This is a genomic window from Shimia sp. Alg240-R146, from assembly GCF_947331465.1.
Classification (GTDB): domain Bacteria; phylum Pseudomonadota; class Alphaproteobacteria; order Rhodobacterales; family Rhodobacteraceae; genus Shimia.
Window position 1 is genome coordinate 626502 of sequence record NZ_CAMZOK010000001.1, and the last position, 57671, is coordinate 684172.

General features: G+C 58.4%; 47 protein-coding genes and 1 tRNA gene (2 of these 48 cut by a window edge). 33 read left to right on the forward strand and 15 right to left on the reverse strand.

Going from position 1 to position 57671, the window contains the following annotated elements; translation table 11 throughout:
* The 3 genes in view from PG871_RS02970 to PG871_RS02980 are tightly spaced (at most 3 nt apart) and all read left to right on the forward strand, a layout consistent with a single transcriptional unit that may run on beyond the window.
* Positions 1 to 326: the 3' portion of a metal ABC transporter ATP-binding protein gene (locus PG871_RS02970; RefSeq protein WP_270725786.1), read on the forward strand. Its footprint begins 481 nt before the window's first position; only the last 326 of its 807 coding nucleotides appear in the window; its start codon lies off the left edge, out of view; it ends in the stop codon at positions 324 to 326.
* 3 nt (positions 327 to 329) lie between these two features.
* A complete protein-coding gene (locus PG871_RS02975) occupies positions 330 to 1535 on the forward strand; it encodes a metal ABC transporter permease (RefSeq protein WP_270725788.1) in 1206 nt (401 codons plus the stop codon).
* A complete protein-coding gene (locus tag PG871_RS02980; protein ID WP_270725790.1) occupies positions 1532 to 2458 on the forward strand; it encodes a metal ABC transporter permease in 927 nt (308 codons plus the stop codon). Before PG871_RS02975 ends, PG871_RS02980 begins: the two co-directional genes overlap by 4 nt.
* A gap of 5 nt (positions 2459 to 2463) precedes the next feature.
* On the opposite strand, the gene PG871_RS02985 is transcribed toward PG871_RS02980, so the two are convergent.
* Positions 2464 to 4206, reverse strand: a complete 1743-nt coding sequence (locus PG871_RS02985) for a SulP family inorganic anion transporter (RefSeq protein ID WP_270725791.1) — start codon at positions 4204 to 4206, stop codon at positions 2464 to 2466.
* Positions 4207 to 4501: 295 nt separating this feature from the next.
* Between PG871_RS02985 and PG871_RS02990 the strand changes: the two genes are divergently transcribed.
* Entirely contained in the window at positions 4502 to 8080 is a 3579-nt protein-coding gene (locus PG871_RS02990) for a hydantoinase B/oxoprolinase family protein (protein WP_270725793.1), read from the forward strand.
* Between the two features lie 45 nt (positions 8081 to 8125).
* On the opposite strand, the gene PG871_RS02995 is transcribed toward PG871_RS02990, so the two are convergent.
* Positions 8126 to 9478 carry an aminotransferase class III-fold pyridoxal phosphate-dependent enzyme gene (locus PG871_RS02995; protein WP_270725795.1) on the reverse strand — a complete coding sequence of 451 codons (1353 nt, stop codon included), beginning with the start codon at positions 9476 to 9478 and terminating at the stop codon, positions 8126 to 8128.
* Positions 9479 to 9629: 151 nt separating this feature from the next.
* Between PG871_RS02995 and mutL the strand changes: the two genes are divergently transcribed.
* The 4 genes from mutL (at position 9630) to PG871_RS03015 (ending at position 14690) form a co-directional block, all read left to right on the forward strand.
* Positions 9630 to 11519 carry a DNA mismatch repair endonuclease MutL gene (gene mutL / locus PG871_RS03000; protein ID WP_270725796.1) on the forward strand — a complete coding sequence of 630 codons (1890 nt, stop codon included), beginning with the start codon at positions 9630 to 9632 and terminating at the stop codon, positions 11517 to 11519.
* Between the two features lie 63 nt (positions 11520 to 11582).
* Complete coding sequence (locus PG871_RS03005) at positions 11583 to 12737, forward strand: DNA recombination protein RmuC (protein ID WP_270725798.1); 1155 nt, start codon at positions 11583 to 11585, stop codon at positions 12735 to 12737.
* Positions 12738 to 13020: 283 nt separating this feature from the next.
* Positions 13021 to 13347, forward strand: a complete 327-nt coding sequence (locus PG871_RS03010) for a DUF3775 domain-containing protein (RefSeq protein ID WP_270725800.1) — start codon at positions 13021 to 13023, stop codon at positions 13345 to 13347.
* Between the two features lie 296 nt (positions 13348 to 13643).
* Entirely contained in the window at positions 13644 to 14690 is a 1047-nt protein-coding gene (locus PG871_RS03015; RefSeq protein WP_270725802.1) for a Hint domain-containing protein, read from the forward strand.
* Here the strand turns inward: PG871_RS03015 and PG871_RS03020 are convergent.
* Positions 14687 to 15265 carry a TetR/AcrR family transcriptional regulator gene (locus PG871_RS03020; protein WP_270725804.1) on the reverse strand — a complete coding sequence of 193 codons (579 nt, stop codon included), beginning with the start codon at positions 15263 to 15265 and terminating at the stop codon, positions 14687 to 14689. The genes PG871_RS03015 and PG871_RS03020 overlap by 4 nt on opposite strands.
* A 104-nt stretch (positions 15266 to 15369) precedes the next feature.
* On the opposite strand from PG871_RS03020, the gene PG871_RS03025 reads away from it, so the two are divergent.
* The gene (locus PG871_RS03025; RefSeq protein WP_270725806.1) at positions 15370 to 15963 is read left to right on the forward strand and encodes an NAD(P)H-dependent oxidoreductase; all 594 of its coding nucleotides are present in this window, start codon (positions 15370 to 15372) and stop codon (positions 15961 to 15963) included.
* 56 nt (positions 15964 to 16019) lie between these two features.
* Here PG871_RS03025 and PG871_RS03030 read toward each other — a convergent pair whose 3' ends face one another.
* On the reverse strand, positions 16020 to 17162 hold the full coding sequence (locus PG871_RS03030; protein ID WP_270725807.1) for a saccharopine dehydrogenase C-terminal domain-containing protein: 1143 nt from the start codon (positions 17160 to 17162) through the stop codon (positions 16020 to 16022).
* Between the two features lie 13 nt (positions 17163 to 17175).
* Entirely contained in the window at positions 17176 to 18231 is a 1056-nt protein-coding gene (locus tag PG871_RS03035) for a saccharopine dehydrogenase (protein ID WP_270725810.1), read from the reverse strand.
* Positions 18232 to 18547: 316 nt separating this feature from the next.
* Here PG871_RS03035 and polA point away from each other — a divergent pair, with 316 nt between their 5' ends.
* Complete coding sequence (gene polA, locus PG871_RS03040) at positions 18548 to 21343, forward strand: DNA polymerase I (protein ID WP_270725811.1); 2796 nt, start codon at positions 18548 to 18550, stop codon at positions 21341 to 21343.
* Positions 21344 to 21347: 4 nt separating this feature from the next.
* On the opposite strand, the gene PG871_RS03045 is transcribed toward polA, so the two are convergent.
* A complete protein-coding gene (locus PG871_RS03045; RefSeq protein WP_270725813.1) occupies positions 21348 to 22115 on the reverse strand; it encodes a hydroxypyruvate isomerase family protein in 768 nt (255 codons plus the stop codon).
* A gap of 185 nt (positions 22116 to 22300) precedes the next feature.
* Here PG871_RS03045 and PG871_RS03050 point away from each other — a divergent pair, with 185 nt between their 5' ends.
* Entirely contained in the window at positions 22301 to 22828 is a 528-nt protein-coding gene (locus PG871_RS03050; protein WP_270725816.1) for a cysteine dioxygenase, read from the forward strand.
* Here the strand turns inward: PG871_RS03050 and PG871_RS03055 are convergent.
* Positions 22825 to 23409 (reverse strand): DUF1285 domain-containing protein, encoded by a 585-nt coding sequence (locus PG871_RS03055; protein ID WP_270725817.1) that lies wholly within the window; start codon positions 23407 to 23409, stop codon positions 22825 to 22827. The two genes, PG871_RS03050 and PG871_RS03055, sit on opposite strands and share 4 nt — an antisense overlap.
* A gap of 68 nt (positions 23410 to 23477) precedes the next feature.
* Here PG871_RS03055 and PG871_RS03060 point away from each other — a divergent pair, with 68 nt between their 5' ends.
* From PG871_RS03060 to PG871_RS03090, 7 genes are all read left to right on the forward strand, one after another.
* On the forward strand, positions 23478 to 24485 hold the full coding sequence (locus tag PG871_RS03060) for an AAA family ATPase (RefSeq protein ID WP_054003914.1): 1008 nt from the start codon (positions 23478 to 23480) through the stop codon (positions 24483 to 24485).
* Positions 24482 to 25354, forward strand: coding sequence for a DUF58 domain-containing protein (locus tag PG871_RS03065; protein ID WP_270725820.1), 873 nt, complete (start codon positions 24482 to 24484; stop codon positions 25352 to 25354). The genes PG871_RS03060 and PG871_RS03065 overlap by 4 nt, the downstream gene beginning before the upstream one ends.
* Complete coding sequence (locus PG871_RS03070; protein WP_270725822.1) at positions 25351 to 28107, forward strand: DUF4159 domain-containing protein; 2757 nt, start codon at positions 25351 to 25353, stop codon at positions 28105 to 28107. Before PG871_RS03065 ends, PG871_RS03070 begins: the two co-directional genes overlap by 4 nt.
* Positions 28104 to 30146, forward strand: a complete 2043-nt coding sequence (locus PG871_RS03075; RefSeq protein WP_270725823.1) for a hypothetical protein — start codon at positions 28104 to 28106, stop codon at positions 30144 to 30146. Before PG871_RS03070 ends, PG871_RS03075 begins: the two co-directional genes overlap by 4 nt.
* 86 nt (positions 30147 to 30232) lie before the next feature.
* Positions 30233 to 31750: a 2,3-bisphosphoglycerate-independent phosphoglycerate mutase gene (gene gpmI / locus PG871_RS03080; RefSeq protein WP_270725825.1), complete on the forward strand. Its 1518-nt coding sequence runs from the start codon at positions 30233 to 30235 to the stop codon at positions 31748 to 31750.
* Entirely contained in the window at positions 31750 to 32898 is a 1149-nt protein-coding gene (locus PG871_RS03085; protein ID WP_270728694.1) for a murein hydrolase activator EnvC family protein, read from the forward strand. The genes gpmI and PG871_RS03085 overlap by 1 nt, the downstream gene beginning before the upstream one ends.
* Positions 32899 to 32901: 3 nt before the next feature.
* Positions 32902 to 34236 (forward strand): S41 family peptidase, encoded by a 1335-nt coding sequence (locus tag PG871_RS03090; RefSeq protein WP_270725827.1) that lies wholly within the window; start codon positions 32902 to 32904, stop codon positions 34234 to 34236.
* A gap of 248 nt (positions 34237 to 34484) precedes the next feature.
* Here the strand turns inward: PG871_RS03090 and PG871_RS03095 are convergent, their stop codons facing one another.
* A complete protein-coding gene (locus PG871_RS03095; RefSeq protein WP_108890987.1) occupies positions 34485 to 35369 on the reverse strand; it encodes a LysR substrate-binding domain-containing protein in 885 nt (294 codons plus the stop codon).
* Positions 35370 to 35521: 152 nt separating this feature from the next.
* Here PG871_RS03095 and PG871_RS03100 point away from each other — a divergent pair, with 152 nt between their 5' ends.
* The 10 genes from PG871_RS03100 (at position 35522) to PG871_RS03145 (ending at position 45742) form a co-directional block, all read left to right on the forward strand.
* A complete protein-coding gene (locus tag PG871_RS03100) occupies positions 35522 to 36733 on the forward strand; it encodes an aminomethyltransferase family protein (protein ID WP_108890986.1) in 1212 nt (403 codons plus the stop codon).
* Between the two features lie 5 nt (positions 36734 to 36738).
* Positions 36739 to 37797, forward strand: a complete 1059-nt coding sequence (locus PG871_RS03105) for a GlxA family transcriptional regulator (RefSeq protein ID WP_159088563.1) — start codon at positions 36739 to 36741, stop codon at positions 37795 to 37797.
* The gene (locus tag PG871_RS03110) at positions 37785 to 39389 is read left to right on the forward strand and encodes a class I adenylate-forming enzyme family protein (protein WP_108890984.1); all 1605 of its coding nucleotides are present in this window, start codon (positions 37785 to 37787) and stop codon (positions 39387 to 39389) included. Before PG871_RS03105 ends, PG871_RS03110 begins: the two co-directional genes overlap by 13 nt.
* A gap of 15 nt (positions 39390 to 39404) precedes the next feature.
* The gene (locus PG871_RS03115) at positions 39405 to 40853 is read left to right on the forward strand and encodes an aldehyde dehydrogenase family protein (protein WP_270725836.1); all 1449 of its coding nucleotides are present in this window, start codon (positions 39405 to 39407) and stop codon (positions 40851 to 40853) included.
* A 2-nt stretch (positions 40854 to 40855) separates the two neighbouring features.
* A complete protein-coding gene (locus PG871_RS03120) occupies positions 40856 to 41701 on the forward strand; it encodes a crotonase/enoyl-CoA hydratase family protein (protein ID WP_108890982.1) in 846 nt (281 codons plus the stop codon).
* Positions 41702 to 42062: 361 nt separating this feature from the next.
* Positions 42063 to 42545 (forward strand): RNA pyrophosphohydrolase, encoded by a 483-nt coding sequence (locus tag PG871_RS03125; RefSeq protein WP_270725843.1) that lies wholly within the window; start codon positions 42063 to 42065, stop codon positions 42543 to 42545.
* Between the two features lie 87 nt (positions 42546 to 42632).
* Positions 42633 to 42709, forward strand: a tRNA-Arg gene (locus tag PG871_RS03130).
* A gap of 155 nt (positions 42710 to 42864) precedes the next feature.
* A complete protein-coding gene (locus PG871_RS03135) occupies positions 42865 to 43722 on the forward strand; it encodes a hypothetical protein (RefSeq protein WP_270725845.1) in 858 nt (285 codons plus the stop codon).
* Positions 43719 to 44189 (forward strand): plasmid mobilization protein, encoded by a 471-nt coding sequence (locus tag PG871_RS03140; protein WP_270725848.1) that lies wholly within the window; start codon positions 43719 to 43721, stop codon positions 44187 to 44189. Before PG871_RS03135 ends, PG871_RS03140 begins: the two co-directional genes overlap by 4 nt.
* Positions 44186 to 45742 (forward strand): relaxase/mobilization nuclease domain-containing protein, encoded by a 1557-nt coding sequence (locus tag PG871_RS03145; protein WP_270725850.1) that lies wholly within the window; start codon positions 44186 to 44188, stop codon positions 45740 to 45742. Before PG871_RS03140 ends, PG871_RS03145 begins: the two co-directional genes overlap by 4 nt.
* Before the next feature lie 216 nt (positions 45743 to 45958).
* Here the strand turns inward: PG871_RS03145 and PG871_RS03150 are convergent, their stop codons facing one another.
* The 4 genes from PG871_RS03150 to PG871_RS03165 all read right to left on the reverse strand — a co-directional run bounded on the left by PG871_RS03150 (position 45959) and on the right by PG871_RS03165 (position 48302).
* A complete protein-coding gene (locus tag PG871_RS03150) occupies positions 45959 to 46429 on the reverse strand; it encodes a hypothetical protein (RefSeq protein WP_270725852.1) in 471 nt (156 codons plus the stop codon).
* 131 nt (positions 46430 to 46560) lie between these two features.
* A complete protein-coding gene (locus PG871_RS03155; RefSeq protein ID WP_270725854.1) occupies positions 46561 to 47460 on the reverse strand; it encodes an HNH endonuclease in 900 nt (299 codons plus the stop codon).
* 4 nt (positions 47461 to 47464) lie between these two features.
* Positions 47465 to 47761, reverse strand: a complete 297-nt coding sequence (locus PG871_RS03160) for a hypothetical protein (RefSeq protein WP_270725857.1) — start codon at positions 47759 to 47761, stop codon at positions 47465 to 47467.
* 4 nt (positions 47762 to 47765) lie between these two features.
* Entirely contained in the window at positions 47766 to 48302 is a 537-nt protein-coding gene (locus tag PG871_RS03165) for a helix-turn-helix domain-containing protein (RefSeq protein WP_270725859.1), read from the reverse strand.
* A 253-nt stretch (positions 48303 to 48555) separates the two neighbouring features.
* Here PG871_RS03165 and PG871_RS03170 point away from each other — a divergent pair, with 253 nt between their 5' ends.
* The 4 genes from PG871_RS03170 (at position 48556) to PG871_RS03185 (ending at position 53304) form a co-directional block, all read left to right on the forward strand.
* Positions 48556 to 49650: a tyrosine-type recombinase/integrase gene (locus PG871_RS03170; RefSeq protein ID WP_270725860.1), complete on the forward strand. Its 1095-nt coding sequence runs from the start codon at positions 48556 to 48558 to the stop codon at positions 49648 to 49650.
* A 409-nt stretch (positions 49651 to 50059) separates the two neighbouring features.
* The gene (locus tag PG871_RS03175; protein ID WP_270725863.1) at positions 50060 to 51166 is read left to right on the forward strand and encodes a tyrosine-type recombinase/integrase; all 1107 of its coding nucleotides are present in this window, start codon (positions 50060 to 50062) and stop codon (positions 51164 to 51166) included.
* Positions 51167 to 51553: 387 nt separating this feature from the next.
* Positions 51554 to 52813, forward strand: a complete 1260-nt coding sequence (locus PG871_RS03180; protein WP_270725865.1) for an ImmA/IrrE family metallo-endopeptidase — start codon at positions 51554 to 51556, stop codon at positions 52811 to 52813.
* Entirely contained in the window at positions 52813 to 53304 is a 492-nt protein-coding gene (locus PG871_RS03185; RefSeq protein ID WP_270725874.1) for a DUF4411 family protein, read from the forward strand. Before PG871_RS03180 ends, PG871_RS03185 begins: the two co-directional genes overlap by 1 nt.
* Before the next feature lie 230 nt (positions 53305 to 53534).
* Here the strand turns inward: PG871_RS03185 and PG871_RS03190 are convergent, their stop codons facing one another.
* The 3 genes from PG871_RS03190 to PG871_RS03200 all read right to left on the reverse strand — a co-directional run bounded on the left by PG871_RS03190 (position 53535) and on the right by PG871_RS03200 (position 56047).
* Positions 53535 to 53897: a hypothetical protein gene (locus PG871_RS03190; protein ID WP_270725876.1), complete on the reverse strand. Its 363-nt coding sequence runs from the start codon at positions 53895 to 53897 to the stop codon at positions 53535 to 53537.
* Positions 53898 to 54017: 120 nt separating this feature from the next.
* Complete coding sequence (locus PG871_RS03195) at positions 54018 to 54695, reverse strand: hypothetical protein (protein ID WP_270725878.1); 678 nt, start codon at positions 54693 to 54695, stop codon at positions 54018 to 54020.
* A 794-nt stretch (positions 54696 to 55489) separates the two neighbouring features.
* Positions 55490 to 56047, reverse strand: a complete 558-nt coding sequence (locus PG871_RS03200; protein ID WP_270725879.1) for a recombinase family protein — start codon at positions 56045 to 56047, stop codon at positions 55490 to 55492.
* A gap of 772 nt (positions 56048 to 56819) precedes the next feature.
* Here PG871_RS03200 and PG871_RS03205 point away from each other — a divergent pair.
* Positions 56820 to 57671, forward strand: partial view of a P-loop NTPase fold protein gene (locus tag PG871_RS03205; protein WP_270725881.1) — the 5' end (the start) only. It continues 2655 nt past the right edge of the window; the window shows 852 of its 3507 coding nt (coding positions 1-852); it begins with the start codon at positions 56820 to 56822; its stop codon lies off the right edge, out of view.

A 57671-nucleotide genomic window follows, 5' to 3' on the forward strand; every position in this document is an offset into this window, starting at 1 on the left:
AACAGCGGGTTTTCCTCGCACGCGCGTTGGCACAAGAGGCGGATCTTTATTTGCTTGATGAGCCTTTTGCCGGTGTCGATGCAGCCACGGAAAAGGCCATAATCGATGTGCTTAAGTCGTTGAAGAAAGACGGCAAGACGGTTGTCGCAGTGCACCACGATCTGGCCACTGTGGCCGACTATTTTGACCGTGTTTTCCTAATCAATACCCGCAAAATTGCCGAAGGCACCGTGGCTGAGGCCTTTACGCCTGAGAACCTTGACCGGACCTACGGTGGGCGTCTGGCGACGGGGCAGATCGATCAGCTGGATCTGGTCGCGGTCTAAGCCATGCTTTGGGACGCGCTGACGCTCCAGCTGGGATATAACGCCACTTTGGTCACCATCGGCGCGGCGCTTTTGGGTGTGTCAGCAGGGGTGACGGGCACGTTTCTTTACCTACGAAAACGCGCATTGGTGAGCGACGCCATCAGCCACGCGACCCTGCCGGGTGTGGCGTTGGCGTTCATCGTCATGGTGGTCTTGGGCGCGGACGGCCGCAGCTTGCCTGGCTTGCTTTTGGGCGCTGCGGTGTCGAGCTGGATTGGGCTGCTGTGCGTGAACTGGTTGACGGCCCGCACGCGGCTGGCCGAAGACGCAGCAATTGGTGCGGTTTTGTCGGTTTTCTTCGGCTTTGGCATCGTTCTTTTGACCGTCATTCAGACCATGACCGCGGGGCGCGCTGCGGGGCTCGAAGGATTCTTGCTCGGATCCACTGCAGGGATGTTGTTCAACGATGCAGTGGTGATTGCCGTCGGCGGTGCGGTGACACTGGCGCTTGTTGTTGCGCTGCGCAGACCCATGGGGCTGGTGGCGTTTGATCCGGAATTTGCCGCGTCCAGCGGCGTCAATGTGCGTCGTATCGATCTGGCAATTATGGGGCTGGCGCTTGCTGTCACTGTTGTGGGTCTCAAAGTGGTGGGGCTGGTGCTGATTGTGGCGATGTTGATCATTCCGCCGGTGACAGCCCGCTTTTGGACCGATCGAACTGACAAGATGGCAATGATTTCAGGGATTTGCGGTGGGGCCGCAGCGTGGGTCGGGGCGGCGGTCTCGGCGACGGCGCCTTCGCTGCCGACGGGCCCGATTATTGTTTTGACCAGCTTTGCGCTGTTTGCCTTGTCGCTGTTGTTGGCGCCCAATCGGGGCCTTCTGGCGGTCGGCGTTCGCCATCGGCGGTTTCAACGGCGGGTTCATATGCGGCAGGGGTTGCTGGCTTTGGCCCAAGGTCAGCCCATTTTTGAGCGGTTCACACTGACATTGTTGCGCCGCGCCGGATTGGCGCATGCGGATGGTGTGGCAACCGACGATGGCAAAGCGCGGGCTGCAAAGGCGTTGCGGGACGAGACGCGTTGGCAGGTTGTGCGCGCGGATCAGGCGTTCGAAAGCGCAGCGGCGCTCTATGACGGATTGCGCGACATCGAGACCGTATTGACCAATGACCAGATCGCTGAAATCGACCGACGCATCGGCAGCCCAAAGGGGGTGGCAACATGAGTGGTGCCGAGTTCGTTCCGCTGTCGTTGACGCCGTTGCTAATTGGCATGTTCGCGGCTGTCGCCTGTGCACTGCCGGGTAATTTTCTGGTGCTGCGGCGGCAAGCGCTGATTGGCGACGCCATCAGCCATGTGGTTCTTCCCGGTATTGTTGTGGCCTTTTTGGTCACCGGCGTTGTAGCTGCGGCTCCGATGCTTTTGGGCGCGGCTGTGGCCGCGATTTTGTCTGTCGTGATGATTGAGGCAATCCGGCGTTTGGGCGGGATTGAACCGGGCGCAGCGATGGGGCTGACGTTCACTACGTTGTTTGCCGCGGGTGTGCTTTTGCTAGAACAATCAGACACATCTGGTGTGCATCTGGACGTCGAACACGCGCTTTATGGCAATCTGGAAAGCCTGATTTGGCTTGATGCCATCGGCTGGCAGAGTTTGGTGGACGCAAGCGCCTTGGCGGAACTGCCGGTGGAGCTGTTCCGCGTTGCGGCGGCGTTGGTTGGTGTCTGCGCTTTTCTTTGGGTCTTCTGGCGGCCCTTGGTGTTGTCGACTTTTGACGAAGGCTTCGCCCGCACATTGGGAGTGCGCACCGGCTCTGTCGGACTTGCGTTGGTGATCGTGGCCGCTGTGGCGGCGGTGGCGGCGTTTGATGCGGTGGGATCGATCATTGTGATCGCCATGTTCATTTGCCCGCCTGCTGCGGCGCGATTGATGACAAACCGGTTGAATATGCAACTCGGTTGGAGCGTCGTGTTTGCGGTTTTGTCGGCGGTTTTGGGTTATGTATTTGCAGGCTTTGGACCGCTGTGGTTCGGCTTTGACAATGCGGTGAGTGCGGCGGGCATGATCGCCACGGTGTCGGGTGTGATCCTTGGTCTGTCGGCGCTGTTTGGCCCATGTCGCAAGCGCCTTGGGGCGCCTGTTGTCTGAAGAGATCAGGCCGCTTTCGGGCCTCTTTTGGTGGCGTGCAGCGCGGTCCACGCATCGTATTGCGACAGAAAGACCTGCCCGCTGAGGTGATCAAGGAAGAGGCTGCGTGTGAGGCGGTCCATGACCGGCCCTTTTACCTCGGACAGGTGCAGGCGGATGCCCATATCCAGAAGGCGGGCGTGCATCGCTTCGAGGCTTTCCAAGGCAGAAAGATCAACTTCGTTCACGGCCGAGCACATCAGCACCACATCCGAGATCGGATCGTCACACACAACGCGGTCATAAACGTAGTCTTCCAAGAAGCGCGCGTTGGCGAAATACAGGCTTTCGTCGATGCGCAGAGTCACGAGGTGAGGCGCTGTTTTTACCTTATGGCGCAGGATGTTACGGAAGTGCTGCGTGTTTGGAACAAGGCCGACTTCTGCGACATGCGGGCGGGAGGTTTTATATAGATGCAGGGCAATAGAGAGGATCACGCCGGCACTCACGCCAGCTTCGACCCCCAAGCCCAAGGTGAGGGCGATGGTGGTGGCGACAGCGGCGAAGTCGACCTTGGAATACCCCCAGGCGGTGCGCAGGATCGACAGGTCAACGAGGCTGAGCACGGCGACGATGATCGTGGCGGCAAGCGTGGCCTTGGGGAGGAAGAACAGGAGCGGTGTGAGGAAGAGCGCGGCACCGGCAATCCCGATGGCGGTAAAGGCGCCTGCGGCGGGGGTTTGTGCGCCGGCGTCGAAGTTCACAACCGAGCGGGCAAAGCCACCGGTGACGGGGTAACCGCCTGAAATTGCTGAGGCAATGTTGGAAGTGCCGAGGCCGATCAGTTCCTGATCCGGGTCGATGCGCTGGCGGCGTTTGGCGGCCAGAGTTTGCGCCACGGACACGCTTTCGACAAAGCCGATGATTGAGATCAGGACCGCTGCGAGGAAGAGCTGCGACCAGAGATCGGGTGACAGGCTGGGCATTGAAAGCGGCGGCAGGCCGGTGGGCACCTCGCCAACGATTGAGACACCTTTGCCACCGAGATCAAAGAGATAGACCGCAAGCGTGGTGGCGGCGACGGCGGCAACAGGGCCGGCTTTGGTCAGCACATCGGCCAGACGTGGCGCGGTTCCAACACGCAGCAGGAGGGGTTTCAGGCCTTTGCGGGTCCAGAACAGAAAGCCAAGTGCAAAGACGCCGATGACAACCGTGTAGGCGTTGGTCTCGGCGATATGCGCCAAAAGGGAAGACAGCAATTCCGGCAGAGAATGGCCGTGGGCGGAGATACCAAAGATGTGCTTGAGCTGGCTGAAAGCGATCAGGATGCCGGAGGCCGTGATGAAACCGGCGATCACTGGATGAGACAGAAAATTAGCAAGAAAACCAAGGCGTAACAGGCCCATGAGGGTCAGCATGATGCCGGACATAAAGGCCAGTGTGATGGCGGCGATCAGGTATTCGGCTGTGCCTTGTAAGGCGAGATTGCCAATAGCAGCAGCCGTCATCAGCGAGACCACTGCTACGGGACCAACGGCCAGAACGCGCGACGTGCCAAAGATTGCATAGGCCACCAGCGGTAGGATCGAGGCGTAAAGGCCAACCTCTGGCGGCAGGCCAGCCAGCAGCGCATAGGCCAGCGATTGCGGGATCAGCATGATCGTGACGATCACCGCCGCAAGCATATCAGCACCAAAGGTGGCCTGGTCATACTGACGGGCCCAACTGAGAATGGGCAGGTAGCGGGTTATCTGATTTGAAAGCGGCATGGGGCCTCGGATGTGAGTCGTGTTGAGGGTTTATATATTCAGTTTTTGGAATAAGTGAAGGGTGTGATTGCTGGAAGTCGAGAAGAAAGTGGCGGGCATTTGAAGAATCAGGAGTTAACCGGCTGAAAACAGACAAAACCGGTGTCTGCATCGCGTCGGTATCACGGCGGTATCGCGTAGGCGTCGGTTTGGCAGTGCACTGCGTGACCTCAACGGGCGTTGCGCCTACTTCGGCTGCGTTGACATCCGGCGCAAAGGTGCCAAAACCTGTGGTGTCCAAATGGGGAGAGCTGAGATGAGCGGCGCGTGGGAATTCTGGATCGACCGGGGTGGCACTTTTACCGATATCGTTGCGCGCAAGCCAGAAGGCGACGTGGTCACGCACAAGCTGTTGTCGGAAAATCCGGAACGCTATCGCGATGCTGCCGTGCAAGGCATTCGCGACCTTATGGGGGTGACCGGTGAATTTGCGGAGGGCTCCATCGGCGCGGTGAAGATGGGCACGACGGTGGCGACCAACGCCTTGTTGGAACGCAAGGGGGAGCGGGTGGCTTTGGTGATTACCCAAGGGTTCCGTGATCTGTTGTTGATTGGTTATCAGACACGGCCACGCTTGTTTGATTTGGAAATCAAACGGCCTGATCTGCTGTATGAAACCGTGATCGAAATGGATGAGCGTCTGGATGCCGAGGGCGGGGTTGTCCGCGCGCTTAATGAGGACGCCTTGCGTGGCCAAATGCAGGCGGTTTTTGACGACGGAATTCGCGCCATCGCGATTGCCGGACTGCATGGTTATTTGAACCCAGTGCACGAAAAACGCGCCGCCGAGATGGCACGCGAGATCGGATTTTCACAGGTGTCCGTGAGCCACGAGGTCTCGCGTCTCGCAAAACTTGTGGGGCGCGGCGATACCACGGTGGTAGATGCCTATCTGTCACCCATTCTGCGGCGCTATGTGGATCAGGTGGCCGGTGCGATTGACGTGGGGTCTGCCAGTGAGCGGTTGCTGTTTATGCAATCAAACGGTGGCTTGACGGACGCGAGCCTGTTTCACGGGCGTGATGCCATTCTGTCGGGACCTGCGGGTGGTATTGTTGGCATGGTCAAGACCGGCGAGGCGGCAGGATATGACCGGCTGATCGGCTTTGACATGGGCGGTACATCAACGGATGTGAGCCATTATGCGGGCGACTATGAACGCAGCTTTGAGACCGAAGTGGCGGGCGTGCGGATGCGCGCGCCGATGATGGATATTCACACCGTTGCGGCCGGTGGCGGCTCGATCTGTACGTTCCGTGACGGGCGGTTTCAGGTGGGGCCGGAAAGTGCTGGGGCCGATCCCGGACCGGCGTGTTATCGACGCGGTGGGCCGCTGACAGTCACCGATTGTAACGTGATGCTGGGTAAGCTGAACCCCGATCATTTCCCGCATGTGTTTGGGCGCGGTGGCGACTTGCCGTTGGACGTGGATGTGGTGCGCACCAAGTTTGCCGAAATGGCGGCGCAGGTGGCGACCGAGACCGGAGAGACGGCGCGCAGCCCCGAGGAGATGGCCGAAGGCTTCTTGCGGATTGCCGTTGATAACATGGCAAACGCGATCAAGAAGATTTCTGTTCAGCGCGGGCATGATGTGACGGGCTATGCGTTGCAATGTTTTGGCGGCGCTGGTGGGCAGCACGCTTGTTTGGTGGCGGATGCGCTGGGCATGACCAAAGTGTTCATTCACCCGCACGCCGGGGTTTTGTCAGCCTACGGCATGGGGCTGGCCGAGATCCGCGCGATGCGCGAGGTGCAGTTGGACGCGCCGCTTTCGGATGTTGCGGCGGCAGAGGTGGCGCTGGCAGCAATCGCTAAAGAGGCGCGTGCCGAGGTTGTGGCGCAGGGCGTGGCGGACGTGACGATCGAGGCGCGGGCGCATTTGCGCTATGACGGCAGCCATCAACCGCTTGAGGTCGCATTTGGCACCGTGGCCGAGATGCAGGCGGCGTTTGAAGAGGTTCACAAGCAGCGGTTTGGCTTTATCAGCCCGGAACGGGGCCTGCTGTTTGATATGCTGAGTGCGGAGGCGATTGGCGAGACCGGTGAGGCGCCGGGCGTGGTGCCGCTTGGCACAAGCGACGCGCCAAAGGCGCAGATCGCCGTGCATGTTGGTGAGGGGCGGCGTGATGTGCCGCTTTATGACCGCGATACGCTGAGTGCTGCGGCGGTGATTGCCGGACCGGCGGTGATTTCGGAAAAGACCGGCACCAACGTGGTGGAACCGGGGTGGGCAGCGCGGCTTGATGGTATGGGCAACTTGATCCTTGAGCGTGTTGAGGAAATGGCGCGGGAGCGGGCTGCGGGCACGACCGTTGATCCAGTGTTGCTGGAAGTGTTCAACAACCTGTTTATGTCCGTCGCCGATCAGATGGGGGCGACGCTGGCGAACACGTCGTGGTCTGTGAACATCAAGGAACGGCTGGATTTCAGCTGTGCGATCTTTGACACCGAAGGCGATCTGGTGGCCAACGCGCCGCATGTGCCGGTGCACCTTGGCAGTATGGCCGAAAGCATCCGCACCGTGATGCGTGAGAATGCGGGCGACATTCACGAGGGCGATGCCTTTATGCTGAACTCGCCCTACAATGGCGGCACCCATTTGCCGGATGTCACCGTGGTGACGCCGGTGTTTCATGGCGGCGAGGTGGTGTTCTGGCTTGGCTCTCGCGGGCACCATGCCGACATTGGCGGTCGCACACCGGGATCGGGGCCGCCTGACAGCACGCACATCGACCACGAAGGCGTGTTGATCGACAATGTGCGGCTGGTGAGCGGTGGGGATTTGCAGGATCAAGTGGCACGCGATGTGTTGGCCTCCGGCATGTATCCGGCGCGCAATCCCGATCAGAACATGGCGGACCTTAAGGCGCAGGTGGCGGCCAATGAGACCGGGCGGCGGGAGTTGCTGAAGGTTGTGGATCACTATGGATTGGGCGTGGTGCAGGCCTATATGGGCCACGTGCAGGACAACGCCGAGGAAAGCGTGCGGCGGGTGATTGACCGGCTGACAGACGGATCGTTCAGCTACCCGATGGATCATGGAGCCAGCATCGAGGTGCAGGTCTCGGTGGATCGGGACGCGCGCGAGGCGGTGATTGATTTCACCGGAACAAGCGGGCAGCACCCGGGCAATTACAATGCGCCGATGTCGGTGTGCCGCGCGGTGGTTTTGTATGTGTTCCGCACCATGGTGGGCGCGGAAATTCCGCTGAACGAGGGCTGTCTGAAACCGCTTCGGATTGTGGTGCCGGACGGGTCGATGCTCAATCCAGTCTATCCGGCGGCGGTGATTGCGGGCAACACAGAGGTCAGTCAGGCGACCTGCAATGCATTGTATGGCGCGCTGGGCGTAATGGCCTGTTCGCAAGCCACAATGAACAACTTCATCTGGGGCAATGACGCGTTTCAGAACTATGAAACCATTGCAGGTGGTACGGGCGCTGGGCCGGGATTTAACGGCTGTGATGCGGTGCAGACGCATATGACCAATACGCGCTCGACCGATCCCGAAATTCTGGAAAAACGCTTTCCGGTACGGTTGGAGGAATTTGGCGTGCGCGCAAACTCTGGCGGTGTCGGGCGCTGGTCTGGCGGCAACGGGTCGATGCGCAAGCTGCGCTTTCTTGCGCCGGTGACGGTTACGACGCTGTGCTCGCATCGCGAAGTGCCGCCGTTTGGCGTTGACGGCGGGGCGCCTGGGTCTGTTGGCGTGAACTGGGCAGAAATGCCGGATGGAACACGCGTCGACCTGAAGGGGTTTGACGAGATCGATCTGCCAGCGGGCGCCGTGTTTGGCATGGGCTCGCCTGGGGGCGGGGGCTGGGGCAAAGCGTAGAAAAGAGAATCAGCGCCCGAATTTGGCGGGCGCTGATTGTTTGCGTTAGGCCGCCGAAAAACCAGCATCCAAAGCGGACAGGATCGTGTTGACCTCGGCCTCGGAAATGGTCAGCGGTGGCGACATCATAACGTTGTGCGCGCCAAGACGAACCATGGCACCGGCCTGATAGGTGGCTTCGTGCACTTTCTTCATGGTGGCCATGTCCATTGGTGTCTTGGCGTCTTTGTCTGACACCAACTCAATCCCTGTCATCAGGCCATGGCCGCCGCGCACATCGCCGATGATGTCGTGTTTCTCGGCAAGTTTCCGTACGCCATCGTATAGTTGCGTGCCGCGTGCGGCGGCGTTGGTTTTGGTGTCGAGCCGTTGGGTCTCGGCCAGACAGGCGACAACGGCGGCAGACCCAACAGGATGCGCCGAATAGGTGTAGCCGTGGAAGATGCCGGCCTCGCCGGTTTGGTCGTTCTCAAAAACATCCGCGACCTTGTCGCCAACCATGCAGGCACCGACAGGGAAATAGCCGGAGGTGATGCCTTTGGCGACGGTCATCATGTCGGGCTGAACGCCCCAGTGCCGCGCGCCGGACCAGTCGCCAGTGCGGCCAAAACCGGTGATAACTTCGTCAGAAATCATCAGGATGCCGTGGCGATCACAGATTTCGCGCATCAGGCGCATAAAAGAAGAGTCTGGTACAATCACGCCGCCCGCGCCCTGAATGGGTTCCATGATAAATGCAGCGATGGTGTTGGCGCCCTGAAAGGCGATCTCGTCTTCCATCGCGGCGGCGATGTTTTGCGCCAGCTGCGCGGGATCGGTTTCGTTGAACGGATTGCGATAGGTATAAGGCGCGGGTAGATGGAAACAGCCCGGCAGCAGGGGTTCGTAGTTGATGCGGAAACGGTTGTTGCCATTTACTGACGCGCCACCAAAGTGGGTGCCGTGGTAGCCCTTCTTAAGGCTGAGAAACTTGGTGCGGGTCGGTTCGCCCCGAAGCCGGTGATATTGACGGGAAAGGCGCAGGGCGGTTTCCACCGAGTCCGAGCCGCCGGAGGTAAAGAACACTCGCGTCATGCCGTCCGCGTCAAAGAATTCGCGCACGGCGTAGGACGCCTCGATGGCCGGTGGGTTGGAGGTGCCGGCAAAGGCAGAGTAGTAAGGCAGATCGTAAAGCTGTTTGGCGATCGCCTCTTTCACGACGTCGTTGGAGTAGCCGAGGTTCACGCACCACAGACCCCCCACAGCATCAACCGTGGAATGGCCGTCGATGTCGGTGATTTTCACACCTTTTGCGCCTTTGATGATCTTGGGCGGCGTGCCGTGACTGTCCCCGGGGGCACCCATCGGATGCCAAAGATGGCGGGCGTTGTTTTCCTTGAGGAAGTTGTCGTCTTTCATGGTGGCGCTCCCTTGGCTGCGGGGGTGAGTCCGGCAGGTCAAAAAATTTGATCAAATATTGCCGCAAGCGGTTTGGGCTGTCCAGCAAAAGCGGCAAAGGCAATGCAAACGCGGTGGTAGAATCAAACGGGAACATGCTAGATTTGGTCCCATGCCTGTGGATAACCCCAACATAAGCCAAGATTTGCCTGTCATCCGTCAGCTGGATGATGCTGCGATCAACCGGATTGCGGCAGGTGAAGTGGTCGAACGACCCGCGTCTGCGGTTAAAGAGTTGGTGGAAAACGCCATTGACGCGGGCAGCATGCGGATCGAGATCGCTTATGCCGACGGGGGCAAAACGCTTATTCGCATCACGGATGACGGCTGTGGCATCTCTGAGGCGCAGTTGCCGCTGGCGTTGTCACGCCATGCGACCTCCAAAATCGATGGCAGCGATTTGTTAGACATCCACACGTTTGGGTTTCGCGGCGAGGCCTTACCGTCGCTGGGCGCCGTTGGGCGGCTGACGATCACATCACGTGTCGGATCTGCACCGGCAGCGCGCATTTCGGTGGAGGGCAGCGTGATGGGGCCGGTCAAACCGGCGGCGCTGTCAGGGGGCACCATCGTTGAGCTGCGGGATCTGTTTTATGCCACGCCCGCACGTCTGAAGTTTATGCGCACGGATCGCGCCGAGGCGCAGGCGATCACGGATGTGGTCAAACGTCTGGCGATGGCGGAGCCGTTCATTGGTTTTACGCTGCGCGATGTGACTGGCGGCGGCGAAGGGCGCGTGACCTTTCGCACCGAGGCCGAAACCGGCGATTTGTTTGACGCTTTGCACGGGCGATTGGCGAAGATCATCGGCAAGGAATTTGCCGAAAACGCGCTGCGGATCGATGCAGAACGCGAGGGGCTGCGGCTGATTGGGTATGCGGCGTTGCCGACCTATTCGCGAGGCTCGTCGGTGGCGCAATATCTGTTCGTGAACGGAAGACCGGTTAAAGACAAGTTGCTGGTCGGGGCGTTACGTGGGGCGTATTTCGATTACCTGAGCCGCGACCGGCATCCGGCAGCGGCGCTGTTTATTGATTGCGATCCGCATTTGGTGGACGTGAACGTACATCCGGCGAAATCCGAGGTGCGGTTCCGCGATCCCGGTATGGCGCGGGGCTTGATCGTTTCCAGTTTACGTCACGCATTGGCAGAAGCAGGGCATCGGGCGTCGACAACTGTGGCCGGTGCCACGCTGGGCGCGTTTCGGCCCGAGCAGATCGGCGCGCTTGGCGCGACGCCACAAAGTCCACAGGGTGTGGCGCGGGTGTATCAGATGGACCGCCCGTCGATGGGCGCGCGCGCGGCGGCATATCAGGCGCAGGCGCCAATGGCGGCCTCGGAGCCGGGATTTGCAGATCTGACGGAAGCCTATTCTGCGCGAGTGGAGCCGGTTGTGCAGGCGGCCCAGCCAGAGGTTGAGGCCTTGCCGTTGGGCGCGGCGCGGGCGCAGGTGCATGAGAATTACATCGTCGCGCAGACCGAGACAGGCATGGTGATTGTCGATCAGCACGCGGCACATGAGCGGCTGGTGTACGAAAAGCTGAAACATCAGATGGCGGAAAACGGCGTTGCGGCGCAGGCGTTGTTGATCCCGGAAATTGTGGATCTGTCCGAGGGCGATTGCGCGCGCATTCTGGCGGTGGCCGAGCCGCTGAGCAAATTGGGTCTGACGCTGGAAGCCTTTGGTGGCAGCGCGGTTGCCGTGCGTGAAACGCCTGCATTGCTCGGAGAGGTCAACGCGCGAGCGATGGTGCTCGATATCCTTGATGAGCTGGACGATCAGGGCGAGAGCATGTTGGTGCAGGCCAAGCTTGAAGCGATCCTAAGCCGCGTGGCTTGTCATGGGTCGATCCGGTCGGGGCGGCGGATGCGGGCCGAAGAAATGAACGCTTTACTGCGCGAGATGGAAGCGACGCCGCATTCCGGACAGTGCAACCACGGACGGCCGACCTATGTGGAACTCAAGCTGAGCGATATTGAGCGGTTGTTTGGGCGGACGTGAAACATCGACGGGTCAGGCAAGATCCGACTTTTGGTCTGAGAGAATAAGAATGAACGGGCGAGCATGATCACTATTGGCACCTATACCCTGAGCGTTGCAGAGACCGCTGGCTTGGCCATTGCGGTGCTGCTGGTTGTTCTCTTGATAATGGCGATCCGCGCGGCGGGAAAATCGGCGCGGATGGCGGAACCCTTGGCACATCAGATGGGGTCGCTGGGGCAGCGGGTCCAGTCGTTGGGAGACGGACAGCAGCAGTTGGCCGGTGGGCTTAATCAGGTTGTCGAAAGTCAGGCGGCGGCGCAGGCGCAGTTGTTGCAGCACATGGAAAAAAGGCTGTCGCAGGTCAATTTGCAGATGACAGAGAATCTGCAGGGCTCCGCGCGGCGCACGGCGCATTCTTTGGGGGAGTTGCAAGAACGGCTCAAGACCATCGACAAGGCGCAAGAGAATATCACGCGGTTGTCCGGCGATGTTCTGAGTTTGCAAGACATTCTGAGCAACAAGCAAACCCGCGGCGCGTTTGGGGAAATTCAGTTGAACGATATTGTCAGCAAGGCGCTGCCATCTGACAGCTATAAGCTGCAACATACGCTATCGAATGGTAAGCGCGCGGATTGTCTGATCCACCTACCGAACCCTCCGGGGCCAATTGTGATCGACAGCAAGTTCCCGCTTGAGGCCTATGAGATGCTGCGCAATGCCAGTACGCAGGGTGAGCTGGACGCTGCGGCGCGGATGCTGCGTACGTCGGTCAAAAAACACATCAAGGATATCTCGGAGAAATACATTCTTGATGGGGAAACCGCTGATGGCGCGCTGATGTTTTTGCCGTCCGAGGCAGTTTATGCCGAGTTGCACGCCAACTTTCCGGAGCTGGTGCGAGACGGGTTTGAGGCGCGGGTGTGGATCGTGTCGCCGACCACTTGCATGGCGACGCTCAACACCATGCGCGCCATTTTGAAAGACGCGCGGATGCGGGAACAGGCGGGGGCCATTCGCAAGGAGTTGGGGCTGTTGCACAAGGATGTGGACCGCCTTGGGACGCGGGTGGAAAATCTGGATCGGCATTTCACGCAGGCGGCGAAGGACGTGTCCGAGATCAAGATCAGCGCAGACAAGGCAGGCCGGCGGGCGCGGCGGTTGGACAGTTTCGATTTCGAGGAACTGGCGCCGGATGAGAGCGACAAAGTGGTGCCGTTGACCAAGCCGGAGGGGTGACGTGGTCGCCTGGGGCTTTTGGCGGCGGACGCCTTCGGCGAGGGTACTTGGAGCCAGAAAGAAGGCGCGGAAATTTCTTTCTGGCCAAAAAACCCACGGGGTCCGGGGCAGAGCCCCGGCTTTGCCCAAGGCTTAGAGGCGCAGCTTGCTGCGTCTTTCAAGGCGCGGGAGCCCGTGGTGAAGGCAAGATCACGCCAATTGACCGAAAAAACCATTTGCGCCACATCAAAGACGGGTCGATGCTGGTGCAACACACTAGGAGCGACCAGAACGGAGACGCACCATGTTAGAAATATCCCCATGGCAAGTGGCGCAGGTCGTGCTGATGTCCCGTGAACTGAACCGGGCAGAAGGCGAACTGAGGGCCTTTATCGAACGACTCAACGAAGATGAACAGGCCAGTCTTGTGGCCGTGATGTGGGTGGGCCGCGAAGCCTTTGCCGCAGGCGAGCTGGCCGAAGCGATCCGCACGGCCAAGACAGAAAACACGGTTCCGACAGCCGACTATCTTCTGGGATCGCCGCACCTAAGCGATCATTTGGAGAGCGGAATGGAAGAGCTTGGCTTGTCACTAAGCGACGAAGAAGACGACCTCGTGCGGCGCGGTTAACGGACGCTTTTCGGCTCTGCGCCGCGCTGTTTGCGGTGCGGTTTTGGCGAAGACGCCAACCTTTTGTTAATTTATGCCAAGGCGGCCTGCGACCCTTTTCGTGGGCCTCTTTTGCTCCCACCTGTGGACCGTTGGGAAACAGAACCCGCTGATACGGGTCTTCGCACAATCGACACCCTTTTTGCGGAACGGATGCGTTTCTGCAGGGCTCTTGCACGCGATTTCGTGCGGGCCGTAACGGGCGTGTTCGCGTGCAAGGCTTCGTGGTTGTGGGGTTATTTTAAAGGGGCAGAGGTATGTCGATCAGTTTTTGGGCGCGAGAAGATCAAAAAAACGGGCAGAACAGATATGTGGATCTCACCGACGAGGACGCGGTCGAAATCACGTTTGTCAAAGACGGGCCTGATGGAAATCTCGTGCTTGAGGACAATGGTGGCGAGCCAGATCCCAATACCAAAGTTGTGATCGATGGTGTCGAATACGAATTTGTTTTTGAGATGACTGCAGAGTTGGACGACGGGCGCAACGTACCGGATGAGTTTGACGATGCAGAAGTGGCGATGATCACCATTCTGGATTATCCCGAACCCGGCGATGAAACCCGTTTTATGTTTTTGCCGGACGTCGATGCCAGCGAAGACGACATGAACGAGTTTGGCCACAAGAAATTCAAACTCGACGACGTGGATCGGCACCCCGATGATCTGCCGGTGTGTTTTGTCGCGGGCACTTTGATTGACACGCCGTTTGGTGCCAAACCGATCGAGATGTTGCAAGCAGGTGATCGCGTGATGCTGGCGGATGGGCGAAGCAAACGCATTCTGATGGCGGTGCATAGCCGGTTCAGCTTTGGTGAATTGGTCCGAAAACCTGCGTTGCGCCCCGTGTGTATTGAGGCACATAGCCTCGGCGGGGGGCTCCCGCATCGTGATCTTTGGGTGTCCCAACAACATCGCATTGTGTTGCGGGGCTGGCAGGTCGAAATGATGTCCGGCACATCGGAAGCTTTTGCCCATGCCGGACATATCGCACCCGCACCGGGCTTGCCTGATCTGTCCTGGCGGCATGGCGTGACTTACGTGCATTTGCTGTTGGATGGACACGAGATTCTGATTGCCAATGGGGCCGAAGCAGAGAGCCTTTTCTTGGGCACGCAAGCGATGCAGACAATGGCGCCGCACGCGCGAGCGCAAGTGTCTCGGTTGATGTCGGAACGTCCCGACCTGTTGGCCCAATTTCAGGGAACGGCATTGCCGGACCTGAAGTCACATGAAGCCCGAATTTGGGCCAGAATGGTTGCGGGAGAGCCGGTGTTTCGTGATCTCGTCGCGCAAGCCGCCTAGGCGTTGGGTGTCAGCCAGGCCCGCAGGTAGATCGCGAGGCGTTCTTGTGGGTCTACGGCATTGTGCAACGCGCAGAACACCAAAGAAATCGCTTGAACAACAAAAGCTTGCACACCTTCGGCTTGCAGGTCCGCGGAGATATCCTTGCGAAATGGCATGTCGGCAAGCCAAGCGGCTGTGACCTCGGCCTGACGGCCGAATGTCATGGCGATGGGGCCTACTTCGGCATTTGCTGCAGCGCCGGAGTGGCGCAGAATCACGTCAAACACGTAGCGTTCACAGCTCATGAACGTGACCAGCGGCATAAAGGCCGCGGCCATCTCGTTGATGGTTTTGGGCACGTCTTGCGCCTCGATTAGGTCGAGATGGCGATCAATTTCCGCGCCGATCAGCTGATCCATCAGCGCGTCTTTGTCTTTGAAATGGGCAAAGAACGTGCCTTTGGCGACACCGGCGCGCAGCACGACCTCTTCGACGCGCAGGGCCTCGTAACCGTTGTCGGCAATAACGGAATTGGCCGCGTCCAAAAGCTTGGCGCGGGTTTTTAAGGTGCGTTGTTGAATTGCGCGGGCCATGGCCTGTTTTGGCATGAATTTTGACCGTGGTCAAATTAGATATTGACCGCGGTCATTTTTGTGTGCATTTAAATTGACCGTGGTCATTTTAGGAGGGAATCGTTATGACTGGGAAACGCATTTTTGTATTGAACGGGCATCCGGCGGCGGAAAGTCTGACCGGCAGCGTGGCGCAAAGTTACGCGGATGCGGCGCGTAAATCAGGGCACGATGTACGGGTCGTGAACCTGCATGATCTGGAGTTCGATCCGGACTATGGCTTTGGCGGCTATGTGAACCAAAAACCGCTTGAGCCGGATCTTGAGGCGGTGCTGGCCGATATTGAGTGGTCCGAGCACGTCGTCGTGGCGACACCGATGTGGTGGGGCGGGTTGCCCGCCAAGCTTAAAGGTCTGTTTGATCGGGCCTTGCTGCCTGGACGCACGTTTGACACGCGCAATACGACTAAGCTGGGCTTGCCTGCGCCGCTTTTGACGGGACGTACAGGGCGGGTTCTGTTGTTGTCAGACACGCCCGGATGGTTCTTTCGGCTGTTTTACCGCAACGCGATGATTGTGCAGATCCGGCAGCAAATTCTGGAGTTTGTCGGGATCAAGCCGGTGAAAGTCACGCAGTTCAACGGCGCCAGCCATCCAAAACCAGGTCGGGTTGATCGCTGGATCAAGCAGGCGGCAAAGGCAGGTGCTCAGGCATCCTGAGCGCAAAAGAAAGGGGCCTGACGCATGTGCATCAGGCCCCTTCTCGTTGGATGTGATCAGGCGGTGTGATCGACGATCTGCATATGCTGCGCCAAGGTGGCGATGTGGTCTAGCCAGTCATTGAACAACGCAGGCTCGGACGGAGCGGCGTGAACGCCGGGGGCAATTTTGCCGTCCAGAACCGATTCAATTGCCAGCGACACAGGAATGGACACCAGTCGCGCCATCGCGGTGCCGCGCTCGTCGCCCCATGCGTCCATCGCGTAGGTTTTGTGATAGACTTCGGTGCCGTCTTTTTCGGCCTTCAGCCCAACGCAAAGGATCACACGGTCAGGCTCGCCTTCGTCGTAAGAATTCTCGTTCCAGAACTGGTCCGACATCTCTTTCAGGCGCGCGTCGCCTTCGGGGCCGGTCAGGGTTTCGATTTCGCGGAAGACGTCGCCCCAGGCTTCGGTCCAGCCGTTCAAACGCAGGGTGCCGCGCACAAATTCTTTCACGGTCCAATCAGAGTCGAACTTGTAGTCTTCCATGAAGGGAATGCTGTCGCGGTTTGGGTAAACCTCAAAAGTTTCCGGCGTTTGGAGCGGCGCCTGATAGCTGGAGATAGCGTCCCACGGACGGTTCACATCCAACGGTTTGCCGTCACGGATCGAGCGGGATGGCGAGCGCAATGCCTTGAGCACACCCAGAGGCGACCAGCTGAATTTGTATCGGAACGGGTTGGCCACTTTGGGCACGCCGCCGCAATAGCTTTTGAAGCTCAGGGTGTTGTCGTTCGCATAGGCATCGGAGGCACGATAGTCGGCGATCAATGCATGGGCCATCAGGTGATCGATGCCGGGGTCAAGGCCAACTTCGTTGACGCAAGCGATACCGGCGGCTTTGGCTTTGGCATCCAGCGCCTTCATTTCCGGCGCTATGTAGGATGAGCTGACAAAGTTGGCGCCCTTAGTGACGCAAAGTTCGGCCAGCGGCACGTGCCAGTCACCGGGCAGCATCGACACAACAACGTCGTCGGCCTCAAGCGCCGCGCCAAGGGCGTCGATGTCAAAGGCGCGAATGTCGGAGGCCAGATCGCCGACGGCCTCTTGGGCCTTCTCGATTGTCCGGTTCCAGACGGTGACAGAGCGGCCTTGTTCGAGCAGGCGGCGCAGGCCGGGAATGGCCGACAGGCCGGTGCCACACCAATGAATGGTCATGTTTTCTCTCCCCTCAGAGGTCTTTGGAATGGGTTATGAAATCCGCCTCGGCGCGCGTCCAAACGCCGCCTGACAGATCATCAAGTGTCAAAAGCGTATCAAGCAGCTGTGCGGCATAATCCTCGGAGCTCTCAACGGGCAGCATCGACGGCAGATTGTCGATGGCCATGACGTCCAGAACCGGGGCGTCTGCAACGCGCAGGGCTGGCGCGTCCCAAGTGGTGGCGCGGTCATAGACCGGCACCGGATTGTAGTCGCTGTCGGGATCGCAGGCCACATCGCCAATCGCGGTGAGCGTACGGTCCGCCGCGAGTGCGTCTTTGGGCACGAACACAGGCGTGCCGGGACGGGCGAAGATACAGTTCAGGAACAGATCATGGGTGAGGATTTGCGGGAAAGGACCGCCAGTTGCAGTTTCCGCCATATCCCATTTGGTCACGCTGCAGCCCATCGCCTCCAGCAGATCCGCAGCGCCGGTTCCAACGCGGCCCAAGGCGCCGATGACAATTGCGGAAGGTCGGTCGGTTGCCAGCGCATCAAGTTCAGCATTCAGGTCCGACAACAAAGCGTCTTTGCCAGCATACACACCGACGGGGCCGCAGATCTCGCCGCGTTGCTGGGCGGCCCAGCTTTTGAGCGTGACGGCCGCGCCGGCATAGCCGGCCCAATAGCCAAAGGCCGCAACACGGCGGCCGGTTTCGTTCACAAGGTATTCAAGATCAAAAAGCGTGCCGCCGCCCGCCTTGAAGCGTTTCAGAAGCGCGACGCCGGAGTGCTGACCTTTGAAAGCGTGGCCAAACATGATGTGGCGATGCGGCAAAGCGGAGCCGTCTTCGGGAAGCTCTTTGAGCCCGAAAATGATGGCGTCGCGTGGCGCGTCCGGCCAGCTGTTTTCGGATGCGATTTCGCAGCCTGCATCGATGTAACCCTGCAATGGGATCGCGCGCACCGAGCTTTCCTCAACTGTGACGCGGATGCCTTTGTCCAAAAGCGCCCTGGCGCCTTTTGGGGTCAGTCCCACCCGTTCCTCGTTTGGCCGCTGCTCGGCCCGCACCCAAAGATGTGTCATCCTCAGTCCCCTCAATTTCCGCAGAGTCATAGATCAGCCTCGCCCATGCTTGGCAAGGGCCTCCCGCCCGTCGTCAGCTTGTCTGCGACAAGGCGCCTTCGGTTGGGCATGGCTCAGCTGCGCTGAGCCTGATTGGATATTTGTCACCAAAAAGAAGGGGTGTGTTTGGGCGTGAAGCGGCTTCTTTCTGGTCAAAAATACCCCGGGGTGGACACATCAATGATGTGTCAGGGGCAGCGCCCCTTCCCGCACTTTCCGGGTGGCGGTGAGGGTGGGCGCATGGCACAACTGAAAAAAGTAGAACAAGGAGCGCGTCATGAGTTTTGGCAAAGGATGTCACCTGCATCTGATCGATGGATCGGCCTTTATCTTTCGGGCGTATCACGCGTTGCCGCCTTTGACGCGCAAATCCGATGGTTTGCCCATCGGTGCAGTCGCCGGGTTTTGCAATATGTTGCAGCGCTATGTCGAAGACAACGCCGGCCCCGACGCGCCGACGCATGTGGCCGTGATCTTTGACTATTCCGGCAAGTCGTTTCGCAACGAGATGTATGATCGATACAAGGCCAACCGCCCGCCAGCGCCTGAGGATCTGGTGCCGCAGTTCCCACTGACACGAGATGCAACACGCGCGTTTAACATCGCCTGTAAAGAGGTCGAAGGCTTTGAAGCGGATGACATCATCGCCACGCTTGCCGTGCAGGCGCGTGAGGCCGGTGGGCGGTGCACGATCATCAGTTCCGACAAAGACCTGATGCAGCTTGTTGGTGACGGTGTCGAGATGCTGGATGCGATGAAAAACAAGCGCATTGACCGCGATGGGGTGCATGAAAAATTTGGCGTCGGACCGGAGCGGGTTGTCGATGTGCAAGCGCTCGCCGGTGACAGTGTCGACAACGTACCTGGCGCGCCGGGCATCGGGATCAAGACCGCCGCTTTGTTGATCAACGAATACGGTGATCTGGAAAGCCTTCTGGACCGCGCCGAAGAAATCAAGCAACCCAAGCGGCGACAGTCGTTGATCGACAATCGCGCGCAGATCGAGTTGTCCAAAAAGCTGGTGCAGCTGGATGAAGGCATGGAGCTGGATTTCACGATCGATGATCTTGAGGTGCAAGACGCCGATGCCGACACGCTGTTGGGTTTCCTAGCCGAGATGGAATTCCGCACTTTGGCCAAGCGCGCGGCTGACAAGCTGGGCGTGGACGCGCCGGTGATCGCTGAGCCTGTGGCGCAAGCATCTGTGATTGCAGAAGAAGAATCCGTGCCGATTGATGCTGCAAAATACGAATGGGTACAGGACCGCGCAGCGTTGGACCGCTGGGTCGCGCAGATCATGAAGCGCGGCTATGTGGCGGTGGACACGGAAACCAATTCGCTGAACGAGATGGTAGCGGAGTTGGCGGGCATCTGTCTGAGCGTTGAGCCGGGCGAGGCGTGCTACATCCCTGTGGGCCACAAAAAAGGTGCCAGCGACGATCTGTTTGGCGGGGATGAGTTGCAGGCGGGGCAGATGCCTTTGCAAGAGGTACTGGATGCCTTGCAGCCGATGCTTGAGGACGCGTCCGTTCTGAAGATTTTCCAGAACGCGAAATACGATTGCAAGGTATTTGCCAACTATAACATCGCCGTCGCGTCGGTGGATGACACGATGCTGCTGAGCTATGCGCTGCATGCCGGTGAGCACAATCACGGGATGGACGCGCTGTCAGAGCGTTATCTTGGGCATCAGCCGATCTCGATCAAGACGCTTTTGGGTACTGGCAAAAGTGCGATCACTTTCGACAAGGTGCCAATAGAAGACGCCGTGAAATATGCCGCCGAAGATGCGGATGTTACCTTGCGTTTGTGGAAGATGTTCAAGCCAAAGCTGCACCAGAAACAAGTAACAACGGTCTATGAAACGCTGGAACGGCCTTTGGTGCCGGTGTTGGCGCAGATGGAACGGCATGGCATTAAGGTGGACCGTGACACGCTGAGCCGGATGTCCAATGCGTTTGCGCAGAAGATGGCCGAATTGGAAGCGGACATTCACGAGGCCGCCGGACGGTCGTTCAACGTTGGCAGTCCGAAACAGCTTGGCGAGATCCTGTTTGACGAGATGGCGTTGCCGGGCGGCAAGAAAGGCAAAACCGGGGCCTATGCCACGGGGGTTGATGTGCTTGAGGATCTGGCGACCGAACACAGCTTGCCCGGGCTGGTGCTGGATTGGCGTCAGATGAGCAAGCTTAAGTCGACCTATACCGACGCGTTGCAGACCCATATCAACGCGGACACGGGTCGTGTGCATACATCGTATGTGCAGACTGGCGCAAACACGGGACGTTTGGCCTCTGCTGATCCGAACTTGCAAAACATTCCGGTGCGCTCGGAAGAAGGGCGACGCATTCGCGAGGCCTTTGTGGCGGATGAGGGCAAGACGCTGATCTCGCTTGACTATTCACAGGTTGAGTTGCGGATCTTGGCGCACATAGCGGAAATTGACGCGCTGAAAGCCGCGTTTCGCGACGGGCAAGACATTCACGCCATGACCGCATCCGAGGTGTTTGGCGTGCCGATGGAAGAGATGACCAGCGAGGTCCGAAGCCGCGCCAAGGCGATCAACTTTGGTGTGATTTACGGCATCTCGGGCTTTGGTTTGGCGCGGAATTTGCGCATCCCGCGGGGGGACGCGCAGGATTTCATCAACCGCTATTTCGAGCGCTTCCCGGGCATTCGGACCTATATGGACGACACCAAAGCCTTTGCCAAAGAGCACGGTTATGTGCAGACGCTGTTTGGTCGCAAAATCCACACGCCGGAGATCAACGCCAAGGGACCGCGTGCGAGCTTTGCGTATCGAGCGGCGATCAATGCGCCGATCCAAGGCACTGCGGCCGACATCATCCGCCGCGCGATGGTGCGGATGCCTGATGCGATCAAGGACCTGCCGGCCAAGATGTTGCTACAGGTGCATGATGAATTGATCTTTGAAGTTGAGGATGCTGCGGTTGACGAAACCATCGCTGTGGCGCGCGACATAATGCAGGGCGCGGCAGAGCCGGCAGTAAAGCTGGACGTGCCGTTGATTGTGGATGCGGGGCAGGGTGCGAATTGGGCCGAGGCGCATTAAGCGCCTAGGTGACCGGTCGTAGCTTTAACCACCCGAGGCCGCTTTCGGTTGTGCGACCAGAGGGGACGTACTCTGCGCTGACGGCGCCGTCGTAGCCGGTGGCGTCCAGCATCTTGAAGAACGCCGGAAAATCAAACGGGCCACCAGCGGGTTCGTGGCGGTCGGGAATGCCGCCGATTTGAATGTGTCCAACCCGATGGCCGTGTTTGGCCCAGCACGCAGCAACGTCGCCGTGGATTTTGTGGGCGTGGTAAGTGTCAAACTGCAGCGCCAAGTTCGGGGCGGCGACCTCGTCAAGAATTTCGGCGGCGAGGTCAAAATCGTTGAGAAAATACCCGGGCATGTCGATGTCGTTGATCGGCTCGATGGTCAGTTTCTGTTTTTGTGCGATGTCGCTGGCCCAAAGCAGATTTTCAACGAATGTGCGGCGGGCATCGGGGCCGCTGGCTGGACCTGCCATGATGTGTAAGAGCCGCGCACCGAGCGTTTCTGCGTAGCGCAGCGCGCGTTTGAAGTCATGGCGAAACCGGTCCTGGCATTCGGGCACGGCGGCAAAACCGCGTGGGCCACCAGTGTAATTGGGCGGCGGGCAGTTGATCAATTCGAGCGACAGAGCATTGCGCAGCAGAGCGGACTGAATTTGCGGCGCGGGAATATCATAAGGAAAGAGCATTTCGACCGCGCCGAATCCAGCGGCGCTGGCGGCGTCAAATCGGTCTAGCTCCGGCAGCTCCTGAAAGAGCATTGTCAAATTGGCGGCAAAATTAGGCACTGGTTAATCTCCTAAGTTGTTAATAGCTCAGGGAAATCCGACCTGTCAAAGGCCGAGTGCGCTTGCATTCAGTTTTTGCCAAAATTTGCCAATACGACGTCTGACCGACGGGACGTGCGGCAGCACTTGCCGGGGGCGTAAAAGGCTGCAAGGTTCTGGAAAAGGCTGAGAATGGGTGCGCGACGGTGACGGACACGGTGAGCGAATTGGTGGCGCAGTTGCGTGGGGCGGCTAAATCCGAGACAGCGCGGGCAGAAATCAAGGCGCTGTTGGAGGAGGCCGTGGCCGATCCTGTGGCGTTTGGCGACGCGCTTCCGACGTTTGAAGACGATGACGTGATCCTGTTTGAGGACGAGACCGTGTCGATCTGGCATTGCCGGTTTCAACCGGGCAAGACCGTGCCGCCGCACGATCACAAGATGCTCGCAACGATTGCGGTGTATCGCGGTGCAGAGCGAAACGATTTTTATGAGCGCGGCGCAGACGGCGGCCTGCAGAAAAGCAGCGAAGTCAGGCTGGGCGCAGGCGATGTTTTCCAGATTGGGCCAAGCGCCATTCACGCCGTAGGCTGCGCCAGTCAGGAGCCATGTTGTGGCATTCACGTCTATCTTGGCGCATTGACCAAGGTAGATCGTTCTTTGTTTGACCTAAGCGATGGCGCTGCGCTGCGCTTTACCGATGAGAATTACTTACGGCTGGTTGCAGACGATTAAGTGAGGTCTGAAGCCGGGATCATCGGGAAGAAGACGCCAGAAGAGCGCACGCCGAACCAATCGGTGCCCTCTATCGTTTGTTCCTCGCCCAACTCAACCATCCGGTAGAAAGTCTTGCGGTCAATCTTGGCCTCAAGATTGGCGCGGATCGTGACATAAGGCGCGGGGTCTTCGCCGTTGATGTCCACGCGGATCGGATTGTCCGGCCCTGCAGTGGCGGTTTCACCAATGTGGGTTTCAAAGGTCAGGGTTTGGTCTGCGCCACTGCCCGCGACAGTGAAGTCCTGCGCCACGAAGGGCGCGTCTTCGACAATGATGCCGACTTTCTCGACGGGCGTGACCAAAAAGTAGGCGTCACCGTCTTTGCGCAAAATTGAGCTGAAGAGTTTAACCATGGGAAGGCGGTTGATCGGGCCGCCTTCGTGATACCACGTGCCGTCACGGGCAATTCGCATGTCGATATTGCCGCAAAAAGGCGGGTTCCACAGGTGCACCGGCGCCGGTCCACGCTGTTTCACCGCTGCGGTCGCGGTGGCTGCAAGATCATTTACCGAGGGTTTCACGGGAAATTGTGCGCTCATTGTTTTTGCCATTTCATCTGCGCGGGATAAGGTCACTGTAAGCATATAGACCTGTCAGGAGAAATGTCATGAGCGAAGACGCCGATCTGGTCGTGGAAATCGAAGCGCTGGGCGAAAAACTGGCGGCTGCCAAGGCGGCGATTACACGGCGATTTGTCGGACAGGAGAGGGTCGTCGACCTGACGCTGTCGTCCCTTTTGTGCGGCGGACACGCTTTGCTTATTGGCCTTCCGGGCCTTGGCAAGACGCTTTTGGTGGACACGTTGTCGACTGTTATGGGCTTGAACGGAAACCGCGTGCAGTTCACGCCCGACCTGATGCCTGCCGATATTCTGGGCTCCGAGGTTTTGGAGAAAGGCAAAGGCGGCACCCGCGAATTTCGATTCGTCCCGGGGCCGATTTTTTGCCAACTCTTGATGGCGGATGAGATCAACCGCGCCAGCCCGCGCACACAATCCGCGCTTTTGCAGGCGATGCAGGAGAAGCAGGTGACCGTGGCCGGCGAAGATCGACCGCTGGATGCGCCATTTCATGTGCTTGCGACGCAGAACCCGATTGAGCAGGAGGGTACCTATCCGCTGCCTGAGGCACAGTTGGACCGGTTTCTGGTGCAGATCGACGTGCCGTATCCGGATCGCGACACCGAGCGCGACATTCTTTTGGCAACCACCGGTGTGCAGGAAGACGAGGCGCATCAGGTGTTCACCGGCGAGGAATTGATTGCGGCGCAGACATTGCTGCGGCGGATGCCGGTGGGCGAGAGCGTGATGGAACTGATCCTTGATCTGGTGCGGGCGTGCCGACCCGATGATCCGAGCGCCAGCGAAGCGGTGCGTGATCATGTAAGCTGGGGGCCAGGGCCACGTGCGGCGCAGGCCTTGATGATGACCGTGCGGGCGCAAGCCTTGTTGCATGGGCGTTTGGCACCCAATGCACAGGACGTTGTCGACATGGCGGGTCCGGTGCTGAGCCACCGGATGGCGCTGACATTTGCGGCGCGGGCGCGCGGCGAGTCGTTGGCCGGTTTGATCGAAGAAACGGTGCGTCGGTTTGACAGCGTAGGAGCTGCCGCGTGAGCCAAAACGCCCATCTGCGCAGCAAAGCTGAGGCTGAGGCAGCACGCCTGCCGCCCCTTTTGGCGCAGGCGGAGCATCTGGCCGGCACGGTTTTGTTGGGCGAGCACGGGCGACGGCGGTCGGGACTGGGCGACGATTTCTGGCAATACCGCCCCGTTCAACCCGGCGACAGTTTGCGCATGATTGACTGGCGGCGGTCGGCCAAATCGGACGCGCAATTTGTGCGCCAACGCGAATGGCAAGTGGCGCAGTCGGTGATGCTTTGGGTGGATGCGGCACCCTCGATGCGGTTTGCCAGCGTCAAAGATGGCGTCACCAAACGAGACCGCGCCCGTGTTCTGGCGCTGGCGGTGGCAATTTTGCTGATCCGCAGCGGCGAACGGGTTGGCCTGACGGGCACACTTTTGCCGCCGCGCCGTGGTGAGGGGCAGATTTTGCGCCTGACAGAAATGTTTTTGCGCGACGAGGACGGCGATTACGGCACGCCCGAGACAAAGGCGATGCTGCCCCATGCGAGGGCGTTGTTTGTGTCTGATTTCATGGGCGACTTTGACGCGTTTTCCGAAGCGCTGACCAAAGCAGCGGATCGCGGGGTGCGCGGCGTTTGTTATCAGGTGCTTGATCCGGCTGAGGAGGATTTCCCATATCGGGGGCGGGCTGTATTTGAAAGCATGGGTGGCACGTTGGCCCATGAAACCAGGAAGGCCGACGATTTGCGTCAGCGTTATATTGACCGGTTGGCGGAGCGGCGTGAGGCTTTGCGCCATCTGTGTCGGGTGACGGGTTGGCAATATGGCACGCATCATACCGGTGACAGTGCGCAGTCGGCGTTGCTTTGGTTGCATCGGGCGTTGGAGAACCGTGGATGATGTTTGGTCTCGCCATAGGGTTCACAACGCCGGTTTTGTTGGCGGCATTGGTGGTTTTGCCGATCCTGTGGCTGATTTTGCGGGCTATACCACCTGCGCCCGTGAAGCGCCTGTTTCCCGGTGTCGTGCTGTTATTGGGGCTGAGCGACGACGACACGGTGACGGATCGCACGCCGTGGTGGCTGTTGGTGCTACGCATGTTGGCGCTGGCGGCTGTGATCATCGGATTGGCCGGCCCCTTGCTCAACCCGCAGGATCGCGAAGACGGGCGCGGGCCGTTGTTGGTCCTGATGGATGGCAGCTGGGCTTCGGCCAGCGATTGGGACGCGCGGCGCGCGATGGTGGACGCGTTGCTTGATGAAGCGGCGCGCGATGGACGCGTGGTGGCATTGCAGCGGTTGAGCGCGCCAGAGGAATTGCGGTTTGCACAGGCCGACGTTTGGAAGGCGCGCATGGCGGGCGTTCTGCCAGCGCCTTGGGCGGCAGATGTGGAGACCCACAAAGGATTTGCAGACTCGCTTGGTGATCAGGCGTTTGACACCATTTGGCTATCGGATGGATTGGATCGCGATGGACGTGGCGATGTTTTGGCGGCCTTGCAGGCGCGTGGCGATGTGCGCGTGGTGCAGACCGGACGCGGAGCGTTGGCGCTGGCACCGCCGCGCTATGAGGATGGCAAAGTGATCCTGACCGCCAAGCGCACGCAGGCGGCTTTGCAACGCGAGATCACTGTGCAGGCCATTGGGCTTGATCCGGCGGGCACCGAACGGGTGCTGGCGGCGTTGCCTTTGACGTTTGAGGCGGGGGCTGCGGAAGCTGAGAACGCGCTGTCGCTGCCAAGTGAATTGCGGGCGCGGGTGACACGGTTTGAGATTGCGGGGCTGCGTTCGGCCGGCGCAGTGAGTTTGAGTGACGACAGCCTGCGCCGCCGCGAGGTGGCGTTGATTGCAGGGCGTGAGGATCGCGAAGGCCTGCAGCTTTTGTCGCCGCTGCATTATCTGCGGCAGGCTTTGGAGCCGACGGCCGATGTGTTGGAAGCCGCGTTGACAGACATTCTGCCGGCCAACCCCGATGTGATCGTTCTGGCGGATGTGGCGGTTTTGTCTGAAGGCGAGACTGCGGCGATGCTGGACTGGCTGGATCAGGGTGGTTTGCTGTTGCGGTTTGCCGGACCAAAACTGGCGGCGAGCGAGGTCAGCCGGTCCGAGGAAGACCCGTTGATGCCGGTGCGGTTGCGCGCGGGTGGGCGCAGCATTGGCGGGGCGATGAGTTGGGGGGAACCCAAGTCGCTGGCGCCGTTTGATGTGGACAGCCCGTTTTACGGACTTTCGGTGCCGGATGAAGTCACCGTCACTGCTCAGGTCATGGCACAGCCGGATCCAACCTTGGCGGATCGTGTGATCGCCGCGCTGAGTGACGGCACGCCATTGGTGACGCGCAAAGCTGTGGGTCAGGGGCAAGTGGTTCTGGTGCATGTCACCGCCAATGCCCAGTGGTCGGGGTTGCCGTTGTCGGGGCTGTTTGTGCAAATGCTGGACCGCTTGGCCGTGTTGAGCGCAACAAGTGCGGATGCAGAAGAACGTCTGGCGGGTACAACTTGGCAGCCCGTGAAAGTGCTGGATGGATTTGGACGGCTGGAGGATGGCCAGACCTTGCCGGGTGTGGCGGGTGAAGCGATGCTAGAACAGCCGCTTAGCGCGGAGTTGCGTCCTGGATTGTATCGTGACGGAGATCGGTTGATGGCGCTGAATGTTGTGCGCGATGAGGATACGTTGGCACCGGTGCGTTGGCCTGTGGATGTGCCGGTTGAGGGGCTGCGCGGTGCGGTGACAACCGATCTGTCGGGCTATTTTCTGGCGGCGGCGCTGATCATGTTGGCGGCGGATGTGTTGGCGTCATTGGCCGTGTCTGGCCGACTTTGGAGCGCGCGGGTCGCATCGGTTGTTGTAGCGACGATGATTGCGGTCAGTGGCGGTTCCGACGCGTTGGCGCAGTCGGCGGATGTCTTGGTGGACCATGCACAAGAGGTCACTCTGGCCCACATTATGACCGGCGACAAGCAGGTGGACGACGTGGCCTTTGCGGGTATGCGTGGGTTGGGCAATGTGCTCAACTTCCGCACATCGGTGGAGCCCGGGCCGCCAGCGTCGGTGGATCTGGAACGCGATGAGCTGGCGTTTTATCCCTTTCTTTATTGGCCCATTACGCCGGACCAACCCACGCCAAGCCGCGACGCTTACGCCAAGCTGAACCAATATTTGCGCTCGGGCGGGATGATCTTGTTTGATACGCGCGATGGTGATGTTGCGGGGTTCGGGGCCAGCAGTCCAAACGGGCGCAAGCTGCAAAGTCTTGCAACGGGGCTGGATATTCCGCCACTCGATCCGTTGCCGTCAGACCACGTTTTGACGCGTACGTTTTACCTGTTGCAGGATTTTCCGGGTCGATACGGGAGCGATGAGGTCTGGGTTGAGGCCGCGCCGCCGGATGCGGTGCTGATCGAAGGCATGCCGTTTCGCAACCTCAACGATGGCGTGACGCCGGTGGTGATTGGCGGCAACGACTGGGCGGCGGCTTGGGCGCGGGATGCGCGTGGCAACACAGTCTATCCGATTGGGCGAGGCCGCGCCGGAGAGCGGCAACGCGAGCTGGCCTACCGGTTTGGTGTGAACCTTGTGATGCACGTGCTGACGGGCAATTACAAAAGCGATCAGGTGCATGTGCCTGCGTTGCTGGATCGGTTGGGCCAATGACCGGAAACCTGTTGTTTGATCCGATTGTGCCGATCTGGTTGTTGGTCGCATTGGCGGCCTTGAGCGGGATCGCGGTGTCGATTGCATTGTGGCGCGGTTTGACGGGCTGGGCGTTTCGCGCCTTGGCGGGGCTGGTGATTTTGGCCGCTTTGGCGGGGCCTGTGTTGCAGACCGAAAATCGCGCGCCATTGAGTGATATTGTGCTGATGTTGGTGGACCAAAGCGCCAGTCAGAGGCTGGATGACCGATCAGAGCGGACCGAAGCGGCGGCCACCGCGATGGCGGCGCGGTTGGGCGCGCGCGACAACACCGAAGTGCGGCGCGTGGATGTGGGCGATGGTCTGAATGACGCCGGAACCGAGATGATGGCGGCGTTGAACGAAGCGCTGGCACAGGAACCACGTGGCCGCGTCGCCGGCGTGGTCGCACTGAGCGATGGCGTGGTGCATGACATGGATCTGGCGCCAGAGCTGCCCGCGCCGTTTCATTTGCTGCACACAGGACGGGACAGCGATTGGGACCGGCGGTTGAGCGTCAAAAACGCGCCTGCCTTTGCCATTCTGGGCGAGCCTGTGACACTGACTTTGCGGGTTGAAGACAGCGGCGCGGCGCCAACCGGCGTGGCCCGCGCGCCGCTTTACATCTCGATTGACGGAGACACGCCGCAGGAATTCATGGTGCCTTTAGGGCGCGATATCGAGCTGCCGGTGACTCTGCCACATGGCGGGCGCAACGTGATCCAGTTTTCGGTGCCGTTTGAAGAAGGCGAGTTGACGGATCGCAACAACGCGGCGCTGGTGCAGATCAATGGCGTGCGCGACAGGTTGCGGGTTCTGCTGGTGTCGGGCGAGCCGCACCAAGGCGCACGGACGTGGCGCAATCTGCTGAAATCGGATGCCTCGGTTGATCTGGTGCATTTCACCATTCTGCGTCCCCCTGAAAAGCAGGATGGCGTACCGGTGGCAGAGTTGTCGTTGATCGCCTTTCCGACGCGGGAACTGTTTATGGAGAAGATTGACGATTTCGATCTGATCATTTTTGACCGCTATCAGCGGCGCGGGATATTGCCCGCGCTCTATCTGGAAAACGTGGCGGATTATGTGCGCAAGGGCGGGGCGGTTTTGGTGGCCGCTGGACCGGATTATGCCAGCGCCGACAGCATCTATCGCTCTCCATTGGCGCAGGTGTTGCCGGGCAGCCCGACAGCGCGGGTGATGGATCAGCGGTTTGTGCCGACGGTTTCTGATGTTGGCGGGCGGCATCCGGTTACCGCGGGGCTGCCGGATGCAGGCAATTGGGGCGCGTGGCTGCGGCAGGTTGAAGTGGCGCCGGAAGCGGGTGATGTTCTGATGACCGGTGCCGAGGACAGCCCGTTGCTTGTGCTCAACCGTGTTGGGGAAGGGCGTGTGGCTCTGTTGGCTTCCGATCACGCGTGGCTTTGGGCGCGGGGCTATGATGGTGGCGGGCCGCAGCTTGAGATGTTGCGGCGGTTGGCGCATTGGATGATGGGTGAGCCGGAGCTGGAGGAAGAGGCGCTGTGGGCTGAGGCCACCGGCCAGCGGATGCGGATTGTGCGTCGCTCCTTGGAGGAGGACGTAGGGGATGTGCAAATCACCACGCCGTCGGGCGAGGTTGTGTCGCTGCCGCTGGAAGAGACAACGCCGGGGCGGTTTGAGACGGTTTATGACGGGGCCGACATCGGGCTTTATCGACTTGTGAACGGCGATGAGACCGCGGTGATCGGACTGGGCCCCGCCGCGCCACGTGAGTTTGAAGAAACGCTGGCCAGCGCGACCGTGCTGGCGCCCATGTTGGAGGCCACCAATGGCGGCGATTGGGCCTTGGTGGATGGCGTGCCGGCGGTGCGCGATGTGCGGGCCGGACGGCCGGCGATGGGGCGCGGATGGATCGGAATCACGCCACGCGGCGCGTTTGAGACCTTGGACGTGGCGCGCACGCCGTTGTTGCCTGCTTGGGCGGTGCTGTTGTTGGCGTCGCTTTTCATTGTGGCGGGCTGGCTACGTGAGGGGCGGCGGTAGGTGTCGTGTTGGCTTTGATCCAAAAACCTGTTCCCCCTGCGGCATGCACGCGGTAGAACGTCGCAAAGCAGTAATCGGAGCCCCCTATGACACCGCCCAAACCCGTTGTTTTGTGCATTCTGGACGGGTGGGGTGTCTCTGACGACACCGCTGCCAACGCGCCGTTTCTGGCCGCCACGCCGAACTTTGATGCGATGATGGCGGACTGCCCGAATGCGACGCTGATCACGCATGGGCCTGACGTGGGCTTGCCAAGCGGGCAGATGGGCAATTCCGAAGTGGGCCACACCAATATTGGCGCGGGTCGTGTGGTGGCGATGGACTTGGGTCAGATTGATCTGGCGATCGAAGATGGCTCGTTTTTTAACAACGCTGCGCTGCAAGATTTCATTGCGACGCTCAAGAAAACCGGCGGGACTGCGCATCTGATGGGCGTGATTTCGGACGGCGGCGTGCACGGCCACCTGAGCCATGTTCTGGCTGCGATCAAGGGTGTGACAGATGCCGGTGTTCCTGTGGCATTGCACGCGATCACCGACGGGCGCGATGTGGCGCCAAGTTCGGCGCTGGGCTTTGTTGAGACGCTGATGGCCGCGCTGCCAGATGGAGCGAAAGTCGCAACCGTTGCAGGGCGGTATTTTGCAATGGACCGCGACAATCGTTGGGAGCGTGTCAGCACGGCGTTTGATGCCTGGGTTGGCGCCAAAGGGCTGGTGGCAACCAGCGCCAAGGAGGCTGTTGACGCGGCCTACGAGCAGGATCAAAGCGATGAATTCATTCCGGCCACGGTGATCGGCGATTATGCGGGGGCCAAGGACGGCGACGGGTTTTTCTGCCTGAATTTCCGCGCGGACCGTGCACGCGAAATCCTTGCGGCGTTGGCGCAGCCGGGTTTTGACGCCTTTGACGTGCCCGCGCGTCCGCAATGGGCGGCGGTGCTGGGAATGGTGAACTATTCCGACGCGCACAACGGGTATATGACCACGGCCTATCCCAAGCAGGAAATCACCAACACTTTGGGCGAGTGGGTCGCCAAGGCTGGCAAAACCCAGTTCCGTTTGGCGGAAACCGAGAAATACCCGCATGTGACGTTTTTCCTGAACGGCGGAGAAGAAACGCCGTCACAGGGCGAGGATCGTTTTATGCCGAAGTCGCCCAAGGTGGCGACGTATGATTTACAGCCCGAGATGTCTTGTGCCGAAGTCACAGAGCAATTCGTGGCGGCGATCGCGCATGGCTATGACCTGATCGTCACGAACTATGCCAACCCCGATATGGTGGGCCACACCGGCAGCCTTGAGGCGGCGACGGCGGCTTGCGCGGCAGTGGACGAAGGTCTTGGCAAGGTGCGCGCCGCGCTTGAGGTCGCGGGGGGCGTGATGATCGTGACCGCGGATCACGGCAACTGTGAAACCATGGTAGATCCGGTCACCGGTGGGCCACACACGGCACACACGTTGAACCCTGTGCCGGTGATTTTGGTGAATGGACCTGAGGGGGCATCGCTGCGCAAGGGGCGGCTGGCCGATCTTGCGCCGACGTTGCTGGAATTGATGGGGCTGGAGTTGCCTGAGGAAATGACCGGAGAGAGCCTGATAACGTGATGAGATGCCCTGCGCTTTTGCTGACGCTGGCGGTCTTGACCGTCCTTGCGGCCGCTCCGGGTCGGACCGAGACCGATCCGGCCGGTTCCGCACGTATGGCAGCGGAGCAACTGGAAGCGGCATCGGTGGCGTTGTCCAAAGCCAAAGGCAGTCGGGACCGAGTGTCGTCACTGACCACGGTCGTGCATGCTTATGAAGCTGGATTGACTGCGCTGCGTGCGGGGTTGCGGCGGGCTGCGATCCGAGAGGCGCAGCTGAGCAAGCAGTTGAAGGCCCAAGAAGTCGACATCGCCCGCCTTTTGGGCGTGTTGCAGACCATGGGGCAGGATAAATCGCCGGTGATGTTGTTACATCCCGATGGACCGGTCGGCACAGCCCGCGCAGGCATGATCCTGGCGGATGTGACACCGGCGCTTGAAACACGGGCTGCGGCGGTGCGGCGCGACCTTGAAGAGGTGACCATTCTGCGCAGCTTGCAAGAAGGCGCGGCGGAAACGCTTCAGGGTGGTTTGGCGGGCGCACAAGCGGCGCGTCAGGAGTTGTCAAAGGCCATGGCGGATCGCACGGATTTGCCACGGCGTTTCACCGAAGATCCGGTGCAAACCGCGCTGTTGATTGCATCCACCGAAACGCTGGAAGGCTTTGCCAGCGCCTTGGTGGATTTGCAGGTCGAGGGCATGGCCGAAATTGACCTGCCGGACATCACGGTGCGCAAAGGTGATCTGGCGCTGCCGGTTGAGGCACGCGTGCTGCGCCGCGCCGGCGAGGCAGACGCCGCAGGCATCAAACGCCCGGGATTGGTTCTGGCGACGCGGCCCAACGCACTGGTGACGGCGCCGGCGGCGGCGACGATCCGGTATCGTGGCCCGCTGCTGGATTATGGCAACGTGATGATTCTGGAACCTCAACCGGGCTTCCTTTTTGTCTTCTCGGGGCTGGCACAGGTCTATGGCCGGGTCGGAGAAGTGGTGCCGGAGGGCACTCCGGTCGGTTTGATGGGCGGAAATGACCCAGAAGTGGGTGCGATCCTGTCACAGTCGAGTGAAGGCACTGGTCAGGACCGCACAGAAACGCTCTATATAGAGGTAAGAGAGGGCAAATCGCCCGTGGACCCGGAAACGTGGTTCAAAACCAATAAGGATGGATAGCACATGAAGAAGTTTGTCGCTGCGGCCGCGACCGGCGCATTGGCCGGTCTGCTGGTCACGACACAGGTGGCAGGCCCCCTGCTGGCCCAGGAAAACGACCGCAAAGCCAACGTGTATCAACAGCTGGACCTGTTCGGAGATATTTTTGAACGCATCCGCGTTCAATATGTCGAAGAAGTGGACGAGGGCGACCTGATCGAAGCCGCGATCAACGGCATGCTGACGTCGCTTGATCCGCACAGTTCCTATCTGTCGCCTGACGATGCCGAAGACATGCGCGTGCAGACGCGCGGTGAATTTGGCGGGCTTGGCATTGAGGTCACGCAAGAAGAGGGCTTTGTCAAAGTTGTCTCTCCGATTGATGACACCCCTGCGGACGCAGCGGGCATCGAAGCGGGCGATTTCATCACACATGTGGATGGCGAAAGCGTTCTGGGTCTGAATCTGGATCAAGCGGTGGAAATGATGCGCGGCCCGGTTGGCAGCGAGATCGTGATCACCGTGGTACGGGAGGGCGAGACCGAGCCGTTTGACGTGACCATCGTGCGTGACACCATCAAATTGACCGCCGTACGCACCCGCACCGTGGGCGACAGCGTCGTTTTGCGGGTCACCACATTCAACGACCAGACCACACCAAATCTGGAATCCGGCTTTGCCAAGCAAGTCGAGGAACTTGGCGGCATGGACAGCGTGAACGGCATCGTTCTGGATCTGCGCAACAACCCCGGTGGTTTGCTAACCCAAGCGATCAAAGTGTCCGACAGCTTCCTTGAAAAAGGTGAGATCGTATCGACCCGCGGCCGCAACCCTCAGGATGGCGAGCGCTACAATGCCGAGCCGGGCGATCTGGCCGAAGGCAAACCGATTGTGGTTCTGATCAATGGTGGCTCCGCCTCGGCATCGGAAATTGTTGCCGGTGCGCTGCAAGATCACCGCCGCGCGATCGTGGTGGGCACCAAGAGCTTTGGCAAAGGGTCGGTACAGACTGTGATGCCGCTGCGGGGCGAAGGCGCGATGCGTCTGACCACAGCGCGGTATTACACGCCGTCGGGCCGTTCTATTCAGGCGCTGGGCGTGAGCCCGGACATCGTCGTGGAACAGCCGCGTCGCAAGCCTGCCGGCGAGGAGGAAGAGGAAACCAGCCGCCGCTTTAATGGCGAAGCGGACCTGCGTGGCAGTCTGAACAACGACAGTCTGACCGACGACGAGGTACGCCAGATCGAAGAGGACCGCGCCAAGGCCGAAGAAGCCGCTAAACTGCGCGAAGAGGATTACCAGCTGGCCTATGCACTGGATATTCTCAAAGGTCTGTCGGCATTGGGTCCGAAAGAGTAATCTCGCACCTGAGATCACGCAAAAGGGCGTCCCAAGCGGGCGCCCTTTTGTTTGGGTTCCCAGTCGCTTGACTTAGGGAGTGGTAAGTGGGCTTTGGATTGGGCGTGGGTCAGCTTTGCGGACAGACCGGACTTGTGCAAACGCGGCTATTGCTGACGCAGAAAGCTATCGCTCATGCGAGGGGGAAATTCGGCGGCGCGGCAGGATTCGCCAAACCCGCCGTTCAAGCGCTGCGAACCCGCGGGATTCTAAACCGGCCCATCGCTGCGATCGTTTTCAGCCCGCAACCAGTCCAAGAATGCCTCCGCACCCTGAGACATCGGCCGATCCGTGAAAACGACAAAGTAACCCGCGTTTTCAACTCTGACATCGGACAATCTGACAAGTGTTCCATCGCCAATTTCTGGCGCGACCAGATCATCCCAAAGGGCGATCCCCTGGCCATCCACCACCGCCTGAACGCGGCTGTTTGAATCCGGGATCGTGAGGCTGGACCGGCTGGGCGCGTAAGGCAGCCCGGCGGCTTTGTGCCAGGCGCGCCAACCGGCATCGCCGGAGCTGTCCCCCAAGAGCGGAAGCTGCCTGACCGCCTCGGCCAGTCCAAGCCGCTTTACCTGCTCTGCGACTGCGCGGTTGGCGGTTGGAACGGCAGGCAGGGACAGAAGAAGTTCGCTCTTATGGTCCTTCCAGCCGCCAATTCCCCAGAGGATAGCCATGTCCGCTCTGACAGATCTCAACATTTCCACGGAGTTGATCGGTTCGATCCGCAGGCTGATACGGGGATTGGCCTCGAAAAACCGTGTGAGCCTTGGCGACAGCCAGCGTGACGAGAAGTAGGTCAGTGCGCCAACGGTCACGGCGCCTGATGCGGTGCCACGCAGGTCTTCGATTTCACGGTCGATCTGGCTTAGGGCCGTTTGGGACACATGCCACAACCTGCGCCCTTCCTCCGTCAGTTCCAGTTTGGCGTGCGCGCGCTCGAACAGGCGAAAGCCGAGCTCGGCTTCAAGCTTGCCCACCTGGTAACTGATCGACCCTTTCGATTGATGCACCTCGTCCGCCGCCTTGGTCATCGACAGATTGCGGGCGACGGCATCAAAAATCCTGAGAGCATCATAGGAACGAAAGCGCATGTATATTGTCTAATTTTTTCGAACGACTTGTGCAAATCATTAGATTTGCGCCAAGCGCATCTGGCCCAATACATTTAATCTAATGCGTGGCACCCATCTGTCCTTGTCGAAGATCACCCGCAGACGTCTAACAACTCTGAACGGTGAACAACATGACAACCGACCTCTCCCACACTCGTTTCGCGGTCAAAGCTTTCCAGAACAAAGGCGAGCGCCCGCGCGAACTGACCCGCACCATGCCGCCCCATCCACTAAGCTACATGGAACTGCCTTACGATCCCGAATACACGCTCTACAACTCGCGCCTGACGCCGGAGAAACTCGACACGGCCACGGAAGACGAGATGTATTGGGCCGTGCGCACCAATGTCATCTTTCGTCACACCGGCGAGTTGCCGATCGAGATCAGCGGAGCAGACGCCGAAACCCTCTTGAACAAGGTGTTCACCCGGAGTGTCAGCAAGGTGAAGCCGAGGCGCTGTTCCTATCAGTTTGCCTGCTATCACGATGGCGGCATGATCACCGACGGGGTGCTGTTGCGGCTGTCGCAGGACAGGTTCTGGATGGCGCAAGCCGATGGGGATCTGTTCAGCTGGTACAAGGCACATGCCGAGGGGCTGGACGTGAAAATCCACGACCCGAATGTCTGGGTCAGCCAGATTCAAGGCCCACGGTCGCTGGACTTGCTGGCTGCTGTGCTGGACGGCCCCATGCCCGATCCTTTCCGCTATTTCGACTGCGCCGAGGTTTCCATCGCGGGGCAGACCTGCTGGATCAGCCGCTCGGGCTTCACCAATGAACTGGGCTGGGAAGTCTACATGTTACCCGACACCGACATCCCCGCCATCGGCGACAGGATCATGGAGGTTGGTGCTGCGTTCGGCATCCTGCTGACCGGAACGCCGGTGTTCCGGGCGCGGCGGATCGAGGCCGGGTTGCTCAACGCCGGGTCGGATTTCGGAGCCGAGACGACGCCGTTCGACGCAGGGCTTGGCGGTTTTGTCGAGTTCGACGACCGTGACTTTGTTGGCCGCAAAGCGCTGGAGGCCGCCGATAAATCCTGCCGCACCTGGGGCATGCGCGTGTCCGGCGGTGTGGCGCAGCTTGGACGCGTCATGACCATTGATGGAAAAGATGTCGGTCGGGTTTGTTCCTCGGGCTATTCGCCCTATCAGGGCTGTGGTGTTTGCATCGTGCGCATGGACGACCCCGCACAGGGTCCGGGCACGCAGGTCGATGTGCTTTGCGCTGATGGGTCCACCCAGAGCGGCGAGCTTTGCACTCTCCCGATGTATGACGCGGACCGGCTCATTCCGCGCGGCAAGCTTGTGGACATCCCGACCAAACCGATCGCGGCGGAATGACCTTCATGCCCAGCGTTTCAACAGAACGCTCTAGGAGTTGCCAACCAGAGGCGGCTTCGGCCGTCTCCACACACTTTGCTTTCTTACTATTGAGGTCGTTCTCCTCGTTGGATCTTTGCGCTGCGCTGGACGTGTTGAATGAAGCCAACCAGTTTGACCAGACGCCCAGATATTCGTGGTCTTTGTTCAGTGAAGACGGAAACGCTGTGTTGGCGTCTAACGGATTGTCCATGAAAGTAGATGGCCCGATGATGCCAGTCAGCAGAAGAAGCACAGTAATCGTGCTGGGAGGTAAGGAATATGTAGGCGCATCTACTTTGCCAGTGCTGGCCTGGTTGCGGAGTGTTTCCCGGAAAGGAGCGCGCATAGGCGCAATTGGGAGCGCTGTATTCACATTGGCAAAGGCTGGTGTGCGTTTGAACGGGCCAGTTTCTGCACATTGGGCGTATAGGGGGGCAATTGCCGAACATTGCCCAGAGCTGGAGTTAAAGCAGAACATCTTCTGTATTGGCGAAAAAAGCCTGACCTGTGCCGGCGGGGCGTCGACCCTCGACATGATGTTGCAACTGATCGCATTGACCAGTGACAGCAGAATAGCCAATTGGGTCGCAGACCGGCTTGTTTGCAGTTCCTTCAGGACTGGACAAGAGGACCAAGGGGCCGCCGAGTTCGTGCACATGCGAGAGCGCAACTCCAAGCTGGCAAAGGCTATCAGGGTAATGCAATCGCGCCTGGAAGAGCCTGTTTCAGCGCAGGAGATAGCTGTCTTAACCGGCGTCTCGATGCGTCAGCTTGAGCGCATCTTCAAGGCTCATATGGCGACCAGCCCTAAAGCATTCTATGTGAAGCTGAGGCTGGAACATGCACGGCGATTGCTTCAACAAACAGAATTGCCTCTGATCGAAATTGCGATTGCGAGCGGTTTTCAGAGCCAGTCCCATTTCTCCCGCCTTTACCGGAAGCAGTTTGGAGTTTCACCCCTTCTGGATGTGGGAATCCGGCGAATAGATGATCCTCTCCCAGATGGCGACTGCTCAGAAGGAGCAAAAAAATGTACAATTTGAACCTCACCACTTCGCACTTCCCGGCGCAGAATGATGCGGATATCCGCGACATCACGGTTGGCGGGTTGCTGCGCGAGGTCGCTGCGGCGCGCCCGGAGGCGGAGGCCTTGGTCGAAGTCAGGCGGGACGGTACAGAAGGACGCCGCTGGGCCTATGCCGAACTTCTGAAAGATGCCGAGCGGCTGGCTTTGGCTCTGTCCACCCGGTTTGCGCCCGGCGAACGGGTGGTAGTCTGGTCGCCCAACAGCCCAGAATGGGTGCTGATGGAATATGCTTGCGCGCTGTCAGGGGTGGTTCTGGTGACCGCGAACCCGGCTTTTCAGGCACGCGAGCTGGCCTACGTGCTGGAGCAATCCGGGGCGGTCGCCTTGTTCCTCGTCGAGGAATTCCGTGGCAACCCAATGGGCCGGATTGGCGCTGAGGTCGCGGCGAGCATCCCTGCAGTGCGCGAAGTCACAGACATGGAAAGCGCAGCAGTTTACACAGAAGGCTCCCGCCCGCCTGCTTTGTCCGATGTTGCCCCAGGCGACGCGGCGATGATCCAGTATACATCCGGCACCACCGGCTTTCCCAAAGGGGCGGTGCTGAGCCATCGCGGGTTGGTCAACAATGCACGCTTCTACGCGTCCCGCTGCGGCGCGACAAAAGCGACCACCTGGGTCAACATCATGCCGATGTTTCACACCTCGGGCTGCGGTATGGTCACGCTTGGATGCCTTCAGGCGGGGTGCCGAATGGTGCTGATCAGCCTGTTTGACCCGGACGTCGTGCTTGACCAGTTGGAAGCGAGCGGCGCTGACATCATCCTTGGCGTGCCGACCATGGTGGTGGCGCTGCTCGACGCACAGGAAACGCGGCCGCGCGACCTGTCAGCCCTGAAACTGGTCAGCTGCGGCGGCTCGATGGTGGCCCCGGAACTGGTGCGCCGGGTGCAGACCCTGATGGGCGCCGGATTTTCGACGCTCTATGGCCAGACCGAGCATTGTCCGGTGATCACGCAACACCATTTGTCAGACAGTATCGATGACATCTGCAACACGGCTGGCCAGGCAGTGGCGCAGACCGAGGTTTCGATCCGCAGCGTCGATAACAATAGTGCTGTCGCCGTAGGAGAGGTCGGGGAAATCTGTGCCCGCGGCCCCTGCGTCATGCTGGAATACAACGACAACCCCACGGCCACATCCGAGACCGTAGACGCAATGGGTTGGCTGCACACCGGCGATCTGGGCCGGATGGATACGCGCGGCTACGTCACCGTCACGGGCCGCGTCAAGGAGATGATCATCCGGGGTGGCGAGAACCATTTCCCGGCGGAGATCGAGAACTGCCTGTTGGAACACGCGAGCGTGGCCGAGGTCGCTGTGGTCGGCCTGCCGGACCCGAAGTGGGGCGAGGTCATCGGCGCGTTCATCCGCAGCACAGGACCACTCGACAAACCCGCGCTGCATGCCCATTGCCGCGCAAATATGTCGCCGCAGAAAACCCCGAATGTCTGGGTGCAGGTCGAAGGCTTTCCCCTGACCGGCTCGGGCAAAATCCAGAAATTCGTTCTCCGCGATGGTTTCGTCGCCGGGGAATATGCTGAACTCTGATTGACAGGAACCGCCATGCAGGACGCATCCAAACACTATTTCAACGGCCACTACATAAATGGGGGGTGGGTCGCCTCGATCGACGGGCGCGAAATGGCGGTTGAAAACCCGTCGACCGAAGAGAAGATCGCCACGATCACTTTGGGTGGCGTCGCTGACGCTGACGCGGCCGTCGCCGCGGCCAAGGCAGCCTTCCCGGCCTGGGCGGCAACAGACCCCGAGGAACGAATCGCCGCACTGGAGCGGTTGATGGAGGGCTACAAGTCTCGGGCCGAAGACATGGCGCAGGCCATCAGCACCGAAATGGGTGCACCTATCGCACTGGCAAAGACGGCACAGGTCGGCGCCGGAGCTGGGCATCTCAAGAACACCATTCGGGCGGCCAAGGCTTTTGCCTTTGAGCGCCCCTTGGGGGATCACGCGCCCGGCGACATGATCCTATACGAGCCGGTCGGTGTCTGTGCCCTGATCACCCCATGGAACTGGCCGATGAACCAGGTGATGCTGAAGGTCGCCCCGGCGATGGCAGCGGGGTGCACGGTGGTGCTGAAACCCTCTGAACTCTCGCCACTCAGTGCCATTCTGCTGGCCGAGATGATCGATGCAGCGGGCTTCCCACCCGGCGTGTTCAATCTTGTGAACGGTGATGGTGCCGGTGTTGGCGCGCATCTCACCGCGCACCCGGATGTGGACATGGTCAGCTTCACCGGGTCAACCCGAGCTGGGGTCGCGATCAGCAAGGCCGCGGCAGACACCGTGAAACGCGTCAGCCTCGAACTGGGGGGTAAGGGGGCCAACATCATCTTCGCCGATGCAGATGAAAAGGCCGTCACACGCGGCGTGCGGCACTGCTTCAACAATTCGGGCCAGTCCTGCAACGCGCCGACCCGGATGCTCGTGGAGCGCTCGATCTACGACCAGGCCGTTGAAACCGCCCGAGCCGTAGCAGAAAAAACGGAGGTCGGACCAGCGGACATCGAAGGCCGCCAGATCGGCCCGGTTGTGTCTGAAACACAGTTCAACAAGATCCAGTACTTGATCAAGCACGGCATTGATGAACACGCCGCGTTGATCGCGGGTGGACTTGGCCGCCCTGACGGGCTGAACCGCGGTCACTTCGTGCGCCCAACGATCTTTGCCGATGTCACGCCGGACATGACGATCTGGAAGGAAGAAATCTTCGGACCGGTGCTGTGTATCTCGCCCTTCGATTCCGAAGAGGAGGCGATCGCCTTGGCGAATGACACGCCCTATGGCCTCACGAACTATGTCCAGACTACGGACAAGTCCCGCGCACGCCGGGTCGCGCGGCGGCTGCGGTCTGGTATGGTCGAGATGAACGGCAAACTCGGCGGTGCGGGCTCGCCTTTCGGCGGCATGAAGCATTCGGGAAATGGCCGTGAAGGTGGTGTCTGGGGTCTTGAGGAATTCCTTGAGGTCAAGGCCGTCAGCGATTGGGAGTGAGCATGGCAAAGGTTCTGTACGAGAAAGATGACCGGATCGGGCGGATCACCCTGAACCGACCTGAAGTGATGAATGCCATCGACGATGATCTGCCGCGCGAACTGGCGGCGGCGGTGGCAGAAGCCGACCATGATCGCGACGTGCACGTGATGGTCCTGTCCGGCGCAGGAAAGGCATTTTGCGCAGGCTACGATCTGGCCCACTACGCCGAGGGCAACGGCCCCAACAAGGTGGTGCAGGACATGCCCTGGGACCCGATGCAGGATTTCCAGTTCATGTGGGCCAACACGCAGGCCTTCATGTCGCTCTTTCGGGCAATGAAGCCGGTGATATGCAAGGTACATGGGCACGCCGTGGCGGGCGGCTCGGATATCGCGCTTTGTGCAGACCTCACGATCATGGCGGACACCGCACAGATCGGCTACATGCCCACGCGTGTCTGGGGCTGTCCGACCACAGCGATGTGGGTGCACAGGCTGGGGCCGGAAAAGGCTAAGCGCATGATGTTCACGGGTGACAAGATAACCGGCGTCGAAGCCGCCGAGATGGGGCTAGTGCTGAAATCTGTGCCTGACGATCAGCTCGATGCCGAGGTCGAGGCGCTGGCCGCCCGGATGGCATCCGTGCCGATCAACCAACTGGCCATGCAGAAGATGGTGATCAATTCCGCCGTAGAGGAAAAGATCAACCAAACACAGCGCCTTGCCACAGTGTTCGATGGCATCACCCGCCATTCACCCGAAGGTATGAACTTCAAAGCCCGCGTGGAGCAAGCCGGCTGGAAACAGGCAGTGCAGGAACGGGACACCGGGACCTTCGACTGGACTAGCAATAAGCCCTTCGACTGACAAAAACCGCGAATTATTTGGAACCAACCGTTCGCGTTGGCGTGCCAAATTACGACAAAGCCCCGCCGTCCGAGTATAGGATAGGGAAAACTCGGTGCGCTCCGAACGAATGGCGGCACTTCTCGTCGCGCGGAAGCCACGAGCCGATGCATGCGCGGCAGTTTTTCCGCTGCGAGCGCGTGCAGCATAAAAAACGAACTCACAGGATGGGCTCTAACCCGCCATTCCGTGCAATCAGCCGCTCGTACTTTGTCGAGGCTCCGTTTCTCGCCTCCGCGTTCGGACGCGGTGGTCTTGTCTACCAATTGCGCGCGGGGCTGTGATTGGCTAGGACAGAGCATCACCAAACGGAGAGCCTGTCATGACGCCTGAAGAGATCGCCAAGCTACCTTATCGCCGCAATGTCGGTGTGATGTTGGTGAATGCTGACGGGCATGCCTTTGTCGGACAGCGCCTCGATAGCGAGGTGGCCGCGTGGCAGATGCCTCAGGGAGGGATCGACAAAGGGGAAACCCCACGCGATGCGGCTTTGCGTGAACTGGAAGAAGAGACCGGCGTGTTGCCTGATCTGGTGACGGTCGAGGCCGAGAGCGCGGGTTGGGTGGCTTATGATCTGCCGCATGACATCGTGCCGCGCATCTGGAAAGGGCGCTATCGCGGGCAAGAGCAAAAGTGGTTCCTGATGCGGTTTCACGGAAGCGATGATCAGGTGAATATCGCGGTTGATCACCCCGAGTTTTCGGAGTGGCGCTGGCTGGCGGCCGGGGATCTTGTGGACAACATCGTGCCCTTCAAGCGCGCGGTCTATGAACAGGTTCTGGCGGAGTTTGGCGACCTTTTGTAGGGCGTCACAGCGACTGCAACATGGGCTTGTCGGGCGCAGAAAAGGCCGATGACAAAATCAATCGGTGAAGATAGAACATGACCCAACGGCCCCGTGGCTCAACTGGATAGAGCAGCCCCCTCCTAAGGGGCAGGTTGCAGGTTCGAATCCTGCCGGGGTCACCAAAAACACCTGAAAAATATGGCTTATTTACAGGACGTTGTGCGGAAGCGTGCATAAAGTCCCGTGAGCTTTTGCGGCGAAATCGACTGAAACGGCCGATTTCTCGTACAAAACCTGTACAAAATTCGCACGTTTGTGCGTATTTCGGGGGCCAATCATGAGCCGCCATAGCTTTGATCCCGAAATCGCCGGACGTGTTGGCCTGAACGCGGCGGTGATTTTCCAGAACATCGTATTTTGGATCGAGAAGAACCAAGCCAATCGCCGTAACTTTCGAGACGGGCGGTATTGGACCTACAACTCGATCTCGGCCTTTGGTGAGTTGTTTCCTTATCTGAGTGAAAAGCAGATCCGAACAGCGCTCGAAAAGCTGGTCAGCGCAGAGCTGATCATAAAAGGCAATTTCAGCGATGATCGCTATGACCGGACCTGTTGGTATGCTCTGGGCAACTCCATTTGCCCAAATGGGCAAATCGATCCGACCGAAAGGGAAAATGATGCATTTGCCCCTGAGGGCAAGCCATCTGCCCCAGAGGGCAAATCCTATAAGAACAGATATAAACCATATCAAAAACCAAATCCTTCGCACGCGAAGGCGGCGGTGGAGGATGAAGCTTCTGAAAAAATTTTGTCAGCCTATCCGGAGGATCGCATTCGCGGCAAAGCGGTTTGCCTTTCACAAATCCGCCAAGCGTTGGCCGACGGAGTGGATGCCAAAGACCTCGAGGGCGCCGTGCGGGCCTATGCATCCGAAAGCGAAGGCTTCACCCGCTCCAAAGTGTGTTTCTCCGACAATTGGTTCACGTCTGGCCGTTGGTTGAAATACCTTCACGATGTTGAGGAGGCGCGAGAAGCAGGCAAAGCCAAAGAAGCCGAACTGCTGAAAGGCTTGGCCGACTGGGTCACGGACAAGCACCCCCTTTGCCGCCATATCACGCCCGGCCAAGTAACCGCTTTGCTGGCCGCAAACCTGGTCAGCCCTGCTGAAATCGAGGCGGCGGGGCTCAGAGCATGAGTGCGACCGATCCCAACAAAGAGCAGAGAGCAAGGTTACCCACCGATTACATCGGCGGGACTTGTGAGGGGCGGCAAGCCTCCCCTTCAAACCCCAACCAGACGCGCGCAAGCGGCGTCAAAGAGGGCCTTTCAGAGAGCGTGATCTTTCGATGCACCCCGTCGGAAAAGGCAGCGCTTGTGGCCAAATCGCACGCCGCTGGCCTGCCCAATGCCACGTTGATGCGTGAGGCCTTGGGGCTGACTGAGGCACGTCGGCGCAAGCCCGTCCCCCGTGTTGACCCGAAGCTGACCTTTGCGATTGCCCGCGTCGGCGGCAACCTCAATCAGCTCTCCCGCTGGATCAACGGTGCGGTCAAGTCCGGCCGCGCGAGCCAGATCGATGCGCTCAAGGTCGCGACACAACTGGTGGTCATCGAGCGGCAGATGGCGCAGATCGTGGCGGCGCACACAGGCGGCGGCGAATGATCATCTCGTTCTTCTCCACCGGCACTGGTGGCGGTGCAGCTCCCGTAGACTACCTGACAGCGCGTGAAGTTCTGGCCTATGACGAGAACCGAAATCTGATCCGTGATGACAACGGCCAGCCGCAAACCAAGATCCGCGACCCGCTGCCCGAGGTGCTGCAAGGCAATCCCGATCAGACCCGCTACCTGATCGATGCGAGCCCAAACAAGTGGAGCTACACCGCAGGCGTGATCAGCTTTGCCGATAGCGATGATCCCAGTCCCGACGCCCAGCAAGAGGCCATTGAGCTATTTGAGGCTCTGGCCTTTGCTGGGCTGGACAGGGATCAATACGATTGCCTTTGGGTGCGCCACTCGCATGAGGGCAACATCGAGCTGCACTTCTGTACGCCACGCCTTGAGCTCAGCACCGGCAAGGCGCTGAACATCGCACCGCCGGGGCATGAGCACGCCTTTTCCGGCCTACGCGACCTGTTGAACAAGACGCACGGTTGGGCAGACCCTTTGGCCCCAGAACGCGCCCGCGAAGTGCGGGCGACGATTGAAGCACCGACGCGCGCGCAAGGTCGTGAGGCGCTGCACGATTGGATCCTCGATCAGATCAGCGTCGGCACCATTACTGACCGAGCCAGCATGATCGACGCACTCACTGACGCAGGATTCGAGATCGCCCGTGCCAGTAAGAATTACATCACCGCCCAAGACCCCGACACCGGTGAGCGCTGGCGATTGAAAGGAGAGATTTTCCATGACGACTGGCAAGCCGAACCGCCTCGCCGAGAAATTGAACGCGGACCTGGAGACAAACCGCAGCGACCACGCCGCCTTGATGGCATCTCAGCTGGAGAGCTTCAGGAGCGATTTCAGCAGCATTGCGACCAGCGCGCTACATACAATCGAGACCGATATCAGGTTCTTTCTGAGCGACAGCAGGAGCGAGTTGGAGAGGCGGAGCGAGACGATCAGGCGCTGGTTGACGATCTCACCCTGGGTGATCGTGGCGATGGTCTCATCCTGGATCGCGACAGTGCTGATCGCGAGTTGGTTTTGGACGGGCTTGTTCACGCGCTCGGAGATGACGAGGCTTGGCCTGACACGGATCGAACAGGCTGGGCAGACATGGGTGACGCTGGACCCCGACCGGACCGAATTGAAGACCTGCACCATGGCCGGGACGCCGGTCATCTGTATCGAGATCAAGGAACCCTAGATGACACAGACCCTGACAGCATTGGAACGCGAATTGCTCGCATCCGTCGAGCGGTTGGTGACGGCCTGCGAGAGCTCAGCCAAGGAATTGCTCGCCTTGGAGAAACGCTCGACCAGCAGGATCGAAAGCAAGGTGAATGGCTTGGCGCATTGCGTGGCGCTATTGATGAAATCACATCTCATGTCCGTCACCACATTGGCCGACTTGCTGCGCGAGGAGCAGAATTACGCGACGCTGCAGGCGGGGTTAGAGACCAGCTGGAAACTAGCGAAAGACGCCGAGAAGCGGCTGAAAGAGAGTTAGACGCGAGAGATAGCCACCGCAGCGCCGGACATTCGCTTTGATCTTATTGCAATTTCTGACGTGGTTCGAAGGTCTTTAGCAGGAACCCTGAATTCGATCTTCAGCAAAACGCTGCATGTATGCGATTTCCTTGGGGGGGGGGCGCAGCGGAGAAACCAGTCATTCGCGAGCCTGCGAAGGATGGCCGTGTTGCGGACTTCACAGACATTAAAATCAAAGCCAGCAAACTCCGGTTCCGATGCAGCGCGCACCCGCATCTATCCACCAGCTCTGGCAGGCCCGGGTGGGAACCTAACCGCAAGAAGAACTCCCAAAGCCAACACGAAGACATGAGGAAATGCGGTTTTGAGCGCTGCAGACGCCCAAGCAACCGGAGAAAACTTTAACTCTGCAAAGGCTGTCGTCCAACCCAGATTTACACCGTAGCTATGCGGCCCTGCGACCGTGCAGTCGGGTATGCCTTCAAGATAGTCGATCCTTGCAAGATAAGCCTCTTGGTAAAGCTTCCAAAGCCCATCTAGGCCCCAAAAGGGCAAAGCGCAAAGCGCCGCGGACCAGAGCAAGACCTTTCCTTGAGCGCCGAGCTTTTCAGAATAGACCGCGAAGATTGCCGCGAGGGCGACTGTGACTGACCACCCTTTGAGGGTAAAACTAAACGTATTGAAACCTTCATAGGTGTTGATGAGAAATTCGTACTCATTCCAAACAAGGTCACAGACATCAGGCATGTTGCATTTTCTCTTTATTGCGGAGCTCTATTTCCACGATAACTGACCTTCGTTCACAATGCAGCATCGGTTAGTCTGGGCTCTTTCCGGCCGTTAGCTGCGTTTTGCACCAATGTCCGCACTGAGTATCGTTAATGCTTGAAACAGTTCTCTCTGTGCCAATTCACAAATTCCGCCCTTGGCCGGTTGGCGAGGCGGTCCGGCACCAAGATCTTGCCGGACGCGTTGATCATCGATGTCACGGCTTCGATGTCGTTGCTCTGACGGGAAACCAGAATAGTCAGGTCGTCAGCTAAACCAACGAGACCGCGATCAAACATCCAATGCGCAGTTCCAGACAGGGCGAGCCCGTTGCTGACGATGTCGGGGCCGTCATGCTCTACAGGTCTGATATGAGCGGCTTCCACTTCGGCACGGCCGCCGCCATTGATCAGACGCAAACCAGTGATGGCGCAGCGCTCGCCGTAGGCGCGCAGGACGTTCTTTCTGAAATTACGATCGCGAACCGCGCGATTGGTCAGCTGGTTGACGCGTTCTCGAGCGGGCATGTGTTGGAAAGGTGTTTGAGCATCTTGAAACCCTGGCATCTGCATCGTGTCGCCCACGCGAGGCAGGATGTCCTCATCTCGTCCAAGGCCACGTTCGACTATTCGGGCAAAGTCTTCAGCTGAAAGGGTTCTTACTGCGGCTTGCGCGCGTCCGGATATCTTGCCTTGATCGTTCAGCAATCCTCTTTCGATGATTGAATTCTCGTCCCGGAATGAAACAGGGTCGCCGAAATCAAGATACGTTCCTAGCTCGATCACCGCCAAGAACATGTCCTGCTTCCTAGGATCCGGAATGATCTCCTGGACCTTGGCGACAGCGAAGTAACCTTTGGTCTCTTTGACTTTGCTTGGCTCCAGGTAGACGATCCAATCCCCTTCGCACTGTTGGGCGCGAGAGAGGTATTGCTTGGGAAACTGATACCGCTCAGAGGGAATGTCGTCGTAGATCGAGTCGCTGCGATGGATGAAGATGCCGAAAGCCATCGGATCACCTGCGTTGTAGGCGTTCCAATTTTCGATCGGCCGCGCGTAGGGTCAGCACCGCACCTGTCAAAAATGGAAGTGCCAAGCCCGCTGCAGCGATTGCGAAAATCATGATGGCGGCCAAAACCGAGTATTCGGCGGTCTGTTGTGCCAATGATAGTCGCCCCAAGCCGATCAGGTAGAACACACTGGTTCCCAGGAGGATCAGGTAAAGCGGTCCAAAGGGTTCAATCATCTCACGACGGGTGCGCTCCAAAACTGAGTGCCTCAACATGTTCCAGCGTTTGCTTGCTTTGTTCACCCGATTACTCCCTTACCAACTCGATCCATGTGTGCACGTCGTCATCCGTCACTTCACGGCCTTCGACATGCGATTGATACCATCGGGCAACGATGGCCCCGCGCTTTTCGCTTTTGATCTTTATGCCCTCTTCGGTGAGGTGCTTATCCAGCGAGCTTTCGATGTGCTTGAGGGCCTCGAAATCATGTCCAGCCCGAATGGATTTGGTGCCGAGTAGCAGCCAGGGCACGTCCACCTCGAACCGCTCACCCATCGCGACCAAGGCTTCTACAGGCATTCCTCGCTGGCCCTTTTCGTAGCTGTGATACGCGCGCGGTGAGACACCGATAGCTTCCGCCATGGCCGCTTGTGAGAAGCCGATTTCATTGCGAGCAATGGTGAGACGAGCACCCATTGCAGCAAAAAGATCAGCATGTTTCTGCGGCATCTGCATTTTCCAATTGACTACTTCGCCGAAATTCGCGAATTTTGCAAAAAATGACGAACATTTACAGTTAATCACATCTGACCACGTCAGAAGGTGCAGAACAAGCGATTCCATGCGTGTCGCCGATTCAACTTAAGCGGACAAGGACGACTGAAATGGCAGAGACCAACTATTCAGACAGCTCTCAGATCCTGGGGCTTGGAAAAACGCCCGCGCAGTGGGTCGAAGTTATGGCCGGGATGGGGATCGATATTTCAGAACGCACTTTGCGTGAACGCGCCAATGAGACCGGCGCCTTTTATCGCCTCGGGCGGACCATGCTGATCACGCCTGCGCAGATTGATACGATTTTTGAAGGAGGCCAGTCATGCCGCTCAAAATCTACAAGAGGGGCCGCGTTTACTGGGCCAGGGGGTGGATTGAATACAACGGCAGGCCAATCGCCGGCCCATACCGGCGAAGCACTAAGGCATCTACAGAAGAGGGCGCACGGGACTGGATAAACCATGAGACCGAACGTCAGATCCGCCGCTATGTTGTGGGCGATGAACCGAGCAAGACGTTCTCCGATGCAATCATGCTCTACAACGCTTCGCCTAAGGCAGCGAAGCAGTTGATCCCGATTGTCGAAGCAATCGGCGACCTGTCGCTAGGTGCGATTTCAGGGGCGCTATTGAAGAGCCTTGGGCCGAAGCTGAAACCCAAAGCGTCGACCGATACCTGGTGGCGTGAAATCGTGACGCCCGCCAGTGCGGTGATCAACAATGCGCACGAGCTGGATGGAACGCCGCTGATCCGGGTGAAACCCTACGACAAGTTCGAGCGGATCGCGCAGGACAAGCGGCGCGGCAAGCTTAGCCGCGTCGAGCGCACGCCAGCTGATAAGGAATGGATCGAGGCATTTTGCCGTGCTGCTGATCCGTACAATGCTGCGCTGGTCCGCTTCATGTTCGAGACGGCTGCACGGATTGATCAGGCTGTATCACTGGAGCCGGATGACCTTCGACCGCACGAAAACAAAGTTCGCGTGAAAGCACAGAAGGGCCATCCAGAAAGTTGGATAACCGTCTCACCTCAGATGATGGACGAGCTGCTTGCACTGCCGCCTAAACGCCCCAAAAATCGCAAGACCGGCAAGCTCATGAAGGCGCGCGTTTTCGGCTATGGAAGTTCCACCGGTTACAACACGCGCTGGAAGACGATCTGCAAGCGCGCGGGCATCCCGTACCTGTCAGCCCACCCCGCTGGGCGGCACGGTTTCTTTACTGAATTGGTCGTACGGCAAGGCGTTGATCCGGTCACTGCAGCGAAAGCTGGCCGCTGGTCAGACCCGAATTTGCCTATGCGCATCTATGCCCACGCAGAGACCGATGAGGCCGACATCAGGGCCCGTTTTCGCACAAACCACGTACAAGATGACACTGTACAAACACCCAACTCTAAGAAATCACATAAGGAATAGCGCTATGAACGCATCCCTCCTAAGGGGCAGGTTGCAGGTTCGAATCCTGCCGGGGTCGCCAGCTTTAAAAATTCCTTTAAATCAAAGGCTTTGAAGGCGGGATGTACTTCGTTTGCGGTGTCATGTACACCACGGGAGTACACCACCGAAAGAGCCTCAGATGCAATACATTGAACAGCCGAAAGGCCAAGGCACAGCCTACCGATTCCGCATGAAGACCCCAAAAGCCCTCAAGGGGACCGTAAGCCCTTGGTCAGGGAAGTCGTTGGGGACGTGGATTATCCGCTCAATGGGCGGCGAGAAACATTTGCCCACGGCACGAAAGCTGCGAGACGTTTACTTGGCCGATGTGCGGGCCTTGGAGATGGCACAGAGGGCGCGTGACAGGTTCAGCCTAGAGAGAGCGGAGATGTGGGCTGACGCCATGCGAGAGGCCGAAGACCCTGCAATGGTCCGTGAGGTGCTGTACGATGAAATTGAGAGAGCGCCAAAGAGCCAGCGTAAGGCATTCGGCAAGGTGGCCACTGCGCAATCCCTTCCGGTGTCCCGTGCGGTTGTTCAGTATTTGAATGATAGAGCAGAGGGGAACGGCTTTGGCTACAAGCCCCTTGGCCCGACGTCGGTTAATGAACTTCATACGGCGATCAACCACTTGTGCGCATTCACCGGAACTACAAAAGACACGTTGTTTTTGAACGATCTTTCAACCGAGATGGTGTTGGAGTTTCGTGGCTCCTACCTCCCCTCACAGAAATCAAAGAAGACGGGCAAAGGTCTGACGTTGGCGACAGTTGAGAAGTCCACAACAATGCTTCGCGGTCTCTGGCGCTGGGCGTTGGCCCACAAGAAAGTAGACCTTGACGTCAACCCCTTTGACACACCCGAAGGTGTCCCAAGAGCGAAGAAGACCAAGGAAGCGAAGACGGACCAATACAAACCTGAGGAAACCCAAAAGATACTTGAGGTTGTGCCTCAGGGTGACCGTTTGGGTGACCTGTTCCGGCTTGGTTTGGTCACTGGTGCCCGTATCACTGAGATAGCAAAGGTAACCGTTGACGATACCTACGAGGATGGTTCGGTCTTTTTCATTGAAGGAGGGAAGACAGATAATGCGAAAAGGGTTGTACCTGTTCCAGTGGTCGCCCAACCAATTGTTAAGCGACTGAGGCAAGCCGCCGTTGATGGTGGCCATCAGCGCCTGTTCCACGCTTTCCCACTTGCGCCCAAGACGAACACGGCCAAGGCAGCATCAAAAGCTTTCACCAACCTACGTCGCAAGGTGTTGGGAGTGGAGACCGATGGCCGTTTGAACTTCCATTCAACAAGACACACTTGGAAGACGACCTCTCGCAGGGCTGGTCTTTCCATCGACGACGCCCATGATCTAGGTGGCTGGGCGACGCAGGCAAAGTCTTCGGACCCATATGACCATGGCCTGAACCTTGAGGAACTGACAGCGGCCCAAAGTAAAGTGACCGCCTTGCTGGACAAAGACGGCCACCTTGAGGGTTTCTAGACGGCTCAGATCACAGCCAACTGACGGTCGCTGAAAGCCACGGTAGGTCCATCGCACTCGAGTGAAAGCCAAGAGGCGATTTCCTCATTACCATGCAATGAGCGTAGCCCCTCGACGTTAAGCGTATAGGGCGGTAGCCGTTGGGAGTACGGAGAAAGCACTTTTTGCAAAGTCAGGGCTGGCACCTCCAAAGAAGCATGCTCAGCCAAGTGCGGACATTTGTGCCTCAAATACACGCACCTGCGACGTTAGCCTAAGAAGAGCCAGGAGTGTTCCTGATCACGTTGAGCCGTCCTCATTGTGTAATCTAAGCACTAGGCGTCGCCCTAAAAGTGTCCTACACCTCAATTAATCAAAGAGCAAAAAGACCAACGGCGAAGCGCATTTATGACCATCAAAGTCAATCCCGATGTCCTGATTTGGGCGCGTGAGACAGCTGGTTTCACGTTGGAAGATGCTGCGCGCAAATTGTTTTCTGATGGAGTTCGTGCCACGGCTGACGAGAAGCTAGAAGCCTTGGAGAGTGGCGACAAAGAACCGTCCCGCACACAACTGAATAGCTTTGCCAAGTTGTACAAAAGACCCTTGCTCGCTTTCTACATGGAACAACCACCGCGCACCGGACGTAGAGGGCAGGATTTTCGTCAAAGTCCAGACAGCCGAACCAAGCGCGAAAACGCCATGCTAGATGCACTGTTGCGCGATGTAAAAGCTCGGCAAGAGGCCGTAAGGGACATCCTCATGGATGACGAGGATTTCTTGGGGCGCAGTTTTGTAGGTTCCGTGTCTCTCAAAACGAGCGTTAAAGCCGTCGTACAATCCATCTCCAACGAACTTCGGTTTGATTACACGGATGTTGGCTTGCGCCGCGGTGACCCTGACAAGCTGTTTAAGAGGCTTCGTGAGGAAGTGGAGGACATCGGCATTTTTGTAATGCTGTTGTCTGATCTCGGCTCTCACCATTCGACAATCCCGTCCAGCGTGTTTCGCGGTTTTGCAATAGCTGATGATGTCGCCCCATTTATTGTGATTAACGCAAAAGAGGCTAAGCCGTCCCGTTCCTTTACGCTAATGCACGAACTTGCCCATATCTGGCTTGGCGCCACAGGAGTAAGCGGTCAGGCTTCTGCCGAAACACCTTTAAACCAAACCGCCAAGATTGAGCGGTTTTGCAACGATGTGGCTGGAGAGTTTCTCTTGCCATCTGCACATTTCCGCAAAGGTATGCCCGAGTTTGACCCTGACGATAGCAGGGGTGCAGAGGCCGTGGTGGATAGTATTGCCTATAAGTGGTCCGTAAGCGGTCCGATGGTTGCCTATCAACTTTATCGGACAGGGGACCTAAGTGGTGGTGCCTACGCTAGCCTCCGCGAAATGTACGCGGCGCGGTGGCAGGCTGCACTCAAGAAACAAAAGGAAAAGATGAAAGAAAGCGACGGGCCGAACCCGCACGTCGTTAAATCTCACAATCTAGGCAACGCGCTATTGGAGGTCGTCCATCGTACCGTTCGCAGCAATGCGCTTACCTATACGAAGGCCGCAAACCTGCTGGGAGCGAAACCATCTGCGGTTGAACCGCTGTTGAGACGATTTGAGGCTAAACGAAACAAGGGTGAACTGTTCTCCAATCCGAGTGGAGTGCCTTGATGTTCTTGATTGATGCCAACGTGTTGATAACGGCAAAGAATACCTACTATCCATTGGAACACATCCCGCAGTTTTGGACTTGGCTCATTCATCAAGGTGAAGCCAATACTATCAAGATGCCACGTGAGATTTATGACGAAGTATCTGGCGGGTCCGATGACTTGGCAGAATGGATTAAGTGCGAAGACGCTAAGAACGCTTTACTTTTAGATGAAGACGCAGACCTCGCGTTGGTCCAGCAAGCGTTACGTGACGGTTATCAAAGCGATGACGCTAAGTTCACAGATAGTGAGCTGATAAAAGTAGGTCGTGACGCTTTCCTTGTTGGCTATGGACTTGTTGATGACAGCAGGACCGTTGTTACAAAAGAAGTCTCAAAGCGCACCAAGCGCCTAGGCGCAACCCGACTGCCAGATGCATGTGACGACTGCTCAGTGCGTTGGTGCGATGACTTCACAATGTACCGCAGTTTGGATTTCAACTTACGCTGACGGACATGCTTTTTCAGCAAAAGCGTTCGACCAGCTTTTTTTGGGGGTGGTGCTCGATGCGACGAATGTCTGATTTCAGTCTTTACCGCAGGCAGAGGTAGGTGAGGCCCGCGCAGTAGAGAAGGTCAATAGTCGTTTGCCACGCTGAAAGGATTGGTGGCTGCGAGGCACCGAGAGGAAGGCCCGCGAACTGAAACTCCGAAGGCTGGCGGCAATAAGCCTTCAATCCGTCAACTTTGTCCAAATTCTGGATGGTCGCGGGCGATCTGAAGCTGGGCCACATGCACCAAGGCGTTCAACACTTCGGCCTGAGAGACCTCTCTACCAGTATTGGCGAGGTAGCGAGCCTTAAGCATGTCTACAGCGGTTACCACTTCGGGGCGGATACGCAGCACAGACCACAGGGCAGCGTGACTGCGGCCTGAGGCTTCCATACGGTCAGCCTTAAGGGGGGCCAGAGTGGCGGAGAAGGCACGGCCAAAGAAGCCTTCGCATGTGGAGCGGAGGCAGCGGAGATAATAGGTACGGCCACCTGCGGGCAGCTTGCGAGCCTCAGTATTGGGGCGATGCTGGGTGGTGTAATAGGCGGTCATGATGTTTCCTTGTCGTCAGGCGTGACTCCACAGGGGCGCTGAGAGGCGCCTCACAGAGTCGTTGGGGTTTTGGTGGGGGTTGCTTAGGGCTGTCCTTCAGGGGGGGGCTCAGGGAGTCTCTCAGGCGGGGTGAAGCCTTAAGATCATCCACGGGTCTTTTTCATCAATCAGGCTGCTGTAGTCTTCGGGAAGATCAAGGCGAGGCATCCCCGTAAGTCTGTATTTGCCGTAGTAGGTGAACTCGACCTCATCGTCGGCCAACGGAAGGGGCGACAGACGGCGCATAGCGGTGCGTTCTGCTCTCCTGTACTCCTCCGCTTCATCAGCGGTAAAGTTTGAAGACTTGCCTTCGGCCTCCCTGAACACCGGCTCTAGGGTCACCTTCTCGGGCGCTGCAGGAGACCAATGGTTTGCACCAGTATAACCTTTGAACAGGGTGGCTTGCATCCATGCGATGAAGTCGTTGGACTTGATTTGATTGTATCCATCACGGTGGGCGGTGTCGACCAGATCGACAATGCCGCGAGGGGAGACCAGAAGGCCACGATTGCGGCGACCATCGGTGAACTTGAACGGTGTTTCAGCGATCTTGATAGCATCATATTCGGAGAGACGAGCCAAGGTGCGACTGAAACTGCCGTTGTGTGGCCGGAAGCCAAGTTGCTTTGCTATGGCAGACCCAGAAAGCCAGAGGTTGCCGTTGGACTCGATTACGTCGAGCGACTGACCTTGGAAGTCATGAACTTCATGTTTGAAGGCAGAAGTGATGAAGGCTTGATTGTTTATGTCATTGATCATGATCTCATGACTCCTTTGCGCAAGCCCAAGGTGGACTTACGGTGCATTGTGGTGATGCGAAGGTGTGATTGAAGTGTTCAACTCCATCTTGGTCTTGCCAAGGCGAAGCCGATTGAGGTGATATCCCCGCCCTTATTATACTTAAGGGCAAAGCGGGGTATTTTTTGCGGGGTAGTTTGTTGCCAAGGCGAAGGAACAGGTGACTTACTGTTTCAACAGACCACGCTCTATCGAACGGGCATCGAAAGAAAATTCAGACAAAAGAAGGCAATGCCTTTTCTTGGTCAAAGGGAACGGGTCACAATCGTCACTTCTAACCATAAGCACGCGACAACGCGGGAACCCTGAGAGGACACTTGGGGGACCACCCCACGGCAATGCTCTCGGCCATCCTCAGGCCGCAGAAAGGCATGATGAAGATGACATGAAGACAACCAAGAGCATTGGCGAGGAGAGGCGTGGTCGTTCTGGTGTGTGCTAGTATGGGGGTTAGTCGAATACAGGTGACCGCTTTGGTGTTGTGCAAGTGTGTGGGTTAATTGCGAGCAAGTTGGCTTTTCAGACCAAGAAGCAGGTGGGTCTAGGCTTGGTCTTTGAGAACGGACGAAGGAGATACGATCATCTTCACCTCCACCTCAGCCACACCTTGAGGGTCACCCTAACGATGAAGTGCAAGGAGAGGAGATAGAGATGCCTGCACCATCACGGCCACTCTCATCACACCTTAAAGACACCTTAAGGGGAACCATCGGGGATAGGGGTAAGTGTGTGGGTTATTCGAATGCGCCTTGTTTTCATGGCTCCGCTCGCTCACTCAAAATGCGGTAGACGCTGGACTTCCCGATGCCCAACTTCTCAGCAATCACCAGTGCCTTCATGCCACCTGCAGCCAACTCTCTGACCTCCTCAGCCTTGGCCTGTGCCGTCGCCTTGCGGCCCTTGTACTTGCCCTCGGCCTTAGCCTTCGCAATCCCCTCGCGCTGCCTCTCAAGCATGACCTCTCGCTCAAACTGAGCAATGCTGCCGAACATGTTCAGCGTCAGACGTCCCGCTGGGGTGCTGGTATCAACGCCCATATCAAGGATGCGAAGGGACACGCCCTTGGTCTCCATCTGCTCTACGATCTTCATCAGGTCAGCCATAGAGCGAGCCAGACGGTCCAGCTTGGTCACCACCAGCACGTCACCCTCACGGACATACTCAAGGGCCGCTTGTAGCTGCTCACGACGTGCCACAGAGGAGACCTGCTCCTTGAATACCTTCTCAGCCCCCGCACCGATCAAGTCACGCTCCTGAGCTTCAAAGCCTGCAATCTGGTCTACTGTCGATGTGCGAGCATATCCGACGATCATGGGTCAATCCTTCCATCTAGAGTCATAGACATAATGGGAAAGGCTTCCCAGAATGTGAATCCCATTCATGTGGGACGGATTGACTCACCCTTCAGCTTTCCCAATGGAGCAAGGTTCAAAGAGACGCCCCATCCCAGTTGGATAAAGCGATGTCGGGCAATTCTCTAAAGATTGTGAAAGACAACTTTTGCGAGAGGGTGGCCAACAACTTGCGGAGCCCCCCCCTTCAGCGAAACCCATGGGCAACTTGATGGGTAACTTGCAGGGGCTACGGGGGGGACTCGCTCGACATCCTATTTGATGTTAGAGCCTCAAATTTTTATGCCAAAAACATTCAACCTTTCCTGTCCATTACAGGATAGGGCGCTCACAAAGGAAACAAAACAATTCGGAAACAACCGTTCAGGAATCGGGTTACATTGACGTTGTTCTCGTGTTGTCTTCCTATGAACGAAGGCTCGCATTTTTTCTTTCTGTGTTTTGGGAGTAGGGTTGGTATGTTGCGGTCATTTGACTTTTTGGCTTTGCGATCCAATTGAAGTTCGGACCATTACCTTTAGCGGTTCCTGAAACGAAGCGTCTGTATGGTCGGCTGATGGTCCGAATCCGCCCTTTCGGTCGAGACCGCAACACAGCGGATGCCTTCGGATTCACTGATACTCGTGGCAAGAGAGCTAGGCTGGTGAGAGCAGTCCAGAAAGCTAGATCTTTTTTGCTGTCATCGGGTGTGCGAGCAACTATAAGGAGAGTGATCAAGTGGTTTGGGAATAACATGAGCAAAAAAGTCATCCGTCAAATTATTCTGGACGAGCCGTCAAGTAAGGACTTGTTTCACGGCGGAGGCCATGAGCGAACGGCTTACTCCCTATCAAAAGCGATTGTTAAGTTTGACAAAGGTGACAGTGCGATTGGGTTGGACGGTTCATGGGGAAGCGGCAAATCCAGCGTAGTCGAGATGGCGGCGCGAAAACTCGCTGAGAGAAACAGCAGTGGGAAGAAAGCCTACCATTTCTTCACGTTCGACATTTGGAAATCGCAAGGTTCGGGCTTCCGACGCTCATTTTTGGAACACTTCGTCACATGGGCAAAATATACGTTCCCGAAAAAACGATCTGAGTTGGAAGACGTAGAGAGGCAAATTCACGGAAAGACGAGGGAAATCCAAACCAACAATCAGCCGATTTTGGATTGGTATGGCATTGGCGTTCTGGTCTTTTTACCTTTCCTTCCACTGTACTATTTTTGGGCAAAGAAGGTTTTTGACGACATGAGCCAGTCGGGAAACATGATGGGTTTCCTTTGTTCTGCGCCATTCCTAATTCTCCTCATTTTTATGGTTGGCACACTTGTACTGGCATTTGTGAAGTATCGTCGCGGGGAAGGTGGTGGTAAAAACGCCGATTTCAAAGCTGTAATCTCACGCCTTTTGCTGATCAGCTCTCGACAACACCAAGACCACAAGGTTGTTCAAAGAGTTCGCGAAGTCGATCCAAATGACTATGAGTTTCACACAACCCTTAGAGAAGTTTTGGGCATCGTACAGTCTGATCAAGATCGGGTTGTTGTTGTGCTGGATAATATCGACAGACTTCCTAAAGACGAAATCAAAGACTACTGGGCACTG

Excerpts from the sequence above, each read along its gene's own strand:
- PG871_RS03095 (WP_108890987.1), bottom strand. The coding sequence starts at position 35,369 with ATGCGCTTTCGTTCCTATGATGCTCTCAGGATTTTTGATGCCGTCGCC.
- PG871_RS02980 (WP_270725790.1), top strand. The coding sequence starts at position 1,532 with ATGAGTGGTGCCGAGTTCGTTCCGCTGTCGTTGACGCCGTTGCTAATT.
- PG871_RS03125 (WP_270725843.1), top strand. The coding sequence starts at position 42,063 with ATGACGCCTGAAGAGATCGCCAAGCTACCTTATCGCCGCAATGTCGGT.
- PG871_RS03155 (WP_270725854.1), bottom strand. The coding sequence starts at position 47,460 with ATGGCTTTCGGCATCTTCATCCATCGCAGCGACTCGATCTACGACGAC.
- PG871_RS03180 (WP_270725865.1), top strand. The coding sequence starts at position 51,554 with ATGACCATCAAAGTCAATCCCGATGTCCTGATTTGGGCGCGTGAGACA.
- PG871_RS03135 (WP_270725845.1), top strand. The coding sequence starts at position 42,865 with ATGAGCCGCCATAGCTTTGATCCCGAAATCGCCGGACGTGTTGGCCTG.
- PG871_RS03105 (WP_159088563.1), top strand. The coding sequence starts at position 36,739 with ATGCCCAGCGTTTCAACAGAACGCTCTAGGAGTTGCCAACCAGAGGCG.
- PG871_RS03190 (WP_270725876.1), bottom strand. The coding sequence starts at position 53,897 with ATGACCGCCTATTACACCACCCAGCATCGCCCCAATACTGAGGCTCGC.
- PG871_RS03060 (WP_054003914.1), top strand. The coding sequence starts at position 23,478 with ATGAGCGAAGACGCCGATCTGGTCGTGGAAATCGAAGCGCTGGGCGAA.
- PG871_RS03185 (WP_270725874.1), top strand. The coding sequence starts at position 52,813 with ATGTTCTTGATTGATGCCAACGTGTTGATAACGGCAAAGAATACCTAC.
- gpmI (WP_270725825.1), top strand. The coding sequence starts at position 30,233 with ATGACACCGCCCAAACCCGTTGTTTTGTGCATTCTGGACGGGTGGGGT.
- PG871_RS03145 (WP_270725850.1), top strand. The coding sequence starts at position 44,186 with ATGATCATCTCGTTCTTCTCCACCGGCACTGGTGGCGGTGCAGCTCCC.
- PG871_RS03075 (WP_270725823.1), top strand. The coding sequence starts at position 28,104 with ATGACCGGAAACCTGTTGTTTGATCCGATTGTGCCGATCTGGTTGTTG.
- PG871_RS02985 (WP_270725791.1), bottom strand. The coding sequence starts at position 4,206 with ATGCCGCTTTCAAATCAGATAACCCGCTACCTGCCCATTCTCAGTTGG.
- PG871_RS03115 (WP_270725836.1), top strand. The coding sequence starts at position 39,405 with ATGCAGGACGCATCCAAACACTATTTCAACGGCCACTACATAAATGGG.
- PG871_RS03035 (WP_270725810.1), bottom strand. The coding sequence starts at position 18,231 with ATGACACATCTTTGGGTGCGGGCCGAGCAGCGGCCAAACGAGGAACGG.
- PG871_RS03165 (WP_270725859.1), bottom strand. The coding sequence starts at position 48,302 with ATGGAATCGCTTGTTCTGCACCTTCTGACGTGGTCAGATGTGATTAAC.
- PG871_RS03085 (WP_270728694.1), top strand. The coding sequence starts at position 31,750 with ATGAGATGCCCTGCGCTTTTGCTGACGCTGGCGGTCTTGACCGTCCTT.
- PG871_RS03015 (WP_270725802.1), top strand. The coding sequence starts at position 13,644 with ATGTCGATCAGTTTTTGGGCGCGAGAAGATCAAAAAAACGGGCAGAAC.
- PG871_RS03195 (WP_270725878.1), bottom strand. The coding sequence starts at position 54,695 with ATGATCAATGACATAAACAATCAAGCCTTCATCACTTCTGCCTTCAAA.
- PG871_RS03010 (WP_270725800.1), top strand. The coding sequence starts at position 13,021 with ATGTTAGAAATATCCCCATGGCAAGTGGCGCAGGTCGTGCTGATGTCC.
- PG871_RS02990 (WP_270725793.1), top strand. The coding sequence starts at position 4,502 with ATGAGCGGCGCGTGGGAATTCTGGATCGACCGGGGTGGCACTTTTACC.
- PG871_RS03170 (WP_270725860.1), top strand. The coding sequence starts at position 48,556 with ATGCCGCTCAAAATCTACAAGAGGGGCCGCGTTTACTGGGCCAGGGGG.
- PG871_RS03030 (WP_270725807.1), bottom strand. The coding sequence starts at position 17,162 with ATGACCATTCATTGGTGTGGCACCGGCCTGTCGGCCATTCCCGGCCTG.
- PG871_RS03070 (WP_270725822.1), top strand. The coding sequence starts at position 25,351 with ATGATGTTTGGTCTCGCCATAGGGTTCACAACGCCGGTTTTGTTGGCG.
- PG871_RS02995 (WP_270725795.1), bottom strand. The coding sequence starts at position 9,478 with ATGAAAGACGACAACTTCCTCAAGGAAAACAACGCCCGCCATCTTTGG.
- PG871_RS03025 (WP_270725806.1), top strand. The coding sequence starts at position 15,370 with ATGACTGGGAAACGCATTTTTGTATTGAACGGGCATCCGGCGGCGGAA.
- PG871_RS03175 (WP_270725863.1), top strand. The coding sequence starts at position 50,060 with ATGTGGGCTGACGCCATGCGAGAGGCCGAAGACCCTGCAATGGTCCGT.
- PG871_RS03005 (WP_270725798.1), top strand. The coding sequence starts at position 11,583 with ATGATCACTATTGGCACCTATACCCTGAGCGTTGCAGAGACCGCTGGC.
- PG871_RS03120 (WP_108890982.1), top strand. The coding sequence starts at position 40,856 with ATGGCAAAGGTTCTGTACGAGAAAGATGACCGGATCGGGCGGATCACC.
- mutL (WP_270725796.1), top strand. The coding sequence starts at position 9,630 with ATGCCTGTGGATAACCCCAACATAAGCCAAGATTTGCCTGTCATCCGT.
- PG871_RS03100 (WP_108890986.1), top strand. The coding sequence starts at position 35,522 with ATGACAACCGACCTCTCCCACACTCGTTTCGCGGTCAAAGCTTTCCAG.
- PG871_RS03150 (WP_270725852.1), bottom strand. The coding sequence starts at position 46,429 with ATGCCTGATGTCTGTGACCTTGTTTGGAATGAGTACGAATTTCTCATC.
- polA (WP_270725811.1), top strand. The coding sequence starts at position 18,548 with ATGAGTTTTGGCAAAGGATGTCACCTGCATCTGATCGATGGATCGGCC.
- PG871_RS02975 (WP_270725788.1), top strand. The coding sequence starts at position 330 with ATGCTTTGGGACGCGCTGACGCTCCAGCTGGGATATAACGCCACTTTG.
- PG871_RS03055 (WP_270725817.1), bottom strand. The coding sequence starts at position 23,409 with ATGAGCGCACAATTTCCCGTGAAACCCTCGGTAAATGATCTTGCAGCC.
- PG871_RS03140 (WP_270725848.1), top strand. The coding sequence starts at position 43,719 with ATGAGTGCGACCGATCCCAACAAAGAGCAGAGAGCAAGGTTACCCACC.
- PG871_RS03200 (WP_270725879.1), bottom strand. The coding sequence starts at position 56,047 with ATGATCGTCGGATATGCTCGCACATCGACAGTAGACCAGATTGCAGGC.
- PG871_RS03090 (WP_270725827.1), top strand. The coding sequence starts at position 32,902 with ATGAAGAAGTTTGTCGCTGCGGCCGCGACCGGCGCATTGGCCGGTCTG.
- PG871_RS03110 (WP_108890984.1), top strand. The coding sequence starts at position 37,785 with ATGTACAATTTGAACCTCACCACTTCGCACTTCCCGGCGCAGAATGAT.
- PG871_RS03020 (WP_270725804.1), bottom strand. The coding sequence starts at position 15,265 with ATGGCCCGCGCAATTCAACAACGCACCTTAAAAACCCGCGCCAAGCTT.